Here is a 53,579-nt window from a genome sequence, read left to right as displayed (position 1 = left end):
AAGGGCAGTCGCTGCGAAAAGGGCGCGTCTCATCGGGAATCTCCGCTCGATAACGAAGATTCTACCACGGCGATTGCGGCGACGTGGTGACGCCATGCGCCCGCGGCTTGAAGAATCGCGCCTGAGAGCGCTACGTCCTCCCGCCGGCGCTCCTGCCGGACAGGAGATCCGACGTGACGATATCGATGTATGAGGCATCCGTGCCCGTGTTTTCAGCCAGGCTGAAAGCACTTTCCAGTGTGCTGGCTGCAGCCGAACAGAATGCGCTTGACCGCAAGATCGACCCGCAGGTGTTTTTGACGGCGCGGCTGGCGCCCGACATGTTCGCACTTGCCAGGCAGGTGCAGATCGCAACCGACCATGCCAAGGGCGCGCCTTCACGGCTGGCCGGCCGCGAAGTGCCTAAATATGAAGACAATGAAGCAAGCTTTGCCGATCTCGAAGCGAGGCTCGCCAAGACGGTCGCCTACCTGGCGACTTTTTCCGCAGCCGATATCGACGGGTCGGATGACAGGATGATCGAACTGAAGCTAGGGGGCCGGGAAACGACGCTGAGCGGCATGCAATATCTGCTGCATGTGGCCATGCCCAATTTCTATTTCCACCTGACCACCGCCTACGACATCCTGCGCCACAATGGCGTGCCGTTGGGCAAGGCAACATTCCTCGGATCGCGTTGAGAAATCCGACTTTGAGATGTCCCGGGTCGATCCGGGACATCTCGCAACCTGCTTAGCGGATGGATATTTCGCGGGCGATGCGCGGGAAATCGGCGGGCTTGATGCCGATGTCGGCGCGCTCGGCATTGCTCATCGAATAAAGGAGCGCCAGCGCCGCGCGATATCTCAGATGTTCCTGCGGGCGCGGCCGGGCGAACATTTCCGTGAAGAAACCCATGATTCAGGCTCCTGGTTGGTCCTCCACATCGGCAATATAGATGAATCGTGAAGATTGTGCAGTGCAGCATATGCATGCCTGCCATGTCCGGATGGGTTTTGAAATTTTTTTGAAGCAAGGTGAAACTCTTGCGCCGCGCCCAACGTAGGCTTCGAAGCTGGTACATGGCCAGTTTTCCTCGCCACTCCTGGCGAATTTCCGGACTGCATGAATATGCAGTCCGGCTTTTGCCGGCGCCTCCGGCAACGATCCCCTGAAGGGAAATTAGTTAAGACCGGCGGCATTTATTTTTAACGAGCTGGTTCTATGGTCTGAAACTCGAACTGTCGGGCATGGGGGAGGCTGATATCGCTACCGGCGCCAAGCGGGATTTTGCGTCACTGCTCGACGACCTCTTCGTTGCCACCGAAAAGGGCAACGGCAGTGAGGGCGTAGAGACCGGCGCGCGCCCATCCATCCCGTTCGACTATCTCTCGGTCGCCGATGAACTCCATTCCGGCCGCATCAAGGTATCCGCTGCGGAATATCGCGAGGCCGGCGCTGATCTGGCCAGCGAATTTGCCGCCGTGCTTGAACAGGCAAGGCTGGCGCTGGCTGGCGAAGAGCCGAAGCCGGAAGAAACATTGCCGCCAATCGATCCTGAATCGATTGCGGTCGAACTGGGTCTGGAGCAGTCCAAGAGCGCCGCCGACTTCGGCCGCATGCGCCGCAGCTTTGCTTTCGCCAACCATCCCGATCGCGTCGCCCCGCATTTGCGCCAGCGCGCCATGATCCGCATGCAGGTGGCCAACATGCTGATCGACGAGGCCAAGCGCCGCGCCGTGGCCGCCGCACGACGCTAACCCCGCTCTGCTCACGCAAAAGTCGGCCTGGCAAGGCTTGGAGAGCGCTTCCGCTTTTCCTATAAGATGCGAACTCCTCCCCGCGCAGCCGCGCATACATGCCCTCCGGAGCAGAATTCCATGCACAAACGCCGTCTCGGTCGGACCGATCTTCTTGTTACCCAGATCTGCCTTGGTTCGATGACCTGGGGCCAGCAGAACACCGAGGCCGAAGGCCATGCCCAGATGGACCTGGCCTTCTCGCGCGGCGTCAATTTCATCGACACCGCCGAACTCTATCCGATCCCGCCCAAGGCGGAGACGCAAGGACGGACGGAGAAGATCATTGGCAGTTGGATGAAGGCCAAGGGCAACCGCGACAAGGTGATCCTGGCCTCCAAGGTCGTCGGCCGCACGGCCAACAGCTGGTTTCGCGGAGACCGGCCCTCGCAATTGGTGCGGGCCGATATCTTCGATGCCATCGACAAGTCGTTGGCCAAGCTTGGCACTGATTATCTCGACCTTTATCAAATCCATTGGCCGGAACGGGACATCCCCTGGGGCGCCAACCCGACGCGCGTCGGCGCCGTGGCGCGGCGTGCCGATTCTGTCGGCGCACCGGTCGGTGAAACGCCGATCGCCGAGACGCTCGCGGTGTTCGATGACCTGGTGAAGGCAGGAAAAATCCGCCATTTCGGCCTGTCCAACGAGAGTTCCTGGGGCGTGATGCGCTTCCTTGCAGAGGCCGACAAAGGGATCGGTCCGCGCGTCGCCTCGATCCAGAACGCCTACAATCTCGTCAACCGTACTTTTGAGGTGAACCTCGCCGAGGTCTGCGAGCGCGAAGGGGTGTCGCTGCTTGCCTATTCGCCGCTGGCCCAGGGTTATCTGACCGGCAAATACGATCATGGCGCCCGCCCGCAGGGCTCGCGCTCGCAGCTGTTCAACCGCGGCCAGCGTTACGAGACGCCCAATGCCGCCGAAGCGCAGCTCGAATACAATGAGCTGGCACGCTCTTTCGGCCTGGAGCCGGCGCTGTTTGCCAATGCCTATGTCTCGAGCCGGCCCTTCGTGACCTCCAGCATCATCGGCGCGACAACCATTTCCCAACTGGAGATGGCGCTGTCTTCGGTGGATGTCGTCTGGACTGAAGAAATGCAGAAGGCGGTGGATGCCGTTCACCAGAGGGTCGGCAATCCCTGCCCGTGACCGAGCCCGGAATTGTCGTGTAGCAGCAAAGGGATGGAGACGATGGTGGATTTTTCGATCGAGGCCGTGCGTGGAAAGTTCCCCGCTCTCTCGCTGACCGACAAGGGCCGGCGGCGCATCTATCTCGACAATCCTGCCGGCACGCAGGTGCCGCAGGCCGTGGCCGACGCGGTGTCGCGCTGCCTGCTTACGACCAACGCCAATCTGGGCGGTTATTTTGAAACGACGATCGCGGCACAGCAGGTCGTTGACGAGGCGCATCTGGCGATGGCCGACTTCCTCGGCGCGGCGAGCCCGCAGGAGATCGTCATCGGCGCCAACATGACGACGCTGACCTATCATATGTCACGCACGCTCGGCCGCACGATGAAATCAGGCGACGAGATCATCCTCACCCGCATGGATCATGAGGGCAATGTGTCGCCCTGGCTGCAACTGGCCGAGGACCTCGGTCTCGTCGTGCGCTGGCTGCCGTTCGACGAAAGGACCTGGCAGATCGAGGAGGCGACACTCGCCGGTCTGCTGTCCGGGAAGACAAGGCTGGTGGCGTTGAACTACGCCAGCAATCTCACCGGCTCGATCAACCGGGTCAGGTCCTTGACCCAACTTGCAAAACGGGCCGGCGCGCTGGTTTATGTCGATGCGGTGCAATTCGCACCGCATGGGCTGATCGATGTGCAGGAACTCGGCTGCGATTTCCTGATCTGCTCGGCCTATAAATTCTTCGGTCCGCATATGGGTATCTTGTGGGGCCGGCGCGACGTCATCGATGGTCTGCAAGCCTATAAATGCCGTTGCTCCTCGAACGGCTTGCCGGAGCGGTTCGAACTCGGCACGCCGCAGATCGAACTGATGGCCGGCTTGACCGCCGCGGTCGATTATTTCGCCGAGCTCGGCGCGGCGGCAGGTGAGGGTGGTTCAAGAAGGCAGAAGATCGCCAGGGCGTTCCAGGTCTCTATTGCCCATGAAAACCCGCTGGCGCAAAGGCTGATCGATGGCCTGTCCGACATTTCCGGGCTGACGGTCCGAGGCATCACCGACCCGAAACGGCTCGGCGATCGTGTGCCGACCGTCTCCTTCACCGTCGATGGCATTGTCCCCGAAACGATCGTGCGGCAGATGAACGCCGAGAACATCTTCGTGTGGTCGGGCCACAACTATGCCTGGGAGATCGTCCATCAGCTCGGCATTCCGGCCGAGCAAGGCGTCGTGCGCATCGGCATCGCCCATTACAACACCGCGTCCGAAATCGACGAGACGCTGGAGAGCGTGCACCGGGTGATTGCCATGCTCAGGCAGCAACGCTCCTGACTTGGGTTTGAACTCTCACCGCGCCTTGCCGCCAAAGCCGGTGAGGAATGCGGTGAGATTGTCGCCGAGTTCGTCGCAGAGATAGCCGCCTTCCTGGACGATGACCGCCGGTAGGCCGAGCCCGGCGATGGCCTCGCCGATGCGCGAGAAGCCCGGCGTCGTCACCGAAAGCCCGCCGAACGGATCGCCCTCGAACGCGTCGAGGCCGAGCGCCACGACCAGCACATCGGGGGAGAAGGCGCGGATACGCTGGAACGCCACGCCGAGCGCTTCCAGTAACGCCGCATCCGCGGATTTGCGCGGCAGCGGCAGGTTGAAATTATAGCCAAGCCCGGGACCTTCGCCGCGCTCGTCGGCATGGCCCCAGAAGAACGGGTAGAACCGCATCGGATCGGCGTGCAGCGACACCGTCAGCACGTCAGGTCGCGCATAGAAAATGCCTTGCGTCCCGTTGCCGTGATGCAGGTCGACATCGAGGATCGCCACGCGGGCCGCCTGCCTGCGCAGCACTTGCGCCGCCACGGCTGAGTTGTTGATGAAGCAGAAGCCGCCGGCGACATCGGCGAAGGCGTGGTGGCCGGGCGGGCGGCACAGCGCATAGGCGGCCGACGCTCCGGCCATGACGGTTTCGGCGGCCTCGACCGCGCTCCAGGCGCTCCACAGCGCGCTCTGCCATGTCTCGCCCGAGATCGGGCAGGCGGTGTCGGCCATGTGGTAGCCGGCTTGGCCCACTGCTGAGGCCGGATAGGAGCCGTTGCGGGCGATCGGGTGGATGTTGGGAATGACCTCGGCCGACGCCCCTTCGATCCGTTGCCAGCGTTCGAAAATATGTTCGAGGAAGTCGAGATACTCGGGTGTGTGCACCGCCGAGATCGGACCGAGGCCGCGATCGCGCGGTCGCTCGATCGTGCAACCGGCGGATTTTGCGCCGGCCAACAACCGTTCGACGCGTTCCGGTTTTTCAGGGTTGGGCTGTGCCGCGCCACTGGAAAGAAAGGCCTTGGGATCGTGGCGCTTCTGCTCCTGCGCATAGAAGGCCTTCATTGCTGCTCCCCATTTTCCGGCGCGTCGGCGAAGGCGAAAAAGGCCTCACCGATGATTTTCTGCGTCTGCTCGTAGCTCGACCAGGCAATGCCCAGCCGTTCGTAAAAGGACTTGGCACCCTCATTGTCGGTGTCGACCGACAGCCTCAGATACACGCCGCCCTCTTTGCGGCACTTGGCAGCCACGCGTCGTAACAGGCGTTCGCCGATCTTGCGGCCGCGAAACCGGTCCTCGACATAGAGGTCCTGCACATAGACGCCAGGCCGTCCCATCCAGGTCGAGAAGATCGGGAAATGCAGGCACAGCCCGGCGAATTCGCCGTCGACTTCTGCGATGAGGGTCGAGAAGGCGGGTTTTTCGCCAAAGCCCCAGCTTCTGAGATCGTCCGCCGTCGAGATGATTTCCTCGGGCGCCCCGATATGAGTGCCAAGCTTCAGGATCGCCGCGTGAATGGTTTCGACGTCATCGATGGTGCCGGGGCGAAGGATAACCGCACGCGTGACAGGTACAGTGGCAGGAGCGGGCGCTGTCATCTCGTCAAAAAGCCACCCTGTCGCCGCCCTTGAGCGCCAGCATGTCACGCGCTTCGGCCGGCGTGGCGACCTCCAGCGACAGTCCATCGAGAATGCCACGGATGCGCCGCACCTGGTCGGCGTTGGACTTCGCCAGCTGGCGGCCATCATAGAGGCTGTCCTCCAGTCCGACCCGCACATTGCCGCCCATGGCTGCGGCGATCGAGATCAGCGGCATCTGGTTGCGGCCGGCGGCCAGCACCGAAAACTGGTAGCTGTCGCCGAACAATTTGTCGGCGATGCGCTTCATATGGATGAGGTTGTCCGGGTCGGCGCCGATGCCGCCCAGGATGCCCAGCACGAATTGGATGAACAGCGGCCCCGAAACCAGCCCCCGGTCGCGGAAATGCGCCAGCGAATAGAGGTGGCCGACATCGTAGCACTCGAACTCGAAGCGGGTGCCGCAGCCCTTGCCCAGCCGCTCGATCACGCCTTCCATGTCGGCGAAGGTGTTCTTGAAGATAGTGTCGCGGGTGGCTTCGAGCAGCTTCGGTTCCCACTCGTGCTGCCAGTCCCTTGGCTTGTCGAGCATCGGGAACAGCGCGAAATTCATCGAGCCCATATTGAGCGAGCACATTTCGGGCTGGGCCCGAAGCGGCGCCGCCAGCCGCTGGTCCAGCGTCATCAGCGAGGAGCCGCCTGTCGTGATGTTGATCACCGCATCGGTCGCCTGCTTGATGCGCGGCAGGAACTGCATGAACACTTCGGGATCGGCGGTCGGGCGGCCATCTTTGGGATCGCGGGCGTGCAGATGCAGGATCGAGGCGCCGGCCTCGGCCGCGGCGATAGCGTCCGCGGCGATCTGGTCCGGCGTCACCGGCAGATAGGGCGACATCGACGGCGTGTGTACCGAGCCTGTAACGGCGCAGGTGATGATGACTTTTCGCGGCGCCATTTTCCGCTACCCCCGGCCTTCGACCGGCAGGTCGAATTCGGCGGCCAGAACCTCAAGCGAGTCGCCGATAATGGAGATGATCTCGCCGACCTGCTCGCTGGTGACGATCATCGGCGGCGCGACCATGAAATTGTCGCCGTCAACGCCACCCTTGACCCTGCGGCCATAAATGATCAGCCCGCGCTCATAGGCGAGATCGAGCAGGCGCTGCGTGGCTTTTTTGCTCTGCTCGATCGGTTTCAGCGTATCGGGATCGGCGACCATTTCGGCGCCCGTAAGCAGCCCCTTGCCACGCACATCGGCAATGAACGGGAACCGCTTCGCAAGCGCCTTCAATCCGTCCATCAGCACGTCGCCCATGGCAGCCGCATTGGCAATCAGGTCGAGCCGGTCCATTTCGCCCAGCACTGCAAGCCCGGCGGCGCAGGCGAGCGGATTGCCGGCATAGGTGTGGCCATGCTGGAAGCCGCCGGAAGCGAGCAGCGGCTCGACCAGTCGCATCGGTGCGGCCAGCGCGCCGAGCGGCGCATAGCCCGAGCCGAGCCCCTTCGACAGCGCGACGATATCAGGCTTGCAGTTCCAGTGGTCGCCGCCGAGGAATTTGCCGGTGCGGCCGGCACCGCTCATCACCTCGTCGTGGATGAGCAGGATGCCGTGGCGATCGCAGATTTCGCGGATGCGCGCATAATAGCTGTCGGGTGCCACCAGGGCCGCGGTCGCAGCACCCCCGATCGGCTCCATGATGAAGGCGACGACGCTCTCGGGACCTTCGGCGAGGATCTTCTCCTCCAGCATGTCGGCGTAGCGGACGCCACGCTGCTCCATCGAGAGATTGTCGCGGTCGCGCCAGGCGGTCGGTGCCGGCACGGTCGGCATCACCCGCATCATCGGCGTAAAAGTTTCGGCCAACGCGTCGTCGCCGGTGATCGAAAGCGAACCGAGCGTGCCGCCGTGGTAGGAAGGAAACCGCGTGATCACCTTCCAGCGGCTGGCCTGGCCGGTGGCCACAGCCCATTGCCGCGCCAGCTTGATGCAGGATTCCGTCGCTTCCGAGCCGCCGGACACGAAAAAGATGCGGTCCATGCCTTCCGGCAACTTTCCAGCCAGTTCGCGCGCCAATTCTTCCGCCGGCTCGTTCTCGAAATGCAGCCGGTAGGCGAAGGTGGCGCGGTCCATCTGCCGCTTCATCGCATCGAGCACATTGCGGTTGGAGTGGCCGATATTGGCGACCATTGGGCCGCTCGATCCGTCGATGAAACGGCGACCGTCCTGCGTCCACATGTAAATGCCTTCGGTGCGGTCGATCAGCGGCCGGCGCAGGCTGGAGAGGTAGAACAAGTGCGATTGGCGCCGGGCATCAGTGTCTTGAACGGCGATCTGGGCTTTCGACATGTCAGGACTTTCCGATATAGCGGTCGAGGACATTCTGGGTGACCCGTTCGACCATCGGGTCTTGTCTTAGCAGGCCGGCGACCCATTCGCAGCTTCCGGCATGGAACACCTCGCCCTTGCCGCGTGGAAAATTGACGATCATGCCATTGCCGCGTTTGACCTTTTCGAGATTGGCGTCGCTTGCCTCGCCAAACAAGGTCTCGGCGGTGAAGCGGCCATCCTCGTCGGTGAGGAACTGGTCCTCGATCGGAATATCGGCGCTTTCCTCGACCTGGCTGGCCATGCCGACGGCCAGCACTTGCAGGCCGTCGGGCGCGCCGCTGTCCGGCGTGGGGTAGGGCAGCCCGCCGCGGATCTCGAAATCGAGCCCGTCGACCTCATAGCCATAGACATGGCTGTCGGCGCCCAGCAGGTCACCATAGTAGATGCCGGTGCCGGCAAAGGCCCAGTGCTCCGGCCGATAGACCGGAAAGCCGCGTACGCCACGTGGCGCGCAGCCACCCCAGCCGGCATAGACGCCCCGTGTCGCGTTGAGCCCGAAGGTTGCCGTACCCGGCCGGCCGATTTCCGGTGCTTCCCAGGAATTGGTGGCGCGGGTCACGTCGCCGCCGCGATAGGCCGGGTCCTCGGTGCGGGCGCGATATTTGTAGCAGACCTGCCGGCGGCCCTCATCTTCCAGCCGCGTCTGCCACATGAAATTGCCGGCAAAACGCGCCGCATGGCCGCCGCGTTCGACATAGAAGTCGACCGCGTCGCGCATCTCCCAAGTCCAGTATTCGTCATGGCCGACGAAGACCGCGCAGTCATAACCGTCGAGAATCTCGGGCGAGAAGTGGAGGTCATGCTGACTGGCGAGGTCGACGCCGTAGCCTGATCGTTCGGCGAAGCGAAAAAAATGACTGTCGTAGCTGGCCCAGCCCGACGAGGCGTATTTCTTCGAATGGCCGGTGGCGAGCGCCCATTCCATGTGCGGATAACGCGGCACGGTCTTCGGCGGCACCGCCACCTCCAACGGCACGCGCGGTGCATCCCCGGGCAACACGACGAAGCCGCGGCACCAGGGGCGCTGCGTCGACACGATGGGCGAGTACTGGTCGCGGTCGGGCCCGGTGATGCCCTGATAATGGTTGGAGCCGCCCCAGGTGTTGTAGGCAAGCCAGGTGCCCGTCGCCGCCACCTGCAGCACACGGCCAGGTTTCTTGCCGGGCTGGGGAGAGACGACGAAAATGTGGTGACTTTGGATCGGCTTGCCGTGGCGTCCGTCGGCGGTCAGCGTTATCAGGTAGCCGCCGGAGGGCCAGTCGCTCTCCACGCGAAATTCGAAGGAGCCTTCCCAGCCGCAGCCTTCGACAGAGCACTGCTCCGGGCTGTCCTGCCAACGCGCCGCAATGCCTGATTTCTCGAATACTCTCGTTTCGGTGCCGCCGTCTCGAACGATCGTCATGCCGAAGGACGGAGCGGTCGAGCTGACATGCAGCGTCACTGTCTCACCGGCGCGATACGAAAACCGGTCGCTGTAGCACCAGATTTCGCCGCGCTCGCCATCCATACCCGGCCACTCGTAATAGTGACCGCGCACCGCGTGGCGGCGCTGCTCGGCTGTTAGCCCGAAATCGGGGAATTCGGTCGGCGGATTGATCATGAAGTCCTGGCCCATCTGAGGCCCATTTCGGCGATCCGCCCGCTAGGCGTCAAATGGAAACGATCATGCCAGCATTCGTTAGCCGCACCCTTGGCCGCCTTCGCCAAACCGACTATCTCAGGAAGACGGCGGCAGTTCCGCCATGGGGACAGGGCATGCTCAGGGTTCAACAGGTCAAGGTCGACGACATCTACGTGCCCACGGCGCGGAAGAAGACGCTGCACCCCGAGACCGTCCGGCATCTGGCCGAGGACATACTCGAGAACGGCATGAAGACGCCGATCCAGGTCCGCCACGATGGCAAGCGGCACATACTTGTCGAAGGCCTGCACCGGCTCGAAGCCGCCAAATGGCTGGGCGAGACCGTAATCGACGCCTACCTGGTGCAAGCCAAGCGCCACTGACACGCGCTCCGCTCGCGGTTTTCAGCCTGCGTTTCCAGAATTTTTCGCGGGCGATGTCGGTTTGCTTTACGTCGGCTCGTCCTTGGGACGGAAGCCAGATCAAACCGAGGAGACCACCGTGGCCACCAAGCTCGACATCGCCCCCGCCGACGACCGCGAACTGGTTCTCGCCCGCATCATCGATGCACCGCGCGGGGAGGTCTATCGCTGCTGGACCGAACCGAAATTGATCACGCAATGGTTCGCGCCAAAGCCGTGGACGACGCCACGTGCCGAGATGGATGTGCGCACCGGTGGCAACAGCCTGGTCGTCATGGCAGGGCCCGACGGCAATGAGTTCCCCAACCCCGGCGTCTTCCTCGAGGTCGTTCCCGGCGAGAAGATCGTCTTGACCGATGCTTATACCCAGTCATGGGTGCCATCGGAAAAACCGTTCATGACAGTCGTACTGACCTTCGAGGACGAGGGCGAGGGCAAGACCCGCTACATCGCGCGCGTCCGGCACTGGAGCGTCGCCGACCGCGAGCAGCACGAGGCCATGGGCTTTCACGCCGGTTGGGGCCAGTGCACCGATCAGCTCGAAGATCTCGCCAGGACGCTCTGACAGAGCCACACCGGAGGAGTTCGATATGTCCAAAGTTCTGTTTTTTGCCATTTTTGCCTCGGCCGCTGCGTTTCTCGCTTGCCCGGGCACCATCAATGCAGAGGAGACAAAGCCTGCCATGACGACCGAAACGAAAACACTGCCGAAGCCACAAAAGTCCGGCCTGCTGCCGATCAATGGCGTGAATTACTATTACGCCGTCTATGGCAAGGGTGAGCCGCTGCTTCTGCTGCATGGCGGCCTCGGCTCCACCGACATGTTCGCGCCGATCCTGCCCAAGCTTGCCGAAAACCGCACCGTCATCGGCGTCGACCTGCAGGGGCATGGCCGCACCGCCCTTGGCGACCGGCCATTCAGCCTGCAGGCGATCGGCGACGACATGGCTGGTATCGTCAAGACACTCGGCTACGACAAGGTCGACGTCATGGGCTATTCGCTGGGCGGCGGGGTTGCCTTCCGCATGGCGGTCCAGCATCCCGAGGCCGTGCGCCGGCTGGTCCTTGTTTCGACCGGTTATGCCGCCGACGGCTTCTACGACGAGATGCGTCCGCAGCAGGCACAGGTGAGTGCCGCCGCCGCGACGTACATGAAAGACACGCCGATGTACCAATCCTACGTCGCCGTCGCCCCGCATCCGGAGGACTTCCCGAAACTGCTCGACGCGCTCGGCAATTTCATGCGCCAGAACTACGACTTCTCGGCCGACGTTCCCAAGCTGAAGATGCCCGTGATGCTCGCCTATGGCGACAGCGACATGTACAAGCCCGAGCACGAGATCAAGTTCTACCAGATGCTCGGCGGCGGCCTGAGGGATGCCGGCTGGATGCGCGAGAACCTGTCGCAGAACCGGCTGGCCATCCTGCCCAACCGCACCCACTACGATGTCTTCTTCGCTCCGGAACTGACGGCCGCCGCGCTGCCGTTCCTCGACGGCGAGACCAGGGTGAAGAGCTGGGACGAGGTGGTCGGCGAAGCCGAATGACCCCTGCCTTCTCCGCCGGCCGTCTCCAGCGAGACAGCCGGCGTGCTGTTCAGGAAGCCTTGGCCCGGCGCGGCTGCCTCAGATGCTTGATGCCGCTCATTTCGACGAAGTTCGTCGCCGACTCCCAGAGATAGTCGCCGTAAAGAAACGGCGCGAAGGGTTCGGCGCCGTCCAACGGTAAAGGCGAGATTTCCGCGTCGACGCGTGGCTCGTAGAAGAACGGGATCGAGAACCGCACCGTTTTTGGCGCAATGACCCGGTGCCGTGTCGCCCGCACGCGGCCGCCGGTCCAGCGTTCAAGCAATTGGCCGAAATTGACCGCCAGCGTGCCATCGGCTGGAGGCACGTCGATCCATTCGCCGGCGAGGTTCTTCGCCTGCAAGCCCTCGACGCCGTCCTGCGCCAGCAAGGTGACGAAGCCTGAATCGGCATGTTCGCGGCCTATGATGGTGCGCGTCTCGCCTTTGTGGGTCACCGAAAACTCGGGCCCACTGGTATCGACGCCCGCACTGGCGTCGCGCAGCGGATAGCGGATCAGGCGCAGCGTCGAGATGCCACCGTCGAAATAGGCATCGAAGGTCATCTCGGGCAGGCCAAGCCCGCGGGCGATCGACCGCATCAGCATGGTGCCGACCATTCCCATCACGCGATAGTAGTCGGCTGCGGCAGCGCGCCAGCCGGGCAGGGCATTCTCGTCCGGCAACGGTGTCGGCTCGCACAAAGGATCGTCGGAAGCCGTGCCTCGCGCCGCATCGGCAAGGTCTGGCCCCATGTCGATGCCTTCCTTGTAGGAAACGGCTTGCGGCTGCAGCGGAAACCAGCCGCGGTAGAAATTTTTCTTGGTGTGATCGAAATTCCAGCGCAGCAATTCCTGTTTCTCGGCGTCAGGAAGCGCGAAGATGCGCAGCAATTGCGCGCGCTTGTCGGGCGTCAGCCAGTCATCGCCGGGAAAATCCCGGACCGCCAGGAAGCCGATGCCGGCCGCCGCGGCCATGATCCCGGCGTCGGCACGGTCGCGCGCGGGCGAGGGCGACCCGAACAGGGCCGCGATGCCGATCGTTTCGATGTCGGGTGTCATGACAATCCTGCTGCATCACGATAATCGATGACCTTGTATCAAAGCTTTTCAATTGACCCAATCGACCTCGCCGTTACTTTTGCCGCCTGTTCACTCCACCAATGGATCCAGGCGATGGCAAAATACGAGGGCGGATGCCTGTGCAGGGCCGTGCGCTATCGCACCGATGCCGCCTCCATCAACGAGCGCATCTGCCATTGCCGGCTTTGCCAGAAGGCGATCGGCGCGGCGTTCAATGCGCGTGTTCTTTTCCGCATCGACGATGTGACGGTCGAGGGCCCGTTGGCCACGGTCAACACCTCGCCGGACCTCAAGCGCGGGTTTTGTCCGGCCTGCGGCACGACCCTGTTTTCGCGGCGCGATTCCGCCGGCATCATCGGCGTGACGACCGGTTCGCTTGACGACCCGTCGCTGTTCAGGCCCCAGATGCACATCTGGACCGTCTCGAAACAGCCCTGGGTGATGCTGGATGACGGCCTGCCGCAATTTGAAGGCGCTCCGCCGGCCTAGCTTCCTTCTTCCCCGTGAAGGGAAAGGACGTGCCCCAGGATGACCAAAAATTAATCCAAAGAGACACGTGATAGCCGGCAAAGCGTCATTGGCGGGCCATCTTTGTCTCCCTATCTAAGCGTCGCGGGCCCGGCATTCGAGGAGACGACGGATGAACGACAGCATCAGCACCCTGGACGAGCTTTTGAGCGATCCTATGGTCCTGCTCGTGATGGAACGTGACCGTGTGCGCCCGGAACAGGTGCGCATGCTGCTCGAGCGGGCTCGCCGGCCCTCCACGGAGGAGCCTGTCGTGCCGCCCGCCCATGTTATTGCCAGGACCTGCCAGAAACTTTGGCTCTGCCCATAATCGTCTTGCCAACCTCCAGCCATGGGGGCATCGCCGGCCCTTCGGGCCGGTTTGAACCGTGCGCGTCCGACGCGGCGGTGCCAGCTTACAAATCCGTAAATTGATTATCCGCCGCATGACGGTATGCCTTGCCGGGCACCGATCTCCTCCGATGGTGCCTTTGCAACTCCGATCTCTCCCGGATGGAACCCGACATGGCTGATATCTGCACGCAAGGCGTCGACACGGGCTTTGTCGGCCTTGGATTTGCCAAGGTCGCATTCCTCGGCCTGGTGCAAGGCATAACCGAACTGCTGCCGATTTCCTCGACCGCCCATATGCGCATCGTGCCGGCGGTGCTTGGCTGGCAGGATCCGGGTTCCGCCTTCTCCGCCGCCATGCAGCTTGCCGCCCTTGCCGCCGTGGTCAGCTATTTCTGGGGCGATGTCAGGGATCTCCTGTTCGGTTCGATCGACGCTCTCACACGGCGCGATTTCGCCGATCGGCATTTCCAACTGGCTTCCTGGATCGTGCTGGCGACAATCCCGATTGTGATCGCCGGCGTGGTACTTTCGGGTGTTCTCAACACCTGCAATTCGCCGTTGCGCAGCTTGAGCGTGATTGGCTGGGCCTGCATAGGCATGGCTATCCTGCTGGCCCTGGCCGAGATTTTCGCCCGCCACAAGCGCACCATCGGCGAAGCGTCGCTCGCCGACGCGCTTCTTGTCGGTGTCGCCCAGGTCGGCGCGCTGATCCCGGGCGTCTCTCGCTCCGGTTCGACGCTGACGGCGGCACTGGGGCTCGGCTTCAAGCGGGCCGAGGCGGCACGCTTCTCGTTCCTGCTCGGGCTGCCGGCCATCGCGCTCGCCGGCCTCAAGGAATTGTGGGAACTGCACAAGGTGCATCTCGATGCCCATGGATGGTCGGTTCTTGGCCTGGGGCTGCTCGTCGCCTCGATTTCGGCCTTCTTCGCCATTTGGGGCCTGATGCGTGTGCTGGAACGCTTCTCCGCCTGGCCCTTTGTCATCTACCGTGGCCTGCTTGGCGTCGTCCTGTTGCTGGGTGTGGCGATGCGATGGCTCGTCTAGCTCCCTAGCCCGAACCTCGGTGTTGCGCTGCTGCAACCCTCGAAGGGGCATGCGGCGTCCCTCCAAGATGTGATCGGCCGGTTTGGTTGACTTCGGGATACAACCGCCCTTAACGTTCTGTTAACAAAACAGATGGGCGGGGCCGGATGGCATCCTCGATGGGTTGGCGCCGGAAGGCGAAGGGGCTGGGGCTTGCGATTGCCCTGATTGCTTTCTGTTCGGCGGCGAATTCCGCCTACACGGCTCCCGTTTCCATGGCTATCGGCGGCTCGACGTCCCAGCCGATCGGCCACTATGATTTTTGCAAGATTCATGCCGCCGAGTGCTCGATCCGTTCATCCGACAGCGAGCCGGAACAGATGACTGGCAAGCTGTTGCGGGAGATCAGCGCCGTAAACCTCTCGGTCAACGCGCGCGTCAAGCCGATGAGCGACATGGACAATTACGGCAAGGAGGAATGGTGGGCCTATCCGGACAATGGCTTCGGCGATTGCGAGGATTACGCGCTGGAAAAGCGGCGTGAGCTCAACAGCCTGGGCATCGCCATAGCCAATCTCCTGATGACGGTGGTTCGCAAGCCGGACGGCGAAGGCCATGCCGTGCTGACGGTGCGCACCGACAAGGGCGACTTCATCCTCGACAATCTCGTCGACAAGGTTCGCCTCTGGAACCAGACCCCGTATCGCTATCTCAAAAGACAGGCGAGCGACAATACCGGGCGCTGGGTCTCCATTCTTGCCGGCGAGGAGAAGCTGGTCAGCGCGGTCAAATAATCGCTGCCCGAAGTCCGGGTTATAATCCATACTTCTTTCAGCAAATCCTTCATCGTGCCGGCAAGCGGTGCTATCCACGACAGTTCGTTGGAATGGCAATCCGGAACGCGCATGGATTTTTTGACCGTCCTGTATTCGGCGCCCTTGCTGCTGAGCTTGTTCAAGGCCGCGTTGCCGTACGCGGTCGCCACGACAGCGGCATTCGGCCAGTGGTTCGCTTCGGTGCCGCCGTGCCGCGACGTCTCCTTCGAGGCTACGAGCTTCCTCGTCTGCGAGGTCGATCCGAAGCTCTATTCGATCGAACTGTTCTGGAAAGACCCGGCAGGCAAGCCTTTTCAGTCGCTGCACAATCTCGACAACGCCCAGCGCATGGCGGGCCGGACCATGCTGTTTGCCATCAATGCCGGCATGTACCACCCCGATCTCAGGCCGGTCGGCCTTTACGTCGAACGCGGCCAGGAAATGGCCGGTGTGAAAACGGGATCGGGAAGCGGCAATTTTTCGCTGCAGCCGAATGGCATTTTCTATATCAGCCGCGGCAAGGCCGTGGTGCGGGCGACCAAGGACTTCGTCAGGCAGCGGCCAGCCACCGACTATGCGACACAATCAGGGCCAATGCTGGTGATCGACGGCCAGCTTCACCCGAAATTCCAGGCCGACGGCACCTCGCGCAAGAGCCGCGACGGCGTCGGAGTGCGAAAGGACGGTGTTGCCGTCTTTGCCATCTCGAACGGCACGGTGACGTTCCATGCCTTCGCTCGCCTGTTTCGCGACGCGCTCGGCTGCGACAACGCGCTCTTTCTCGACGGCACGATATCGAGCCTGCTCGCTCCGGCCATCGGCCGCAACGACGACTACTGGAATCTGGGGCCGATGATCGGCGTCTTCAGGAAGCGCGGCTGATGCACGGCGCCCTCAATCGCGAGACGCGCTAAATCCGTGCATCATGCCTGCCGCGCAGTCTGACGACCAGCACGGCGACGATGATCGCTACCACCATGGCCGCGATCACCGCCAGGCCGAACAGGCTGGTCGAGTCGAGTTCGGGCAGATTGTCGGCTCCTTTCGCCACCAGCCATCCAGGCGACAGCACGACCGGCGCCCAGATGATCGCCGACAGGATGTTGGCGACCTGGAAGCGCCGCCTGTTCATGCCCATCATGCCGGCGACCAGCGGCACGGTGGCACGCACCGGACCGAAGAAGCGGCCGACGAAAACGGCGGCGACACCGTAGCGATGGAAGAACAGGCGCGCCCTGGCGATCTCGCGGCGATAGCGGTTGAGCGGCCATTTGTGGACGACGCCACGCCCCAGCCATTTGCCGAGAAAATAGGAAATGGTGTCGCCAAGCGCCGCGCCGAGCATCGCGGCGAGGAGAACGGGCAGGGGCTGGACGATACCGGCGCCCACCAGCCCGCCGACGATGATCAGCACCGTGGTGCCAGGCAACAGGATGCCGACCAGCACCAGCGACTCGCCGAAGGCCAGCAATCCGACCACGAGACCCGCCCAGGCCTGATGGTTCTCGATGAAACATACGCTCTGGTCGATGAACGACTGCACGCAAGCTCCGTGTTGAAAGTGTTCCTCAGCTGCCCTGTCGAGCAAGATCCTGAGTTCGTCGAGCTTGCCGTCGACGAGCCAGCCGTAATAATTCTCGACCGGCAGCTTGCGGCCCTTGGCGCGGGCAGGGCCGCCGCGCCGCACCCCGTTCTCAACAGCCACATCATGGCCCTGTCAAGGCTTGGCCGGGCCGCTGCCGACGACTGTCAGAACGCGGCCACAGCTATGGTAAAAAACTTGATTCAAACTTTATTGGTAATTTCTCGTTCATAACTCGTCTGGTTGTCCGTCGGCCGTCGCCTTCGGTCTGTTGTGTTCGAGTACAGGTCCAGATGCGGTTACCAGGCGTCGTGAGTTTCGTGATCGCATCGCTCTGCCTTGCCGGCTGTTCGTCGACATCGGGCATGGATGCGCTCGACATGCAGAAGCCGTCCAATGAAGTCACCAGTTCGGTGGTGCGTCCAAGCGCGCCGATCGCGTCCGTTCCGGTGGCCAGGGCAAACGCGGCGCGCAAGCGGATTGAGGCTGCGGCAGAGGATACCACCGCTCGGCCTTATGGCCTTGCCGAGGAAGAGACGGTGGCGTTTCCCGCACCCAAACTGCCCGACAGCGTCGAGCCGCCGATCGAGGAGGCAGCCCTGGTGTCGCCGCCGAAGCTGTTGTCGCGGGCGGCACCCTCCATGCTGGCCGGCCCGGTCACGCGTTATGGCTTCCGCGATGCCAAGCCGATCAATTTCGGCCGCTCGTCGCCCCGTCACCTTGCCGTGCACGGGGTGGACGTGTCGCGCTGGCAAGGCAACGTCAACTGGGAGAAGCTGCGCGCCCAGGGCGCCAACTTCGCCTACATCAAGGCGACCGACGGCGGCGACCACCTCGACCCCCTGTTTATGAAGAACTGGCGTGATGCCGACGCGGCGGGCCTGAAGCGCGGTGCCTATCATTTCTTCTACTGGTGCCGCACCGCCGGCGAGCAGGCCGACTGGTTCATCCGCAACGTGCCGAAGGTCGACGGCGCGCTGCCGCCGGTGATCGACGTCGAGTGGAACGGCGACTCCAGCTGCCAGCGGCGCCCGTCGCGCGAAAAGGTCCTGGAGAAGATGCAGGTGTTCATGGACAAGCTGGAGCGCCACTACGGCCAGCGGCCGATCATCTACACGGCGCCCGATTTCTATCGCGACAACCTTCAGGGCGCATTCCCGGATTACCCGTTCTGGCTGCGCGCCGTGGCCCGGCATCCGTCAAAGGTCTATCCCGATCGCAAATGGCTGTTCTGGCAGTATTCCGGCTCCGGCCTGTCGCATGGCGTGACCGGCCGCATCGATCTCAACGTCTTCCATGGCGATGAGCGGCAATGGCGCGCCTGGGCCGGCGGCGGAGGTCGGGCCATGATGGCCGACGCGGATTAGAACCGATGCTTTCGCGTCGGCGCTCGTCCTGTCCACCTATTGGAACTGGTTGCTCCCGCCGTTCTTTTCCTCGCTCAACCGCAGCCGCGCCCTCAAGCCCATGATCTCGGCGATCGCGGCATCGATCATGGCGAGAAGGGTCAGCGTGTCGTGCTGGGTCGGATCGGCCCTGACATAGGCGAGCTGGTTCAGTATATCGGTGTCATCTTCGGTTTGTTCGCTCATGCGCATCGTCCCGGCTGTTGTCTCCTGGATCTCCGTCCGATCGGATCGATCGTCCTTTTATCACGTCATCGTGCGGATGGCCCGCCGCATTGGCCACCAGTTCCTGGCGCGGTTCCCACCGTGCTTCGGACACGTCCTCGGAGGCAAGATGGAGAACATCGGTGTGAGGCTTCGGCTCGGTGGGGCACTGGTCTGCCTGATGACTTTGCTGTTGCCCGCGAGCCCGATGGCCGCGGGTCTGAAAGACGCCACCGCCGATACGCTCGACCGCTGCCTGGATGATCCAGCCAATGGCTCTACAGCAGGCCAAACCGACTGCGAGGCGACGGCATCAAGCGACTACGATCGCCGCATGAATGCCGCTTATGCGACACTCCTGCGCAAATTACCGCGCCAGGCAGCGCAAAATCTTCGTCTGTCACAACGCGCCTGGCTGGCCTTCCGCGACAGCGAGGCGAAGACACGGGGCGCTCTCTATGAAACAAGGCAAGGCACGATGTACGTGCCCATGCAGGCTGCCGACGCCACCAACATCATCCGGGATCGCGCCCTTCAGCTGGAGGGCTATGTTCGTGTCATGGCAATAGAGGATGCCGAATAGCGGCTGGTCGCCGCTCCCATGGCCACGCGACAGCATTGAACCTTGCCGGCGGTCATTTCCTGATCTTGCGAATAGACAAGACATTGCCCTCGCCATGCTGTCTATATGCGTGCTGCTGTACTCTAGTCGTCGGGGGGACGAGTTGGAGCTCAAGTTTCTGTTGGTCGGCTTTGCCTGCGCGGTCGCTGGCATGCTGTCGATCGTCACCTTCCTGAAATGGCTCGAGGTCAAGGCGGCCAGCCGCTGGTTGCCGACGCCTGGAAAGATCGTCTCGTCGCGCGTCGAGGCGCGCGAGGTGACAAGCTCGGGTACCGGCTCGGAGAGCAGCACCTCGACCGAAATCCGCAACTTTCCGGCCATCACCTATGAGTACAAGGTGGGCGGCAAGACATTTCAAAGTTCGCACTACAGCGTGCAGGAGAACCTCGGAAATTTCGAAGTCGCGGAAACCCTTGCGCGGTTTCCGCGTGGCGCGGCGGTAACCGTGTTCTATGACCCGTCCAGCCCGGGCAAGGCCGTGATCGAGCGCACCATGCCGGACGGCGCCTTCAAGTTCATGGTCCAGCTTTCGGCGGGGCTCGTGGTTGGTGCGCTGGTGTTGGTGTTTTCGGTCGGTGGCGTGCTGGAGGCTATCGGGCCGCATCTGCCCAAGCCGCGGAACCTCGGTGCGGCGGCATTCCTGCTGTTCATGGGGCTTTTTGTGCTGCGCATGGGCTTTGCCCAAAGATCGATGGCCGGACAAGCGGCAACATGGCCGACCGCTGCCGGCCGTATCGATGCGTCCGGCCTGCAGGCAATCAAGACCCGCGACCGGTTTGAGGGCGGTGGGTACCGGCCTTGGCGCACGGTGTTCAAATCCCGCATCGTCTACAGCTATGGTGTCGCCGGACAGCGCTACAGCGCCGATCGCGTCGCTTTCGGCGCCAGCGTGACGGCCTCGCTGCCCGGCCTCGTCGGCGGTCAGGCGCGGCGCTATGTCGAGGGCAGCAAGGTCGACGTTCGCTATGACCCCGCCAACCCCGCCTCGGCGGTGCTCGAATGCCGGGTGCGTGGGCTATGGCTGCTGTGGGTCTGCTCGGCAGGCTTTCTCGGCGGCGCGGCCTTGCTGGTCGGGTTGGTCTGAGTGTCACCGCCTTGAGCAGCGCACGAGAGGTCCGCTGTCGAATCCGCGCCAGCTCAACCGCACCGTCGCGCCGTCGATTTTGATATGGATGGTGCGAGAAAATGGCTCGTCGAGCGATGGGTCCGCGCCGTAGCACTGGCTGGCACGAACCACCCAGCCGATGGCGGTTTTGCGAAAGATCGCGTGCTCGCAGCCGAGGTTGGGAAACGACAGGGCCGACTGATCCACAGTGAAGACAGTCTGGCGCTGGACGTCGGCGGTCGCATGGCAGTTCAACCTGTCGCTGGACCACGTCCCGACATAGGGCGCTGCCGCTACGGCCGGCACAATCGCAGTTGCGGAGATCGCTATGATCAGTGCCAAACGCTGCATCTTTTGTCTCCTGGGCCGCTGCGTTCGATCATACAGATTGCGGGTTTGTGTGGGGCAAGTTTTCGATCGAGGGACGATAAACGCAGCGGTTCCGGATTTCGTTTATGGTTTTGTACCGATGATGCGACTGTGCGGCCCGGCACGCAGCCGGCCTTGCTTCACAACACATTGCCCGAGATTTCGATGATCATTCGCAAACTGGCCTTCGTTGCCCTGGGTTCGCTCGGGCTCATGCAAGCGGCGGGCGCCAAGGAATGCCTCCTGAGCCACGCCACCTACCAGGAGCCACGCTCGGGCGCGGTCATGCAATTCCGGCCGCTGGGCAACGAACCGGCGGCACTGACGACGCAGGTGTTCTCGCTGGCCGTGCCTCATACCGGCATAAGCCTGCCGGCCGATATTACCTGGACCAACGGCAAGAATTCGTTTCCGCTCGGTACGATCCGCCATCCCTGCACCGACGACGACCGCGAAGCGGGTCTGCAAGACGACAGCGGGCTTTGCCGGATATGGGACGGGCAGGTTTATGCCCTGACCGGAGGCGGCGCCGAGCAGTTGAACTCTCGCGATGCGACACCGGCGCCGAAAGGGCTGTTGCTGCCGGATTTCGGTGCGACGTTCAGCGAATGGCCCGATTTCGCCAATGCTAATCCGGATGGCTCGGCCTGGGATGCCTTCACTTTGACAGGATGCAGCAATGAATAGCACCATGAGATCGATCGTCTGGACCTGCGCCCTGTTCGCGTCCGTGACGATATCTGCCGGGGCGCGTGCGGAGGAGCCGGTACCATCGCGGCCGCCGATCGACAAATGCGTCTGGGAAAAACTGGCCGACAAGGCGATCGGTCTGGCCGCTTGGGCGCAGCGCTGCGATTTCGGCTTTCGCCAGATCCATTTCGAGTTTGTCGGCAATGCGCTCGCCATCAAATACAGCGATGGCGGTGCGCCAGATCCGCTTGTCGAGATGTTCGACATCCAGCCTGGCGAAACCGCGGAGGCTGCCATGCGGCGCCTGTTCCTGGAAAAGACCGACAAGGCCGTCAACGCCCGCTGCGTGCTCGCGCCTTACACGGAGGGCACCGTGCCCGCCGGCGTCAAACGCTACACATTCAGTCCCGACGCCGCCTATGCGAAAGAGCTGAAGGCGCAGGCCGACCCTGACGAGGTCCCCGAACCGCCCTGCGGCGACTGGGGCGAAATGCCGGATAGCATCCAGTATTTCGAGGTGCCGGCAGGTGAGGGACACAAGCTGCTGTTCGTCCGCGTGGGCCAGGATGAGCCGTTGTTTGATGAGCAGACGCTGCGGGTGTTGCCGTAGCGGTAGGCGCTGGGAGCCCGATTAATTTCAAAGAAACTATATATAATATTTGTTGGCGTCTTTTATGGCTATCCTTGCTGCAGCTATGGAAATTCCAGCGTCGGAGGCTAGTTTCTTTGGGTCAGAGTATTTTTTTGATATAGACTGCGGAGCTAAAATATACGCAGCAAATCTTTTTGCTTGATATTCCGAGCTGTGCATTCCTGTGGCTTGGGCAATTCGCTTTTCGGAATGTTCGGATCTGTGCATATTGAACTTAGAATTGAAGAAATCTGAATGAAGTAAAACGTGGCCAAGCTCGTGCGCTATCGTCATGCGGGAGCGGTCATCGCCTTCGCACGCTGCGATATACACGCTTTCTGACACGACTATACTTACAGGATTATAATCCGTGTAAGCCGGTGTGGTCATCTCTTTGTCTGATTTTACAACAAAGCTATAATCTTTTATGATTTTAGGCAGCTCAAGTTCAACGATATCTATTACGTCGACCCATATTTTATCTGCTACTCCAAATTTGGCCCGCACCGCATCTGCGATGCGGGCCAAAGCTGAGGCACTTAGGGCTCTTCCGACGTAGAATTCGTCAGCCATCTGCGATCCTTGTATCGCATGAGAAAGACGACATTCGTCAAATCGACCGCCAATGGGTTCGATACCGAGCCCGAAGCAGGCGGCTCGACTCGTTTGCGTCTGTCCCGCTCATCCTGCTCATACCAATGCATGAGGAAGTCGAGGTTGCCACCGAAAAACTGTGCCATGGCCTCGATCTGGGGAATTGTAGCAACACTCTCCCCGTTTTCCACACTGCAGAGTTCGGATGGCGACATTTGAAGCTTGTATGCTGCCTCATAAAGCCTGAGCCCTGCTTCAGCTCGGCAATCTCTGCAAAATTTGGCAATTCGACTCATCGCGGCAGCCCTCGATACGCCTTCAGCCCTCAGCTGCACCCGCTCGTAGCACCGCAAGTGTCGCACTTTTCACACGTCCCGTTCCGCACCATCGTGAAGTTCTGGCACTCGGAGCAGGAATTGCCGGTGTAGCCCTGCAGCAGCGACTTGGCGCGGCGGTCGGCGGCGAGTTTCTTCGCTTCGGCCGCTTCATGGGCCGCCGTATCGGTGAACAGCGCCGCGGTGGTATCGGTCGAGGCATCGGAGGCCGCTTCCTCGAAGGCGATGTCTTCCGCCAATTCCTTGGCCCGCTCCTCATAGTCGCGCTTGTAGGCGACCGCCTCGTCGGTTGCGGGCTTCAATGCCAGCACGTTGGAGCCGGAGAAGGCTGTCGGCGCCGAGCGGGCAGGGGTGCCGGAGCCGGCAAAGCCCTTCGGCTCGCCTGCCCTCGAGACCAGCTTCACCGGCGAACCGCGGGTCAGACCCTTGGAGACGGCGTCGGTCTTGCCTTCGCTGATGCCACGGCCGAGTGCGGTATTGGAGAAATCCGACTGGTCGACATGGGCGAGATCGTTGCGGCCGAGATACGAAATGGCCAGCTCACGGAACACGTAGTCGAGGATCGACGTCGCGCTCTTGATGGCATCGTTGCCGATGACCATGCCGGCCGGCTCGAACTTGGTGAAGGTGAAGGCGTGTACATATTCGTCGAGCGGCACGCCATATTGCAGGCCAAGCGAGATCGCGATGGCGAAGTTGTTGAGAAGGCCACGCAGGGTGGCGCCCTCCTTGTTCATGTCGATGAAGATCTCGCCGAGACGCCCATCGTCATATTCGCCGGTGCGAAGGAAGATGGTGTTGCCGCCGATCTTGGCCTTCTGCGTATAACCCTTGCGGCGGCCGGGCAGCTTTTCCTGCTCGCGCGACACGCGTTCGATGATGCGTTCGACGATGCGCTCGGTGATCTGCGCCGCGCGCGCCGCAGCCGGTGCCTGGATCAGCTGTTCGATCGCCTCGTCCTCGTCCTCGTCGCCATCGGCGAGCAGCGACGCATTGAGCGGCTGCGACAGCTTCGAGCCGTCGCGGTAGAGCGCATTTGCCTTCAGCGCCAGCTTCCACGACAGCATGTAGGCGCTCTTGGCATCCTCCACCGTCGCGTCGTTCGGCATGTTGATGGTCTTGGAGATGGCGCCGGAAATGAAGGGCTGTGCCGCCGCCATCATCTGGATGTGGCTGTTGATCGACAGCGAGCGCTTACCGATCTTGCCGCAGGGGCTGGCGCAGTCGAACACGGGGAGGTGTTCGGCCTTGAGGAAGGGCGCGCCCTCCAGCGTCATCGCACCGCAGACATGGATGTTGGCGGCCTCGATGTCCTTCCTGGAGAAACCCAGTGCCGGCAGCATTTCGAACGAGAAGTCGTTGAGCTGCTCGTCGGTGAAACCGAAGGTCTCCTTCACCCAGTCGGCGCCGAGCGTCCACTGGTTGAAGACGAACTTGATGTCGAAGGCCGACTTCAGCGCCGCGTTGAGCGCCGCGATCTTGTCGTCGGTGAAGCCCTTGGCCTTGAGCGAGCCGGGGTTGACGGCCGGCGCCTGGTTGAGATTGCCGTGGCCGACGGCATAGGCCTCGATCTCGGCGATCTGGCTCTCGGAATAGCCCAGCGTGCGAAGCGCTTCCGGCACGGCGCGGTTGATGATCTTGAAATAGCCGCCGCCGGCGAGCTTCTTGAACTTCACCAGGGCGAAATCGGGCTCGATACCGGTGGTGTCGCAATCCATGACCAGACCGATCGTGCCGGTCGGCGCGATCACGGTTGCCTGTGCGTTGCGGTAGCCATGCTCCTCGCCGAGTTCGATGGCGCGGTCCCAGGCGGCCTTGGCGTGGATGGCCAGATCCTGCTGCTTCAGGTCCGATGCGACGAGAGGCACAGGATTGACGGCCAGCTTCTCGTAGCCGTCCTTGTCGCCATAGGCGGCGCGGCGATGATTGCGCATTACGCGCAGCATGTTCTGGGCGTTGCGGTCATAGTCCGGGAAGGCGCCGAGCTCGGAGGCCATCTCGGCCGAGGTGGAGTAGGCGACGCCGGTCATGATGGCGGTCAGCGCGGCACAGATGGCGCGGCCCTCGTCGGAATCGTAGGGAATGCCCGACGTCATCAGCAGGCCGCCAATATTGGCATAGCCGAGGCCCAGCGTGCGGTAGTCGTAGGAGAGCTTGGCGATCTCCTTCGACGGGAACTGCGCCATCATGACCGAAATTTCCAGCACCATGGTCCACAGCCGCACGGTGTGCTCGTAGGCTGCGATATCGATGGTGCCGTCGGTGTTGCGGTAGGGCAGCAGGTTGATCGAGGCGAGATTGCAGGCCGTGTCGTCGAGGAACATGTATTCCGAGCACGGGTTGGAGGCCCGGATCGCACCGGCCGAAGCGCAGGTGTGCCAGTCGTTCATCGTGGTGTTGAAATGCAGGCCGGGATCAGCCGACGCCCAGGCGGCGTAGCCGATCTTTTCCCAGAGATCCCGCGCCTTCAGCGTCTTCAAGACCTTGCCGTCCTTGCGGGCGGTCAGGTGCCAGTCTGCGTCCTCTTCAACGGCGCGCAGGAAATTGTCCTTCAGCGACACCGAATTGTTGGAGTTCTGGCCCGAAACGGTGAGGTAGGCGTCAGAATCCCAGTCGGTGTCGTAGGTCTTGAACGCCATCGAGGTGTAGCCCTGCTTGGCGAACTGGATGACGCGGTAGATGTAGTTTTCCGGCACAGCCGATTTCTTGGCCAACTTGATTTCGCGCTTCAGCGCCGTGTTGATGGCCGGATCGAAGCAGTCGTTGTCATGGCCTTCGCAGTTCACGCAGGCCTTCATGATCGCTTCGAGATGCTTCTTGACGATCTTGGAGCCGGTTACCAGCGAGGCGACCTTCTGCTCTTCATTGACCTTCCAGTCGATGAATTCCTCGATATCGGGGTGGTCGGCGTCGACGATGACCATTTTCGCCGCACGGCGCGTCGTACCGCCCGACTTGATGGCGCCGGCGGCGCGGTCGCCGATTTTGAGGAAGCTCATCAGGCCGGACGAGCGGCCGCCGCCGGACAGCTTTTCGCCTTCGCCGCGCAGCAGCGAGAAGTTCGAGCCGGTGCCGGAGCCATATTTGAACAGGCGCGCCTCGCGCACCCACAGATCCATGATGCCGCCCTCGTTGACGAGGTCGTCCTGCACGCCCTGGATGAAGCAGGCATGCGGCTGCGGATGCTCGTAGGAGGATTTCGACTTGGTCAGCTTGCCGGTGAACGGGTCGACATAGAAGTGACCCTGGCTAGGACCATCTATGCCATAGGCCCAGTGCAGGCCGGTGTTGAACCATTGCGGCGAGTTCGGCGCGACGCGCTGGGTCGCCAGCATATAGGCAAGCTCGTCGCGGAAGGCGCGCGCGTCTTCCTCCGACGCCTTGAAGTAGCCGCCCTTCCAGCCCCAATAGGTCCAGGTGCCGGCCAGCCGGTCGAAGACCTGGCGGGCGTCGATCTCGGAGCCGTAGCGCTCGGCCTCGGGAAGCTTGGCGAGTTCGGCTTCGTCGGCGACGGAACGCCACAGGAAGGAGGGGACGTCGTTCTCCTCGACCTTCTTCAGGCGCGCGGGAACGCCGGCCTTGCGGAAATATTTCTGAGCCAGGATGTCGGCGGCGACCTGGGAAAACTGCGCAGGCACATCGATGTTGTCCAAGCGGAACACCACCGAGCCATCGGGATTCTTGATCTCGGAAAGCGCCTTGCGGAATTCGATCTCCGCATAAGCGGCCCCTTCTTGGCCTGCATGTCCTGGCTTGGTGAAACGACGCTCGATGCGCATTGGTCCGGTCCCTTTTGTCTACATATAGCGCTTTCATCAGGGGATTTCTGCCCCAAAAGACGAAACGCGCAGTCCGCCGTTTGCCGGCATTGCGAACAATGCGGCATCTCCTCTTCGCAGGCTCGGCCACGCACACGACAATACGCCTTGCCAGGCATCTGCCGAGGCTGCCAACCGGCCCGCGGGCCCCTCAAAACTGAATTTTTCGATTCCCTCACTCGAGGGAAATTCACACTATCTAGCGTCGAACTTAGCTGCAAACACTAAATATAGTATTAACAGACAATTTATTCCAGTCCGACAATTCTCCCTTTCGTCGCCCACCCAACCCACGATCCCAACGCTTCCGCCGGCCTCGTAAACAGGCGGAAATGCGGGCAAAACGCACATAATCCGGGAAAAAGACCGGGCTCAGAACTTTCCGGTCGCGCTCTCAACAGGAGCGCATGGCCTATAAAAGGCGACTCGTTTCGAGCCGTCAAGGATTCGTTTGCGTAGCTTTTGTGACCCCAACATCTTGTGTGTCACACATGTGGATAACGGGGATAGAATCGACCCGTCGGCCATCTGCCCGGCGGTAAGCCGGTGCGATCGTTGGCCAGCGGCACGGGCGCTGCGAAACATTTGCTGGGATGCCGCAAAAAGCCAGCCGTGCCGGTGAGCCGGGCCTCAGCCGTAGTGTAGCTTCGGCTTGGGTTCGGTCCCGTTGAACTGTACGCCGATCCGGTCGCTGCGGCGCCAGCGGACCTCGCAGCGATAGGCGACGCCGTCGAGCGGTATGTAGAGAAGGAAATGATCGGGAACCCTGGCTTCGGCCGGTAACTTCAGTTCGGCGCCGCCCGCATGCTGGTTGCGCACCGTACAGGCGATTTCGGAATTCTGGATCCCCGTGATGACTGTTCCACCTTTGAGCACGCGCGGACGATGCTCGCGCTGCGGCTCGCCGGGGTCGTGCTGAAGTGGGTCTGCGGGATTCGCCATCGATCAAACGCCAGGAACGATCGATCCTAACCACCAAAAATTAGCAAACCCTTGCGGCACAAGGTTGTGCGTCTGCCGCGAAAGGCGTCGATCAGGAGAACCTGCGTGGGTCGGCACAGAAATAGGCGATGATCTGGCAAAGGTCGGGTTCATTGACCATGCGCACCGCTTCGCTGGAGCTGACCCATTTGCGGGTGCGGGAGTGCTTTTCCTTCCAGCGGTCCGCGATCTTGTCGACGTGCAGTGGGAACACCAGAACCTCGCAAGGCACTTCTTCGCCCGAAGCCAGCACCTTGGCATAGAAATAGCGGCCGGCTTCGAGATGAGAGATGTTTCCGCGCAAACCGGCTTCCTCGGCGGCCTCGCGGGCGGCCGCTTCGCAGAGCGGCTCCCTGGCTTCCGGCCAGCCTTTTGGAAGCACCCAGCGGCCAGTATCACGGCTGGTGATCAACATGACCTCGACGCCGTTCCCGACATCGCGCCAGGGCAGGGCGGCAACCTGCAGACGGCACGGCGCCGTGCCAAAGAGTCGCCTGACCCTTTCAGCAAGGTGGTTGTGCGTCGTTGGCCGTGTCAACATCGGAGAAGCTAGCCCCAGCCTCCAGAATCGTTTGCCGTCTCATGAATCTTACGGCTAATTGTGACCAATAAAAGTAAAAACTTCGGTCACGCTGGCTGATTTCCGCCAACAAGGGTCGATTTCACAGGATATCTTGGCGGCGGATGCCTTCGCGCAAGCAAATATTGCCGTCGGCGCTGGCTTGATTGGAAAAAAGCAGCTTGCCGCGAATCAGCCGGCGTGATCGTCGGCGATCGGCTTCTGATAGGTGAAACCCATGTCCCAAGGGAAATAGATCCAGGTATCCTGGCTGACCTCGGTGACGAACGTATCGACCAGCGGCCGGCCTTTCGGCTTGGCGTAGACTGTCGCGAAATGGGCCTTCGGCATCATTGCCCGCACGATGCCGGCGGTCTTGCCGGTGTCGGTTAGGTCGTCGACGATCAGCACGCCGGCGCCATCGTCGGCCAGCAAGGCCGGCGTGATCTCCTTCAGCACCTGCAACTGCCCTTGGCTGGTGTAGTCGTGATAGGAGGCGACACAGACCGTCTCGATCACGCGGATGCCGAGTTCGCGCGAAATGATCGCCGCCGGGACCAGGCCACCACGCGTGATGCACACGATAGCCTTCCACTGACCTTTGCTGGTGCCGGCAAGCCGCCAGGCAAGTGCGCGCGCGTCGCGATGGAACTGGTCCCAGGAGACCGGGAAGGCTTTTTCGGGAAGGGACATGTCTCGCGCACTCCACGGCACGCGGCGGCCGCGTGCAAGAAACAGGGGAATGCGCGCGGAATTAACTGGAAACCCCCGGACTTGGCAAGGGTGGCCGGCAGCAATCGCTGTGGACTTATCGCGACAGGAAGGCCGCGACCTGTGCCGAGCGCAGCACCGTGCGTGTTACCCCGCCGAAGAGCAGCTGGCGCAGCCAGGAGTGGCTGTAGGCGCCAAGCACCAGCAGATCGGCGCCGGTCTCGGTGATCCTGTTCTGGATTATGTCGTCGACCGAGGTGCCGCCCGATTTCTGCACCGAGACGCTAACGGTGGCGCCGTGGCGCGACAGGGCCGACGCGATTTCGGCGCCCGCGGCCTCCGGGCGCTCGTCGAGCGTATCGGGCGGATCGATGACCAGTATGTCGGTTTTCTCGGCCTCGATGATGAAAGGCAAGGCATCGAAGGCGGCGCGCGCGGCCTCCTTGCTGCCGTTCCAGGCAAGCAGCACGCGTTTGAAGGTGGTGACCAGCGGACCCGCACTCGGCACCACCAGCACCGGCCGGCCGGCGTCGTAGACAAGCGTATCGACGTCGGCGCTCGGATCGCCGCCGGTCTCGCGTTGGGCGGCGATGATGAGATCGGAGGCGCGCACGCTTGAAATCCCGGTCAGTGCGCTGTCGCCGGAGAAGCTCTCCAGGCTGCGCCATTCGAAGGAAAGGCCGGAATCCTCGATCCGCTTCAGGAAGACAGCCTGGAGTTTGTCGGCCCGCTCCCGGTTCATGTCGGCGGAAACCTGCAGGAATTCCGTATCGGGAAAGCCCGTCGCCGACGTGTAGGGCACCGGGAGCGCCTCGGCATGGATGCCGATCAGATGGCTCTCGAAGCGGCTGGCAAGCGGAATGGCGCAGTCGAGCACCCGCTCGGCGTCCTGCTCGTTCTGCAGAATGGCGACGATGGTCTTGAAACGCATGATGACCCCTCGATCGTGCGAGCGACGAGCCTCGCGCCAGGGAAACGTCGTAGCGTCGTTCTTGGTTCCGGTTTACAGCGGATCAGCTCGCCTTACCCGCGAAACCTGCCACCATCGCCTCGACGTCGGCGCGCGCGGCTTCAAGCGCCTCCGCGCTGCGGGCACGAACGACCAGTTCGGTCCAGAACTTGCCGTCGCCATACTTGGGGTAGGAGCCGATGATCGTACCCGGATGGGCTTTCTGGATCTCGCCCAATGGCCCGCCGACAAGGCCCTCGCCGAACGGACAGTGCACCGTGGCCGACAGCATTTTGGTGCCGGCTCTCAAGGTCGGCACGACATTGTCGAGCATGGCCTGGAAGATCGAGGGCACGCCGGCCATGACATGGACGTTGCCAATGCGGAATCCGGGCGCCACGGAGACCGGGTTGTCGATATGGTCGGCGCCGCGCGGCATCCGCGCCATGCGCTTGCGTGCCTCGGTGTATTCGATGCCGCGCGCGGCATAGCTCGCCTCCAGCAGGGCATAGGCCTTGGCATCGTATTCGCAAGGCACGCCGAACGCCTTGGCGATCGAATCGGCTGTGATGTCGTCATGCGTCGGGCCGATGCCGCCAGTGGTGAAGACATAGGTATAGCGTGCGCGCACGGCATTCACCGCCGCGACGATCTCGTCTTCCTCGTCGGGAACAATGCGCACCTCCTTCAGGTCGATGCCGATCGCCGTCATGATATCGGCGAGATGGCCGATGTTCTTGTCCTTGGTGCGGCCGGACAGAATCTCATCGCCGATGACGAGCATGGCGGCAGTGACGATTTCAGGCATGGAACGCTCCGGCAGGACGGGTCGCCTGAAATAGCGCGGCGGATGGGCGGCGGCAATGCCGTCCAAAGGCGAACGATCCGACACGTCCACCACACCTGCATTGCAGTACCAAGCGCGGCTTGACCAGGATGGGAACAAGCCCTTCCGGATTGTCCTCGGTCGCGGAGGGCGACCAGGGCCGAGGTGGTGCCGCAATCCGTCGCGCCCGAACAGGTCACAGCCTTCGAGCGCATGGCGGCACGCGCTTTTGTCACCCGACATCACCGCCACTTCACGAGAATTTCAGGGAACCATTCGGCTGACGGTCAGGTTTACCCCGTGTCGCATCCCAAGGCGGCCAAGATCAAGATACGGAGTAAAATCAATGTACAGGAAACTTTTCGCAGCATCCGTCCTGACGATCGGTCTCGCCACATCGGCGATGGCCCAATCGTCGGACGCTACCTATTCCAACCATCACAATTGGTGGCTGTTCGGCAATGAGGATACCTCGGCCATCGACCAGAGCACCACTGGCAGCATCAACGCCGACGGCTCCGGATTGAGTACGCTTGGCAACCCCGGCCCGGCCGGGCCTTGTGCCTCAAGCACGCCAGGCCCCGATGCGAACGCTCAGGGCAACGTCAACGATCAGTATTGCGGCAAGTAAATAGGCAGCCGCGTATTGCCTGCCGCGGGACGCCGTCTCTCCTGGCGTCCGCGGCTGGCGCAGGGCTGGATCAATCCGAGATTTCAGTCTGAGGCCGATCGCGGCCGTCGGCCAGTTCCTCGTGCCATTTGCCCTCGGCGTCCTCATACTGGATACCATCGGTGGAACCCGCCACCTGCTGTTCGGCCGAAGCGATCTCGGCGGCACGCAATGCATCCTGATGGGTCGGAAATGTCTCCGAGAAGGTCGCACCGACCTTGTAGGCCCAGCCACCGTCATGCTCGACGATCTTGTAAGTCAGCTTCGCCATCAAAACCTCCAGTTAAAAGGTCCGCCTGCTCAATGCAGCCGGTCGTCGGGCAGCTTGTCGTCGGGCACCAGCACTTCCGATTCCCTGGCCGCCTCGATCAGTGCCCGGCGCGCTTCCGCTGTCGAACGATAACCTTCCAGCACTTTGAGGCAAGTGTCGAGGGCATCACGATGACGAGGCCCGCGATTGAGCGGCCACACCGTCATCAAGCACTCGGCCGCCTCCTGGGTCGAGCGGATATGGCGATATTTGCCGACATGGCCAAGCTCGACCACGACCGGCGTTTCAAAAGGTTTGTTGTCCATCATCATGGCCGCAACGCAAAGCAGCCAATTTGGTTGCAAAAGTGGCCTTTGGCCTGCGCCTAAAGGTCGCGACGCCGTTGCGCAAGCGCGTCGGCGTCGGGAGAAAGGGCGATCAGCCGGCGGCCTTCATCCAATGTTCCATCGTCGTCACCGAGCGGGCGAGCTGCGGCGCCGGATGAATCTTTTCGCTGAACGTGGCGGCCGCACGCCATCCCCAGCGCGGATCGGCGAGGAAGGCTCGCGCCAGCGCCACCATGTCGGCGCGACCGTCGGCGATAACAGCCTCGGCCTGTTTCGGGTCGTCGATCAGGCCGACCGCCCGGGTCGGGATGCCCGCGCCCTTGCGCACGGCTTCGGCCAGATGCACCTGATAGCCGGGGCCGGTGGGTAATTTCTGCAATGGCGAATTGCCGCCGCTCGAGCAGCAGAGATAGGCGACGCCTTCGGCCTTCAGCGCTTTCGCCACCTCGACCGCGTCCGCGACGTCAAAGCCGCCATCGACCCAATCCTTCACCGACAGCCGTGCGCCGAGCATCAGTTTCGGCGCGGCTTTCTTCACCGCCCTGGCGATCTCGACGACGAGACGCATCCGGTTTTCCAGCGAGCCACCCCAGCGATCCGTGCGCTGGTTGGACAGCGGCGACAGGAACTGGAAGATGAGGTAGCCATGCGCCGCATGCAGTTCGATGAAGTCGAAGCCGGCACGGTCGGCCCGCCTTGCGGCGTCCGCGAACCGCTCGACGAGCTGCAGGATTTCCTCGTCGTCCAGGGCGCGCGGCACGTTCCAGCCGGCGTCGTAGGCGATGGCCGAAGCCGAGACGGTCTGCCAGGGATCCTCGTTTGGCTGCAATGGGCCGCCGCCTTCCCAGGGCTTGCGGTTCGAGGCCTTGCGGCCGGCATGCGCCAGCTGCGTGCCGAACTTAGTGCCGGGTGCGGCCACGCGCTTGGCCGCATCCAGCGCGCGCCGCGCGGCGGCTTCATTGTCTTCGGAATAGAGGCCGAGACAGCCATGGCTGATGCGCCCGCGCCGCTCGACGTCGGTCATCTCCACCGTGACCATGCCGGCACCGGACATGGCAAGGTTCATCCAGTGGTAAAGATGCCAGTCGCTGGCCGAGCCGTCCTCGGCGGAATACTGGCACATCGGCGCCACGGCGATGCGGTTGGGGAAGGTGAGCCCATCGAGGGTGATCGGCTGGAAAAGCGATGTCGTCATGGAAAAACTCCGGGAAGGGGAATGCGCTATCTAGGCGACGGCACCCGTCCATACCACACACGAGACGGTGAAGCGCGCGCTGGACCAATCGCCGGATTGCGCCTGTTCCGCTTCGCGGCTACGCCTGCGTCCGCCAGCCAGCATCGAGGTGTCATATGGAAGACCGCGTTCGTATCCGCTCGGAAGAGGTTCTCTCCGACGACTGGGCGGTCCTGAAAAAGACCGTGCTCGACTATCGCCGGCGTGACGGTCAATGGGAGACGCAGGTCCGCCAGACCTATGATCGCGGCGACGGCGCGGTGATCCTGCCCTATGACCCCCAGCGTTCGACTGTGCTTCTGGTGCGCCAGTTCCGTTATCCCGCCTATGTCACCGGCCACCGCGAGCCGCTGATCGAGGCCTGCGCCGGCTTGCTGGACGAAAACGATCCGGAAACCGCCATCCGCAAGGAAGCCGAGGAAGAACTGGGTTACCGGTTGAAGGACATCGAGCGGCTGTTTTCGCCTTATATGAGCCCGGGCAGCGTCACCGAGCGGCTCTGGTTCTTCGTCGCGCGCTACTCGCCCGCCGACCGCATCTCGGCCGGCGGCGGCGCTCCGGAGGAGGGCGAGGACATCGAGGTCCTGGAAATGCCGCTCGACGAAGCGCTGGCCGGCATCGCCGATGGCCGCATTGTCGATGCCAAGACCATCATCCTGATCCAGCACCTGAAGCTGAATCCGGTGACGGCTTGATCAGAGACCGAGCGATCTCAATTCAGCCCGCGTGACCCAACAGTCGGGTGGTGGCCGCGTCACGATGATGTTCGGAGTTAACGCGATCGACGCCTTCGACGGTTATGGCGAACGTGCCGTTTTCCGTCCTGGCTATCCAGCCCTTTGCTTTCAGATACCAGAGGTGAAACTCGAGGTGCTCTTGCGGACAGCCTGACATTCGTTCGAGTTCTTCATCGCCTATCCCGGGATGATTGACGTCCTGCCGGCGTTTTACATACAGCAGTGACAGCACTTTGGCTTGAATGACGGAATCTCGATCGAAGCCCTTTGTGTTGCTCGCCTCATCGGTCAGCTCGGCCCGGTGGTTCAAATGCGCCTTGTACTGAATGTCGTACTGCGCACGCTTGACCGGATCCTTGAGCGTGTTGTGAGCCTCAAGAATATCGCTGAAGCGTGACTCGTTGCCGGTGACTTGGTTGTCGGGGTGGTAGCGCATGGCAAAATGCCGAAAAATGCGTTCTATCGTCTCCGAATTGGCATTCGGACTGATTTCCAGCATTTCGTAGAAGTCGATGAACATACCTGGCTTCCCCATGCCATTTTCGCCGTCTGTGTCTCAGCGTCAGGTGACAATTTTGGCGACGACCATAGAGTATATATTTCACGATTTACTAATGTGCCGAGCGTACAAAGGGTCAGATACACGAATTAAGCGAAAACGTCAGACCTTTGCGTCCTGAGCTGCAGACCTTGGTCTGGTAGCATTTCGCTCGTCGGAGGCGGCTTGCCATGACCGATAAACCTTCTGAACCTCCAGTAGAGCGTCGAACGCACTTACGCGAGGTGGTTTTGAAGGAGGCGTTCATAATCACGCAGGATGGCGAAATAGGCTGCGCCGTCAGAAACCAGCATGAGCATGGCGCCGAGTTGCGTGTCGCTGTGGGGGTTGAAGTGCCAAGTACCTTCCGGCTGCGCGTGCCGTTGGACGGTGCGACTTATCGAGCGGAAGTGCGCTGGAGAAAGGGCGAGCGACTGGGCATCCAGATCCACGGCAATTTCTCGCTGAAGGTCACCTAAAGGCGGTAAGTCGGTTGACACGAGGGCACCCAGCACTGCGTTGCCGGTGGCTTTCGTCGTCTCGCATCCCGCCGCCATCTCATCAATCCTGACGTTGTCGCCAATCGCTTGCTATATATTAGAGCAAGCGCATATTATGCCTTGGGACTAGGGCGGGGAATTGAGAATGTGCAGCACCTGTGATGGCAAAGCGGTCGACCGGAGGGACTTCCTCAAAGTCGGCGCGGGGTTCGTTGCATTCGGCGTTGGTGGGGCCACATGGTCGGCGCGCGCGGCCCAAGGTGCGGTGACCGCGCTGAGCCTCGATGACGCGCTCGCCGCACTGAAATCCGGCAACGAACGCTACGTCAGTCACCCGGAACTCTGCTCGATAGACCTTGCCGCGCAGCGGAATGCTGTTGCCGCACACCAGGCGCCCTGGGCCACGATCATCAGTTGCGCCGACAGTCGCGTTCCGCCTGAACTGATTTTCGGCGGTCACGGCGTTGGAGAACTGTTCGTCGCCCGGAATGCTGGCAACCTCGTCGACACCGCCACGCTCGGGACGGTCGAATACGGGGCAGCGGTGCTCGGCTCACCCTTGATCGTCGTTCTCGCGCACACAAACTGCGGCGCCGTCAAGGCGGCGTGCGACGTAGTGACCAAGAACGCGACCTATCCTGGCGCGATCGGTCCGATGATCGAACCGATCCTGCCCGCGGCGATAGCAGTGCGGAGCGAAGCGGGCGATTTCGTCGACAACACCGCCAAGGAAAGCGCACGGAGGACCGCGAGGCGCCTAGCCGCCTCGAGCAAGGTGCTAGCCGGCCTCATCAAGGCGGGGAAGCTGAAGATAGTCGCGGCAATCTATGATTTGCAAACGGGTGCGGTGACTTACATCGAATGACACACCCGTCATCGAGATCGAAGGCTCTGGGGGCCTCGATGCGTCAGCGTCTAGTTTGGCTTGCCTTCCCCGGGGGCGGTGACGGCCACCTATCTCGGCTACAAGGGGCGCGGCAGGCGTTCGGCAGGGCGCAAGGACGCGCCGGAATAGTGATGGCGGTCATTAACTGACGCCTTGCCATTGCCAATCGGAATGAGCGGCATGCGCGAAGCTTTCATCGCAATGGTAATCTTCCTATGCCTGACGATGGCCGCGCTCGCCAGCACGGCGATATGGCCAAAATTGCCGGCCAAACATCGTGACGACGACACGAACACCGTGGTTCGGCACGCCGCGAACCTGTTCGGGGTCATGACCTCGCTGATGCTCGGCCTGATGATCAACTCGGCCAGGAACACCTTCGAATCGATCGACCGCAACGTGCACGCCTATGCGACCGAATTGATCCTTCTCGACAGGACCTTGCGCCAATATGGCCCGCAAACCGACACGGTACGCCAGCCGCTGGTCGTCTATGTGCAGCGTGTGGCGGGTGATTCTTCGCCCACCAGCGAGACGCTGGTCGCCGCCAACCGGCTCTCTGAGCAGTTGCTGGCCGAAATCGACACCCGGCTGAGTGCGCTGGCGCCGACCGACGATGCGCATGGCTTCATTGTGCAGGACGCCCGCCAGCATTTGCAGAAGGTGCTGGAGTTGCGCTGGGTGCTGATCGAGCAGTCGGAGGGCACGATCCCGGTGCCTCTGATCACGCTCCTGGTTACCTGGCTGGTGCTGATCTTCGCCAGCTTCGGCTTCAGGGCGCCACGCAATACGATCACCGTTTCGACCTACGCGGCATCGGCGGCTTTGGTTGCCGGGGCGATCTACCTGATCTTCGACATGGACGTGGCTTTTTCCGGCCCGATCCAGATTTCAATGGCCCCGATGCAGAGGGCGCTGTCCGAGTTACAGCAGTGATCCGCAGCAGTGGCACGCCGACTAAACGACGCTGCGGCGGTTCAACAGAGAAAATCCAAATTTGAAAACTTTTTTGGTGCGGACGACGGGAATCGAACCCGTACGATCAGAGATCGAGGGATTTTAAGTCCCTTGCGTCTACCAATTCCGCCACGTCCGCAGGCACGTCCTTTTCAGATGCCAGACACAGCCCGTCAAGTCGTGTTCTGCGGTGGCCGAACGCGCACCCAGAGGAGGTGGCATAACGATACTGGCGCGATCGCGGAATTATCCGCGCCGCGGGCATCGGTAAATATCTGCGTGGCGGATCTGATCCGCCTAGGCCGGCGCCTCTCAGGCCAACCCATCCCCCCGCCCACTTGGGGGCGCCGGCCGCCTCCTTTCCAGCAAGTAGCCGCCGCCGTTGTAAACCTAGGCCGTAAACGGCCTCGTGGTTCTCTGAGCCGAAGTCGTAGTAGCGATATTGCGCGCCGACGACGAACTTGTCGGTCAGCGCGTAGTCGACGCCTGCGCCCACGGTCCAGCCGACATTTGTGCCCGTGTTGTCGAACCCTGGCCCCGAGGTCTGCGACGTCTCGATGCCGGCAAAGGCAATGCCGCCGATGCCATAGACCAGCAGGCGGTCCATTGCGAAGCCGGCCTTGGCGTTGACCGACCCGAACCACTTGATGTCGGCGCCGAATGTATCTCCCAGGCCCGATTGCGCCGTGCCGTCGACCGAGGAATAGTTGAGGTTCGCCTCGGCGCCCAGCACTGCCTGATCAAACTGCCAGAGGCCGGCGACATGGCCGCCGACGAACCCACCGCCGACGTCCGGCGTGATGGAAAACGGCGCGCCTTCCGTCGTGGTGATCTCGGAGCGGCCCCAGCCATATCCTGCCTGCAGGCCCGCATAGTAGCCGGTCCAGTCGAAGCCAGGCGCGGTCATCGGCACATCGACTGTCGCGTCGGCAGCAAATGCCGGCAAGGATAGGGCAAGAAGACCGGCACTTGCAACCATCAGGCGATGCATCGAACTCCCCGAGAAGAGTCATAGACCCCAGGTCGGAGCCTAACCTGATTTTCGGCAAAACGGAATCGGATTTCTGCAAACGCGGTTAGCGTCCTCGCGGGTCTCGAGGAGTTGGCGGGTAGCGTGCTGCCGCGATTGCGGTGGCGCGCGCCTCGTGCGAAACACCGCCATCGTGAGAGGATCCTTCATGCGCATCTTGTTCCGCTTGGTCGCGGCCGTCGCGGCGGTGGTGCTGGTCGGTCAGGCCGCGGTGGCCGAACCACTGACGCTTATCACTGCCAAGGCCGTGGCCGTTCCCGATTCTGTTTCGGGGCGGCCATGCTCAGCCTGAAGCTCACTCCCGACAGCGGCAAAGCCTTTGCCAGGTTTACGGGGGCAAATGTCGGCAAGATTGTCGATCTCGGCATCGACGGCGCGGTGGTGATGTCGCCGCGCGTCGTGGAGCCGATACGCGGCGGCGAAATCATGGTCAGCGGCACGTTCAAGGGCGGCGAGGTCGAGCGTATCGCCGAGCGGATTTCAGCCGGCGACGCCAAGGTCGAAGTTGACGTGAAACCGGAGTAATCCGGCAATCTCCAAGCAAATCCATTCTTCCTCGCTGGCCAAAACGCCGTCGGCTTGGCACAGTCGGACAAACAGGAGTCTTTGATGATCAGGAAGCCGCCCGCCCGCGCGACGAAACCCAAACCGTGGACCGAAATGGCGACCGATCTGGTCGATGTCGCGATGGGCCGCAAACCCGCCGATCTGGTCATCCGCAACGGGCGCTGGGTGAACGTCCATTCGGGCGAGATCATCGCCGGCACCGACATCGCCATATCGGGCGGCCGCTTCGCCTATTGCGGGCCGAATGCCAGCCACACGATCGGGCAGGGCACCAAGGTGGCCGACGCCGGCGGCCGCTACCTCGTGCCCGGCCTTTGTGATGCCCACATGCATGTCGAGAGCGGCATGGTGACGGTCACCGAATTCTGCCGCGCCGTCATCCCGCACGGCACCACCTCGATGTTCATCGATCCGCATGAGATCGCCAATGTGCTGGGCCTGCCGGGCGTGCGGCTGATGCATGACGAGGCGGTGGCGATGCCCATCAACGTGCATGTGCAGATGCCGTCCTGCGTGCCGTCGGCACCGGGGCTGGAGCATGCCGGCGCCGAGCTGACGGTCGCCGATGTCGCGGAAGCAATGACCTGGGAAAACATCATCGGGCTCGGCGAAGTGATGAATTTCCCCGGCGTCGCCGCCAACGATCCTGTCATGTCGGGCGAGATCGCCGCGACGGTTCGTGCAGGCAAGACGGTTGGCGGTCACTATGCCTCGCGCGACCTTGGCTTGCCGTTCCACGGCTATGTCGCCGGCGGACCCGAGGACGATCACGAAGGCACGCGTGCCGAGGACGCTATCGCCCGCGTGCGCCAGGGCATGAAGGCGATGCTGCGGCTGGGCTCGGCCTGGTATGACGTTGCTTCCCAGATCAAGGCGGTGACGGAGAGCGGCATTGATCCGCGCAATTTCATCCTCTGCACCGACGACAGCCACTCCGGCACTCTTGTCCAGGATGGCCACATGGATCGGGTGGTGCGCCACGCCATCCAGCAGGGGCTGAAACCGGTGACCGCGATCCAGATGGCAACGCTCAACACCGCTCAGCATTTCAAACTGGAACGCGAGATCGGTTCGATCGCGCCGGGGCGGTTGGCCGACCTGCTGGTCGTCTCCGATCTCACCGCAATGAGCATCGACGAGGTCTATGCGCGCGGCGTCAGGCTGGCCAAGGGCGGCAAGCTGGACATCGATATCCCGGCCTATGATTATCCGAAGACGGCGAAGAACACCGTCAAGTTGGGCAAGAAACTGAAGGCCGGCGATTTCGATATCGCGGCACCCAAGGGCGCCAACGAGGTGCGGGTGCGGGTGATCGGCGTCATCGAGAACCAGGCACCGACGCGGGCCCTGGAGGCCGATCTGCCGGTCGAGGACGGGCTGGTCGCGATGGACCGCCGCAACGACGTCTGTCAGATCGCGTTGGTCGAACGGCACAGGGGCACGGGTGGCGTCACCAATGCCTTCGTCTCCGGTTTCGGTTACATGGCCGACTGCGCCATGGCCTCCAGCGTCGCCCATGACGCCCATCACATCATCTGCGTTGGCACCAACAAGCAGGACATGGCGCTGGCCGTGAACCGACTGGGCGAAGTCGGCGGCGGGGTCGTGCTGTTCTCCAGGGGCAAGGAACTGGCGCTGGTCGAAATGCCGATCGCCGGACTGATGTCGGACGAGCGGGCCGAGATCGTCGCCGCCAAGGCCGAGAAACTGACCGAGGCGATGCGCAAGATGGGTTGTTCCCTGAACAATGCCTACATGCAGCACTCGCTGCTGGCGCTGGTGGTCATTCCCGAGCTCAGGATTTCCGACGTCGGCCTGATCGACGTGACGACGTTCCAGAAGGTCGATCTGTTCGTCTGAGACCAGCCGTCCGCTCGTGGCTGCTCACCCGCCGGTGGCGATGGTCAGCACCTTGAACGGCGTCGTGATGATGACTTCTGCGGCGGAGCCGACGACCTTTCCCAGGCCCTGACCGATATTGGCGAGCTGTGCCGGGTTCTCGTCCGCGGCGAGCCCGGCCGGCGTGCGCAGCCGGTCGCCCAGCAACTGCACCAGGAACGGGTTGTCGGCGAATTTCGCGTGGTTGAGGCCGCCGTCACCGCCTTTCGTTTTGGTCAGATCGACCACCGACACGCCATAGGAGGCGAGATCGGCGGCATCGCCATAGTCGCCGACGCGCGGTTTGTCGCCGGAGATGAACGAGGACAATTTGAGCGCCCGGTCGTCGCCCGAAAGCAGCACGGCGAACGGCTTGTTGGGTTTGCCATAACGGATCATCTGCTTCTTGAACACGTCGACATCGATGTCCGGTGAGGCAAGGATGACATAACCCAGTTTGCCGCCGAGATCGCGGTCGCCGGTGATGGCAAGTTGGCGCAGCGCCTCCATCGTCAGCCAGGTTCCCATCGAATGGGCGATGATGTCGATGCTCTTGACGCGCGTCTTGGCGAGCATCCTGAGCGTTGCCTCGAGATCGTCACGAGCGGTGGTGGAACTGTCCTTGTCGTAGATGTAGCCCGTCGTCTTGGCGCTCGACGCCCATGAGAACAGCACCGGCGTGCCCGGATATTTCGTGTCGTGGGCGATCTGCGTCAGCCGGTAGATGCCGTCGTCGAAACCATTGTTGAAGCCATGCACGAAAACCAGCGCCCGGTCGCCGCGCATGGCGATGTCGGCGCCGACCGCCTTGGCGAATTGCGGCGCGCCTTCGTAGAAGGTGACGTCCGTGGCCGCAAAATCCTTGGCCGGATTGCTGTTGGCGGAACCCTTGGCGCGCTCGATGTTGCCGACCTGATGGCTCTTCGGAACCGTGACATCGACCCGCGCGAAACTGGTGGTCAGGGAACGGTCGCCGTCGAAGACCTGTCGCGGGTCCTTCACCGCTTTCTGGCGGGTGGTGGCGACAAATATCTCATGGGTGGCCGCAATATCGGATGCCGGTACGGTGACCGTCGTCTTGTTGAGCAAATCATGCGTATTTCCGGCGCAGCCAGCGACCAGCAGTGCGAACGCGACGACACTGAAACTCTTCAAGCGCAAGGCCACGCGTCGGCTCCCGCATAGGGGGACGTCAAACGCATGACGTCGCTCGATACTCCGATAAGGCCAGAGGCGGGCGCGGTCCAGTTCAAAGTGAGCCAATCGTTCGGCGATTCTGAACGGGCACGGCGAAATCCGCTGCGCCGCATCTACTGTCCAAGCAGGCTGATGCGGTCGGTCACGTCCCGGTCGCTGGCGAAACCATCGTCCTCGCGCAGCCGCTGGCCGATCATCTTCACCAGTGCCGGATTGTCGGCGAATTTCGTGTGGTTGAAGCTGTCGCTGCCCTTGACCTTGGAGAGATCGACGACCGTCACGCCATAGGAGGCAAGGTCCGCGGCATCCTTGTAGTCGCCGACGCGTGGGCGCGAGCCGGCGATCAGGCCGGACAATCTCAGCGCGCGATCGTCATCAGACAACAGCAGGATGAACGGCTTGTCCGGCTTGCCATAGCGGCGCATCTGGCTCTTGAACACATCGACGTCTATGTCGGGAGAGGCGAGCACCACATCGCCGAGCTTGCCGCCGAGGTCGCGGTCACCGGTGATGGCGAGTTGACGCAGTGTCTCCATCGTCACCCAGGTTCCCATCGAATGGGCGACGATGTCGATGCGCCGCGCGCCGCTCTGCGCCAGCATGCGCAACGTCACTTCGAGCTGGTCGCGGGCGGCACTGGCACTTTCCTTGTCATAGACATAGTCGGTGGTCTTGGCTCCCGAGGCCCACGAGAAAAGCACCGGCGTTCCCGGATAACCGGAATCGTGGACGATCTGGGTCAAGCGGTAGACGGCGTCGTCGAAGCCGGTGTTGTAGCCGTGGACGAAGACCATGACGCGGCCGCCGCGTGCCGCTATGTCGGCGCTGAGCGCGCTGGCGAATTTCGGCTGCGTGTCGTAGCCGACGACTTCGGAAGCCATGAAATACTTGGCCGGATCGTTCGATTTGCCGCGCGAGCGCCGCTCGATCTGCCCGGTCTGGTGGAGACCGGGAACGGTGACGTTGACGCGGGCGTAGTTCAGCGTCGCCGAGCGTTCGCCGTCGAAAACCTTGTTTGGATCGTCGGAGGCCTTACGGGTCGTGGCAATGAAGATCGAGTGGTTGCCCGCGATTTCCGTTACCGGCGCGGACATGACCGCGCTGCCGAGCAGTTCCTCGGTTTTGCGGCCGCCGCAGCCCGCCACCAGCAGCGCAAGCGCAAGAATGCAAATCGTCTTCAAATGCACGTCAAAAATCCACTCGAGCCCAAAAAGGGCCAATCCACCCTCCGCGATATCTCCCCAGCAGGCGAAGTGCGGCGGAAGTAAGTCGTGTCCAGCCAAAATGCGGTCGGCGCCTCGCGACCGCGGGCGCAGTGTTGCGCGAAAGCCAAAGCGGGTGGCAAGGCCGCAACGTCGCACAAGTCAGGCACCTGCAACTGGCCGGATGTCGAACTTCCGCGTCCACCAATGCGCGGCTCAGCGCGACGAAGAGGCATGAACAAACGTCCCCAAGTGCTTGCTAGAATTTCGGGAAGGCGCCGTTGCGGGCTCGGGCTCCACGGGGCAATGGTCTTGCCGGGCCGGATGTGTAATAGGGTTGTCCTCTAACTCGCCCGCGGGCGATCCCGGGATGATCTTGCCATGACCAGCTTTTCCTCGCGCGTCGCCACCGCCGCCTCCGCGATCCGCCAGATCTTCCCGGAAACGCCGCTGCAGGAAAATGACTATCTGTCGAAAAAGACCGGCGCCCGGGTGCTGCTGAAGCGCGAGGATTTGAGCCCCGTGCGCTCCTACAAGATCCGTGGCGCCTTCAACTTCTTCCGCAAGGCGCTTGGCGAAGGCAACCAGGCCGAGCTGTTTGTCTGTGCGTCCGCCGGCAACCACGCGCAGGGCTTCGCCTTCGTCTGCCGCCATTTCGGCAAGAAGGGCGTGGTGTTCATGCCGGTGACGACGCCGCAGCAGAAGATCGACAAGACCAGGCTGTTTGGCGGCGATTTCGTCGAGATCAGGCTGGTCGGCGATTTCTTCGACGACTGCTACCGCGCCGCCTTCGAATTCACCGAAAGATCCGGTGCCCACATGGTGCCGCCCTTCGATCACAAGGATATCATCGAGGGTCAGGCGACGGTCGCCTACGAGATCGCGGACCAGATGCCGGGCGGGCGCATGCCCGACATCGTCATGCTGCCGGTGGGTGGCGGCGGGCTCGCCGCCGGGGTGACGCACTATTTCGCCGATCAGGGCCGCGAGGCGCGTTTCGTCTTCTGCGAGCCGGCCGGCGCGCCGAGCCTGCGCGAGAGCCTCGCCGCGGGAAAACGGCTGAAGCTCGCCAAGGTCGACAACTTCGTCGACGGCGCGGCGGTCGCCGAGATCGGCCGCGAACCTTTGCGCTATCTCAAGGAGTTTGCCGCCGACAGCGTGCGGCTCATCCCGGAAAACCGGCTCTGCGCGACCATGATCGAGATGCTCAACATCGAAGGCGTGGTCCTGGAGCCCGCCGGCGCGCTGGCGATCGACGCGCTGAAGGATTTTTCCAGGAAGGAGATCAGGGGCAAGACCATCGTCGCCGTGGTGTCTGGGGGCAATTTCGATTTCGAGCGGCTGCCGGACGTCAAGGAAAGGGCGCTGCGCTTCGAGGGCCTGAAGAAATACTTCATCATCCGTTTTCCGCAGCGGCCGGGCGCGCTGCGCGACTTCCTCGACATGCTGGGTCCCGACGACGACATCGCCCGCTTCGAATATCTGAAGAAGTCGGCGCGCAATTTCGGCTCGGTGCTGATCGGCATCGAAACCAAGGATCGGCGCAATTTCGATCTCCTTGAGGCAAATTTCGAGGCCGAGGGCGTCCAGTATCAGGACATCACCGAAAACGAGACATTGGCCGGGTTCATCATATGAGCGGAAAGATCTTCATCGCCCTGTTTTCCGGCATCAATGTCGGCGGCAACCGCATCGTCAAGATGGCGGAGTTGCGGGCCTTCTTCGAGGATCTCGGCTTTTCCGATGTCGCCACCTATGTGCAGAGCGGCAATGTCGTGTTCCGGGCCGACAACGGTGATGCGGCCGCGCTGACCAAACGGATCGAGGCGGCCTTCGAGACAAAATGGGGTTTCCATTCGCGCATCATGGTGCGCGATTTCAAATGGTTCGAAAGGCTGGTGCGCGAAAATCCATATCCGGAAGCGGCCGCCGACCACACAAAGCTCCACGCCTATGCGCTGGAGCGTGAGCCGACCGCCGACGAGGTGGCGCGGTTGGCGGAAAAGTGCACTGGTCCCGAGCGTTTCGAGGTCAAGGGCGACGTGCTCTACCTCAGCGCGCCGGACGGGCTCGGCAAATCGGTGTTCGCCAACCTCATTCCGCGCACGTTGAAAGTGCCGGGCACGGCACGAAATTGGCGTTCGGTGCTGGCGCTGCTGGAGATGGCGGGCAAGTCCGGCAGCGATTGATCCATGCGTCTCGCCGGAAATGCGCGGCGGCGACACGCATGAACGAACTATGCCGCCTCGGCGCGTTTCCAGTCGAAGGCCAGTTCTTCGCGGAACGCAAAGCGCTTGATGTGGTCGGCAACGACGCTTTCGAGGCGCTCGATCGAAGCGGGCTCGTCGGTCGATACCGTGATGTGCAGCGCTGCCCCGTCGGCGTCCATGACCGTACGGCCGAGTGAAAGGTCGATGATGCCGTGGTTGGGGTCGAACTCGACGGGAAACTTGTGCGCCCAATGCTTGCACAGCTGTTGCAGATAGCGGCTTGCATGGGCCGTGGCGACATTGGCATGGCTTGTCGGCATGAAGGTTCTCCGAAGCTCAATCTCATGACGAGGCGCCGCTCTTCCGGGCAGGCGCCATGGCTGCATAGATAGGCACAACCTCGCCAAACACCATCGAGTGGCCGCCGGCCACTCGAAAAGGTGATCGATTACCAGCTTCCGGTATTCGCCATCGATGCCCACGGCTCGGCCTTGGCCTTCGCTGGGCCTTTTTGCAGAAGCTCGATGGAGATGCCGTCAGGCGACTTGATGAAAGCCATGTTGCCGTCGCGCGGCGGCCGGTTGATGGTGACGCCATTGTCCATCAGATGCTGGCAAGTGGCGTAGATGTCGTCGACCTCATAGGCGAGGTGACCGAAATTGCGCCCGCCCTTGTAGTCTTCCGGATCCCAATTGTAGGTGAGTTCGACCAGCGGCGCCTTCTCGTTGATGCCGCTCTGCTCGTCTTCCGAAGCGGCCAGGAAGATCAGCGTGAAGCGGCCCTGCTCGTTTTCATAGCGGCGAACTTCCTTCAGGCCGAGCTTGTTGCAGTAGAAATCGAGTGAGGCATCGACATCGGCGACGCGGACCATGGTGTGCAGATAGCGCATGTGTTTTCCTCGATCTGTTGGGTTGCGGCGCAACATAGGGTCGGCCCGGTCAAAGGGCAATCGTGAGGCGGCAAGCGGTGCCGGCAAAGAACAAATCCGGTATTCCCGCAATGAACCGTGAAAAAAGGCACGTCAGGTCTTGCACACACCGGAAGCCGCGGTGTTAATCTGGTGTCAAGAATCAGTTGCGGTGTTCTTGAATAAAGGGGGCATTCTTATGGGGGAAAAGGCCTCTTTGACGGGGCGGGCCAATACCCTTGGCGACGCTTTGTCTCACGATGAAGGCGGCGATGCCGACCTGGCCGAGATTGCCGGCGCCATCAAATGGTTCGATGTGGCCAAGGGCTATGGCTTTATCCTTCCCGATGACGGTGTTTCGGGCGATATCCTCCTCCATGTGACTTGCCTTCGACGGGACGGCTTCCAGACTGCCCTGGAAGGCGCGCGCGTGGTCTGCCTTGTCAAGCAGGGTGAGCGCGGGCTGCAGGCGTTCCGTGTGCTTTCCATGGATGTCACCACCGCCGTCCATCCCGCGGAAATGCAGGAACAGCGCACCCACGTCTCGGTGACTCCGGAGAGCGGGCTCGAACGCGCTTTGGTCAAATGGTTCAACCGCACCAAGGGGTTTGGTTTTCTGACGCGCGGCGAGGGCACCGAGGACATTTTCGTCCATATGGAGACCTTGCGCCGCTACGGCATCACCGAGCTTCGGCCAGGGCAGGTCGTGCTTGTCCGTTTCGGCCGCGGTGACAAAGGCCTTATGGCCGCCGAAATTCACCCCGATATGGGCACCTTGCCGGTCTCGCACTAGGGCGATCCGGCCGAGGATTTCATATGACACACAGGAACGGGCTGACGGCGGGCGTGATGTGCGCTGTGGCTGCCGTCATGGTCGCCGCCGCCGCATTCTTCTATTTCCAGGTACCCAGCGCGGCCGATGGCCGGGCCATGGTCCTTCCCGTCGATCCCGCGCCGCTGGTTGTGGCGACGAAAAACGGAGATCGCTCGTTTTCCGTTGAAGTCGCTGACACCGACGCGGAGCGGGAGGCCGGACTGATGTACCGCCAGGAGATGGCGGACGACCATGGCATGCTGTTCGTTTTTCCGATCCAGCAACAGGTCGGCTTCTGGATGAAGAACACGCCGATGCCGCTTGACCTGATCTTTATTGGTCAGGACGGCAAGATCCGGGCTGTCAAACAGGGCGTACCGCAGTCCGAGGCCGTCATTTCACCTGGCGTACCCGTGCGTTTCGTACTTGAACTCAAGGCCGGCACGGCCGCCAGGAACGGCATCGAATATGGCAATCTGTTGAGCCATCCGGCGATCGGCACGGTCTCCGGTCCGAGCTCGCCGCCGGCGGACAAGGGCGATGCGCCAAGTGGCGGCGGCTGAGTGCCGATGATGGTGTAGCCGATGCAGTTTTTCTCTCATGACGGGTTCGATCTAGCCTTCCTCGACCGCCAGCCGGCATCGGGCGAGGGCGATCCGGTGCTCATGATCCACGGCTTTGCATCGAGCCATTATGTCAACTGGGTGTCGCCCGGCTGGTTCAAGACGCTCAACGATGCCGGCTACCGCGCCATTGCCTTCGACAATCGCGGCCACGGCTCGTCATCCAAGAGCTATGAGGAGGCCGACTATACCCCGGCGAAAATGGCTTCGGACGCGGCAGCCCTGCTCGATCATCTCGGCATCGAGCGCGCCCATGTCATGGGTTATTCGATGGGCGCGCGTATCGCGGCCTTCCTGGCACTGTCCGACCCGGACAAGGTGGCGACGCTGGTTTTTGGTGGCCTCGGCATCGGCATGATCGATGGAGTAGGCGATTGGGATCCGATCGCGGCCGCCCTTCTGGCCGAGGATCCGGCCGCGACCACCCATCCGCGCGGTCGCTCTTTTCGCGCCTTCGCCGACCAGACCCGCAGCGACCGCCGGGCGCTTGCCGCCTGCATCGTGACCTCACGGGAACTGCTTGATGAGCAGGATATTGCCCGCATCGCCCAGCCCACGCTGATCGCCGTCGGTACCACCGACGACATTGGCGGATCGCCGGACGAGCTTGCGGCGCTGATGCCGAACGCCAGGGCCTTCCACATCGAGGGCAGGGACCATATGCTGGCCGTCGGGGACAAGACCTTCAAGCAGCGCGTGCTGGAGTTTTATGCCGAAAATCCGCTCTGAGGCTCCGGCGTTTGGGGACGAGCGTCTCGGGTCGCGAAAATGATCTAAATCAGGTCAAGGCCTGCAGCGACCGCGCCATGTTCCGCCTTGCCTGCGGCTCGAAGCGCTGCCGGAACTCCTGCGTGTGAAAAATATGCGGGCGGGCAAGGAAGCTTTTCAGCACCGCACCGCGGCCGGCACGCCACATAGGCTCTTCCACCCAGCCATATTCGTGGCGAACCGCGCGTTCATAGGCGTCGAATGCATCCGGCGTGGCACCCAGGATCGAAAGATCCATGTCGAGGAACAAGCTGGCGTCGCGCGTCGCCGCAACGTCGTCGAACACCGGCACCTGGTGCGTGGCGGTGGCGAGGATCATTGCGCTGACGTGGCTCAGCCGCCCGGCATCGATGCGGCCGGCGAGCTTTTGCTCGGCAAGGGCGGCACTTTGCGCCTCATTGTCCTTGGCCCTGCTGTCGTAGACGGCGTCGTGGAACCAGATCGCCGCTTCGACGGCCTCGGGGTCGTCCAGAAGCGTTCGATAGTCGCCGGCCAGACCCAGCATCGCTTCGATATGGGCGAGGTTGTGATAGTGGCGATCGCCGGCCTTGTAGAGGACCGAAAGCTCGGTTTTAAGGGCATCGTCGATCAAGGGTTCGTTTTCCATGGCTGCTTGAATTCCCGCGAACCAAATCCATTTGACACAGCACTAAGGAAAATTGAGTTCAATCATGCTATGAACTGGCTTATATGTGCGGCCAGATGGCAGGCAGACTAGCAGGACGCAGGACGAGACGTCGATGAACAGCATCAGCATTTCCCGCCAAAGCGCATTGCAGCCGGTCGACCCGATCTGGCGTTCGATCCGCGACGAAGCGATGGAAGCGGTCAACCGCGATCCCTTGCTGGCCGCGTTCCTCTATTCCACGATCCTCAACCAGGAGAGTCTGGAAGAGGCTGTCATCCATAGGATCGCGGAGCGGCTTGCCCATCAGGATATCGGCTCCGATCTCATCCGCCAGACCTTCAAGTCGATGCTCGCCGACGACAAGGACTGGCCGACCACGGTGCGCGTCGACATACAGGCTTACTATGACCGCGACCCGGCTTGCGACCGGTTCATCATGCCGGTGCTCTATTTCAAGGGCTTTCATGCCATCCAGACCCACCGGCTGGCGCATTGGCTGTGGAACCACGGCCGCAAGGATTTCGCGCTTTACCTGCAGAGCCGTTCGTCCGCGGTCTTCCAGACCGACATCAATCCGGCCGCGCGCATCGGCAAGGGCATCTTCATCGATCACGCCACCGGCCTCGTCGTCGGCGAGACGGCGGTTATCGAGGACGACGTGTCGATCCTGCATGGCGTGACGCTGGGCGGCACCGGCAAGGCCGGCGGCGACCGCCATCCCAAGATCCGCCACGGCGTGCTGATTGGCGCCGGCGCCAAGATTCTCGGTAACATCGAGATCGGCCATTGCTCAAAGATTGCCGCCGGATCGGTGGTGCTGTCGCCTGTGCCGCACAACAAGACGGTAGCCGGCGTGCCGGCCCGCGTGGTTGGCGAGACCGGCTGCGACCAGCCTTCGCGCCAGATGGACCAGCTTCTGCCGTCGCAGAAGATGGACCATGTCATCAGTTTCGATATCTGATTTGCCGGCAGTTGCCCCGGATGATTGCCCGGCAGCGCTGCCGCTTCCGGTGCAATAAGGCCGGCTTGCCTTTACATCGCCATTGTCGACGTGCCAGAAGCGCCGTTCAAACGAGCAAGCCGATGATCGGAGAAGACTGTTGAAGCCGGACGAAATCAGAAAGCTGGACGCCTATTTCAAGCGCGTCTTCCAGAACCCCAAGCTTGAGGTCAAGGCACGGCCGCGCAAGGAAGATTCGGCCGAGGTCTATGTCGGTGACGAATTCCTCGGCATCGTCTTCAAGGACGAGGACGACGGCGACTACAATTTCTCGATGGCGATCCTGGACATCGACCTAGCCTGAGCCCGCAATGCCACGGCAGGCCGCATCGAGCGCGGCCGGCCTCTTCTGCCTGTCAACGTCCGGTCTTTAGGATTCGCCCCGCCTTGGCCGTGATTGCCGCGTCTAGCGTCTGCCAATCGTCAAGGAATTCCCTTGGGAAGCGATAGGTAAGGCTGAGATCGTCCCCGACATGGATGTCCCGCTCGCAAGGGGCCAGCGATTCGCCGGCGCTCGGCCCGCTGAGGCAGCGGGCCACGAAAGGGTCGGTGCCCGCGCGCTTGCCGACGACCAGCACCTCGTTCAGGTATCCTGATTTCTCATTGAACCCGTAGACCGTCGTGCCGCCGGGCCCTGGAATGCCGGGCTGGACGATGAGCGCGCTGTAGATCGGCCCGAACCGGCCGCTCATGTCGCGCGACATCATCTGCTGCTCGAAGGACAGGAAAATGACGTTCCTGTTGGCTCCGGCGTGATTGAAATCATCGCGCGACGCCTCGCTGTAGCCGTCCATCTGGGGATAGCGCATATAAAGGTCGAGGCGCGTGGCGACGCCGTCGCGCCGGGCCTGCTCGAACCGGATGAAATTGGCCGGCACGGTGATGACGTTGTTGCCGATCACCACTTCGCGCACGGTCGCGTCGTCGGTGTAGCCGGCCATGGCAATGGAACGGCCGAACCATTTGCCGCCAAGGCTGATGGCTATCGACAGCAAGGCCAGAGCCGCGAACGCGTAGAATACCCGCTTCATCAGCATGGAATCGACCACGGTCAGTTTCGGGCCGTCGGCGATCGCTGCCTGCTTCATCTCCGTCCTCGTTCCACCGCCAAACGGCCATCCGGGTGTCCGCGGTCCAAGTGTCCCTTGACGGCACACTTCGCACGGCACGGCCCTTGCAGACTTCCTGAAACGACTGTGCGATTTCGTGGTAAATGGAGGGTTAATGTGGCCCAGATGGAACTCTTGCTGTTCGCTTTTGTCGTCGGCTTGACGGTTTGCGGTCTGGCGGGCTCGACAATGGAGCTGGTATCGGGTCGCAAGGTCGCCTTCACCGAACCCTATGTGTCGCCCGCCCATGTGCTGCGCTCGCTGGCTGTGACTGCGGGCGCCGGGCCGTTCATGCTGGTCAACGATGCCCTTGACGCCAGGCGCGCGAACCGCATCTCGACAGTGGCGCTCCTGTCGTGCGGCTGCACCGCTATTGCCTGGTCGCTGGCGCTGGGCATCGTCGTGCTTGCCATTGCTTCCTGGGCCGTCGGTCTCCTAGGGTTTCCAGCCTGAGGCGAATCGGAGACCGACAATGCCGCTTTATGCGATCGATGGAACGGAGCCGAGCTTCGCCGACGCGGACTCGAACTGGATCGCGCCCGATGCGACGCTGATCGGCGACATCAGGATCGGCCGCAATGCCGGCTTCTGGTTCGGCGCCGTCATCAGGGGTGACAACGAGCCCATCGTCATCGGCGCCGATACCAATGTGCAGGAACATACCGTCATGCACACCGATCCCGGCTTTCCGCTGACCGTCGGAGAGGGTTGTACGATCGGCCATCGCGCCATGCTGCATGGCTGCACGATTGGTGACAACAGCCTGATCGGCATGGGCGCCATCGTGCTCAACGGCGCCAGGATCGGCAAGAATTCACTCGTCGGCGCCGGTGCTCTGGTCACCGAAGGCAAGGAATTTCCGGACAATTCGCTGATCGTCGGATCGCCAGCCAAGGCGATCCGGGTGCTGGACGACGCGGCGGTCGAGCGGCTGCGGGCCTCGGCCGCGCACTACGTCGCCAACGCCAGGCGCTTCAAGGCGGGGCTGAAGAAGGTCTGAGGTCTCGGCAGGGCATGCCGTCGGCCATCGGCGCCTATCAATCCCGGTTGCCGGTTGCGCGCTCCGCAAGGGTTGTCCGCAGCAGCGACGCGCCCACCTCGAACCCTGCAATGTCTGCTTCTTCCAGCGCTGTCGTGTAGTCGTCGATGCGAGTCCTCAAAGAGGGATCCGCGCCGGCGGCAAGAAGCAGGCGGATCGCCTCGGCGTCTCGCATGGCCACGGCGTAATGGAGCGGCGTCCAGTCGTTGACACCTCGCATGTCTGCACTGGCGCCGTGATCGATGAGGATGCGGATGATGTCGAGCTTGTCCGCGCGTTCGGTGGACAGCGCCGCGATGATCGATGGAAATCCGGCATGATCGTCGTAGTTCGGGCTCGATCCGGCGTCTAGCAGCGCCGCGACGAAGGCAAGCGGGCTCCAGTAGATCGCGTATTCGAGCGGATAACCAAGGCCGAGCTCAAACGGCATGCGCTCGTCAAACCAGCGGGGCGAACGGCCCAGGGCGGTGCCGAGGGCCTCGAAGTCGCCAGCCTTGAAGGCATCGTCTATCGCCTTGAACAGACGATGGCGTTCGCATCGATGTTCCGGGATTCCCAACATCGGCAGTGATTCCAAAAGGCGGAGTTGCCAACGGATAGCTGCCTCGATCTCCTGCCTGTGGTGCTGTATATCATGGTGCACTAATGTTTTCTTGGTCACAAAGTGCGATGCTGAGCAGATAGTCGGTTGCAAATCGACGTTACAAATCGCCGATTTTCGCGATGTGAACATGGCAGTCAATGGAATGCTAAGTCCCGGAGGTAGCTTGGTTTCATGCCGTCGGAGTTTGTCGAGCTAACTGAGAAACCTATTCTGCTAGTCATTGCTCTCCTCGCCGGAGTCCTTGCTGGTATGGCCTTGGAGCGGTTCCTATCGAAGAAGCGACGGCGAGCATGGCTGAGAAAGAACCGCTGGGCGCGAGAGCGCAGTGAGGATGACATCCTCAGCGGCCTGTGGGGCACCCCGAGGCCCGTTCCCCCGCCACCAAAACTCACTGATCCCGCAGACCAGTTGCGGATTGTTATGGGTGCCCATTTCACGGCTCAGCCGCTGCTCAACAGGAGTGAAGTGCGCGTCTTCAAGGAGCTCGATCGCATGGTTGTCGGCTGCAATCCGGGGTGGCAGGTGATGGCCCAAGTTTCGTTGGGCGAAATTCTGCGCAGTACAGATGCGGACGCCTACAGTTGCATCAACTCGAAACGCGTCGATCTGCTGCTCGTGGATGAGAACTGCCTACCTCGGCACGCGCTCGAATACCAGGGCCATGCCCACCATCAGGGTTCGGCAGCTGCGCGTGACGCGGTGAAAAAGGAAGCCCTGCGCCAGGCGGGCATCAGCTATCACGAGGTCGTCGGCGGTCATACGACGCCTTCCGAACTTAGGCGGCTCGTCGAGAAACTTGTGGTGAAGCCCACATCGCACCAATAGCGACTTCGTTGCTTGGCTGCGATCTCAGGAATTAACTCCAGAAATGGCGGAGCCGGCCCGGGGACGGGGCCGGCTCCTTTGACCCGGTCGTTGGGGACGGGGAGGG

At 62.2% G+C, this 53,579-nt stretch carries 64 protein-coding genes, 1 tRNA gene and 1 pseudogene (1 of these 66 running past the window's edge); 35 read left to right on the top strand and 31 right to left on the bottom strand.

Features of this window, described 5'->3' with window-relative positions; genetic code table 11:
* A protein-coding gene (locus FJW04_RS25420; RefSeq protein WP_140717414.1) for a DUF1176 domain-containing protein crosses the window boundary here: on the bottom strand, positions 1–33 show its start. It extends 1,017 nt beyond the left edge of the window; 33 of the gene's 1,050 nt are visible here — the first part of the coding sequence; its start codon is at positions 31–33; the stop codon falls past the left edge of the window.
* Between the two features lie 140 nt (positions 34–173).
* Between FJW04_RS25420 and FJW04_RS25415 the strand changes: the two genes are divergently transcribed.
* The gene (locus FJW04_RS25415) at positions 174–680 is read left to right on the top strand and encodes a DUF1993 family protein (protein WP_015318115.1); all 507 of its coding nucleotides are present in this window, start codon (positions 174–176) and stop codon (positions 678–680) included.
* Positions 681–732: 52 nt separating this feature from the next.
* Here FJW04_RS25415 and FJW04_RS25410 read toward each other — a convergent pair whose 3' ends face one another.
* On the bottom strand, positions 733–897 hold the full coding sequence (locus FJW04_RS25410) for a hypothetical protein (protein ID WP_140717413.1): 165 nt from the start codon (positions 895–897) through the stop codon (positions 733–735).
* 332 nt (positions 898–1,229) lie between these two features.
* On the opposite strand from FJW04_RS25410, the gene FJW04_RS25405 reads away from it, so the two are divergent.
* From FJW04_RS25405 to FJW04_RS25395, 3 genes are all read left to right on the top strand, one after another.
* Positions 1,230–1,739 carry a hypothetical protein gene (locus tag FJW04_RS25405; RefSeq protein WP_181173052.1) on the top strand — a complete coding sequence of 170 codons (510 nt, stop codon included), beginning with the start codon at positions 1,230–1,232 and terminating at the stop codon, positions 1,737–1,739.
* 120 nt (positions 1,740–1,859) lie between these two features.
* Positions 1,860–2,927, top strand: a complete 1,068-nt coding sequence (locus FJW04_RS25400; RefSeq protein ID WP_140717412.1) for an aldo/keto reductase — start codon at positions 1,860–1,862, stop codon at positions 2,925–2,927.
* 42 nt (positions 2,928–2,969) lie between these two features.
* Positions 2,970–4,238, top strand: a complete 1,269-nt coding sequence (locus tag FJW04_RS25395) for a cysteine desulfurase-like protein (RefSeq protein WP_181173051.1) — start codon at positions 2,970–2,972, stop codon at positions 4,236–4,238.
* A gap of 15 nt (positions 4,239–4,253) precedes the next feature.
* On the opposite strand, the gene FJW04_RS25390 is transcribed toward FJW04_RS25395, so the two are convergent.
* From FJW04_RS25390 to FJW04_RS25370, 5 genes are read right to left on the bottom strand one after another with little or no spacing between them, the layout of a single operon-like run.
* Complete coding sequence (locus FJW04_RS25390; protein ID WP_140717411.1) at positions 4,254–5,282, bottom strand: histone deacetylase family protein; 1,029 nt, start codon at positions 5,280–5,282, stop codon at positions 4,254–4,256.
* Positions 5,279–5,815: a GNAT family N-acetyltransferase gene (locus FJW04_RS25385; protein WP_140717410.1), complete on the bottom strand. Its 537-nt coding sequence runs from the start codon at positions 5,813–5,815 to the stop codon at positions 5,279–5,281. The genes FJW04_RS25390 and FJW04_RS25385 overlap by 4 nt, the downstream gene beginning before the upstream one ends.
* Before the next feature lie 4 nt (positions 5,816–5,819).
* On the bottom strand, positions 5,820–6,749 hold the full coding sequence (locus FJW04_RS25380; protein ID WP_140717409.1) for a 3-keto-5-aminohexanoate cleavage protein: 930 nt from the start codon (positions 6,747–6,749) through the stop codon (positions 5,820–5,822).
* Between the two features lie 6 nt (positions 6,750–6,755).
* Positions 6,756–8,141, bottom strand: a complete 1,386-nt coding sequence (locus tag FJW04_RS25375; protein ID WP_140717408.1) for an aspartate aminotransferase family protein — start codon at positions 8,139–8,141, stop codon at positions 6,756–6,758.
* A 1-nt stretch (position 8,142) separates the two neighbouring features.
* Complete coding sequence (locus FJW04_RS25370) at positions 8,143–9,783, bottom strand: N,N-dimethylformamidase beta subunit family domain-containing protein (RefSeq protein WP_140717559.1); 1,641 nt, start codon at positions 9,781–9,783, stop codon at positions 8,143–8,145.
* A gap of 155 nt (positions 9,784–9,938) precedes the next feature.
* Between FJW04_RS25370 and FJW04_RS25365 the strand changes: the two genes are divergently transcribed.
* The 3 genes from FJW04_RS25365 to FJW04_RS25355 all read left to right on the top strand — a co-directional run bounded on the left by FJW04_RS25365 (position 9,939) and on the right by FJW04_RS25355 (position 11,773).
* A complete protein-coding gene (locus FJW04_RS25365) occupies positions 9,939–10,187 on the top strand; it encodes a ParB N-terminal domain-containing protein (RefSeq protein WP_140617245.1) in 249 nt (82 codons plus the stop codon).
* Positions 10,188–10,305: 118 nt separating this feature from the next.
* Entirely contained in the window at positions 10,306–10,791 is a 486-nt protein-coding gene (locus FJW04_RS25360) for an SRPBCC family protein (protein WP_140717407.1), read from the top strand.
* A gap of 25 nt (positions 10,792–10,816) precedes the next feature.
* Positions 10,817–11,773: an alpha/beta hydrolase gene (locus FJW04_RS25355; RefSeq protein WP_140717406.1), complete on the top strand. Its 957-nt coding sequence runs from the start codon at positions 10,817–10,819 to the stop codon at positions 11,771–11,773.
* A 49-nt stretch (positions 11,774–11,822) separates the two neighbouring features.
* Here the strand turns inward: FJW04_RS25355 and FJW04_RS25350 are convergent, their stop codons facing one another.
* On the bottom strand, positions 11,823–12,851 hold the full coding sequence (locus FJW04_RS25350; protein WP_140717405.1) for a 2OG-Fe(II) oxygenase family protein: 1,029 nt from the start codon (positions 12,849–12,851) through the stop codon (positions 11,823–11,825).
* Positions 12,852–12,965: 114 nt separating this feature from the next.
* On the opposite strand from FJW04_RS25350, the gene FJW04_RS25345 reads away from it, so the two are divergent.
* The 5 genes from FJW04_RS25345 (at position 12,966) to FJW04_RS25325 (ending at position 16,453) form a co-directional block, all read left to right on the top strand.
* Positions 12,966–13,361 carry a GFA family protein gene (locus tag FJW04_RS25345; protein ID WP_015318101.1) on the top strand — a complete coding sequence of 132 codons (396 nt, stop codon included), beginning with the start codon at positions 12,966–12,968 and terminating at the stop codon, positions 13,359–13,361.
* A gap of 151 nt (positions 13,362–13,512) precedes the next feature.
* Positions 13,513–13,710: a hypothetical protein gene (locus FJW04_RS25340; protein WP_140616965.1), complete on the top strand. Its 198-nt coding sequence runs from the start codon at positions 13,513–13,515 to the stop codon at positions 13,708–13,710.
* Positions 13,711–13,904: 194 nt separating this feature from the next.
* On the top strand, positions 13,905–14,777 hold the full coding sequence (locus FJW04_RS25335; RefSeq protein WP_140717404.1) for an undecaprenyl-diphosphate phosphatase: 873 nt from the start codon (positions 13,905–13,907) through the stop codon (positions 14,775–14,777).
* Positions 14,778–14,923: 146 nt separating this feature from the next.
* Positions 14,924–15,550: a transglutaminase-like cysteine peptidase gene (locus FJW04_RS25330; protein WP_015318098.1), complete on the top strand. Its 627-nt coding sequence runs from the start codon at positions 14,924–14,926 to the stop codon at positions 15,548–15,550.
* A gap of 111 nt (positions 15,551–15,661) precedes the next feature.
* A complete protein-coding gene (locus FJW04_RS25325) occupies positions 15,662–16,453 on the top strand; it encodes a phosphodiester glycosidase family protein (protein WP_140616962.1) in 792 nt (263 codons plus the stop codon).
* Between the two features lie 28 nt (positions 16,454–16,481).
* Here the strand turns inward: FJW04_RS25325 and FJW04_RS25320 are convergent, their stop codons facing one another.
* Entirely contained in the window at positions 16,482–17,114 is a 633-nt protein-coding gene (locus FJW04_RS25320) for a DedA family protein (RefSeq protein WP_318011820.1), read from the bottom strand.
* Between the two features lie 332 nt (positions 17,115–17,446).
* On the opposite strand from FJW04_RS25320, the gene FJW04_RS25315 reads away from it, so the two are divergent.
* Positions 17,447–18,520: a GH25 family lysozyme gene (locus tag FJW04_RS25315; protein ID WP_140717402.1), complete on the top strand. Its 1,074-nt coding sequence runs from the start codon at positions 17,447–17,449 to the stop codon at positions 18,518–18,520.
* Positions 18,521–18,556: 36 nt separating this feature from the next.
* On the opposite strand, the gene FJW04_RS25310 is transcribed toward FJW04_RS25315, so the two are convergent.
* Entirely contained in the window at positions 18,557–18,745 is a 189-nt protein-coding gene (locus FJW04_RS25310; protein ID WP_140662059.1) for a hypothetical protein, read from the bottom strand.
* Positions 18,746–18,893: 148 nt separating this feature from the next.
* Between FJW04_RS25310 and FJW04_RS25305 the strand changes: the two genes are divergently transcribed.
* Together FJW04_RS25305 and FJW04_RS25300 are read left to right on the top strand one after the other, a co-directional pair.
* Positions 18,894–19,346 carry a lysozyme inhibitor LprI family protein gene (locus FJW04_RS25305; protein ID WP_140717400.1) on the top strand — a complete coding sequence of 151 codons (453 nt, stop codon included), beginning with the start codon at positions 18,894–18,896 and terminating at the stop codon, positions 19,344–19,346.
* A gap of 142 nt (positions 19,347–19,488) precedes the next feature.
* Complete coding sequence (locus tag FJW04_RS25300; protein WP_224582947.1) at positions 19,489–20,469, top strand: DUF3592 domain-containing protein; 981 nt, start codon at positions 19,489–19,491, stop codon at positions 20,467–20,469.
* A 3-nt stretch (positions 20,470–20,472) separates the two neighbouring features.
* Here the strand turns inward: FJW04_RS25300 and FJW04_RS25295 are convergent, their stop codons facing one another.
* The gene (locus FJW04_RS25295; protein WP_140717398.1) at positions 20,473–20,841 is read right to left on the bottom strand and encodes a hypothetical protein; all 369 of its coding nucleotides are present in this window, start codon (positions 20,839–20,841) and stop codon (positions 20,473–20,475) included.
* Positions 20,842–21,024: 183 nt separating this feature from the next.
* On the opposite strand from FJW04_RS25295, the gene FJW04_RS25290 reads away from it, so the two are divergent.
* Together FJW04_RS25290 and FJW04_RS25285 are read left to right on the top strand one after the other, a co-directional pair.
* Positions 21,025–21,546, top strand: a complete 522-nt coding sequence (locus tag FJW04_RS25290) for a hypothetical protein (RefSeq protein WP_140717396.1) — start codon at positions 21,025–21,027, stop codon at positions 21,544–21,546.
* The gene (locus FJW04_RS25285) at positions 21,539–22,159 is read left to right on the top strand and encodes a hypothetical protein (RefSeq protein ID WP_140717394.1); all 621 of its coding nucleotides are present in this window, start codon (positions 21,539–21,541) and stop codon (positions 22,157–22,159) included. Before FJW04_RS25290 ends, FJW04_RS25285 begins: the two co-directional genes overlap by 8 nt.
* A 36-nt stretch (positions 22,160–22,195) precedes the next feature.
* Here the strand turns inward: FJW04_RS25285 and FJW04_RS25280 are convergent, their stop codons facing one another.
* From FJW04_RS25280 to FJW04_RS25245, 7 genes are all read right to left on the bottom strand, one after another.
* Positions 22,196–22,753, bottom strand: coding sequence for an ImmA/IrrE family metallo-endopeptidase (locus FJW04_RS25280; RefSeq protein WP_140717392.1), 558 nt, complete (start codon positions 22,751–22,753; stop codon positions 22,196–22,198).
* Positions 22,754–23,099: 346 nt separating this feature from the next.
* Positions 23,100–26,888 (bottom strand): vitamin B12-dependent ribonucleotide reductase, encoded by a 3,789-nt coding sequence (locus FJW04_RS25270; protein ID WP_140717388.1) that lies wholly within the window; start codon positions 26,886–26,888, stop codon positions 23,100–23,102.
* Positions 26,889–27,557: 669 nt separating this feature from the next.
* Entirely contained in the window at positions 27,558–27,869 is a 312-nt protein-coding gene (locus tag FJW04_RS25265) for a PilZ domain-containing protein (protein ID WP_140717386.1), read from the bottom strand.
* A gap of 91 nt (positions 27,870–27,960) precedes the next feature.
* Positions 27,961–28,449, bottom strand: a complete 489-nt coding sequence (locus FJW04_RS25260) for an NUDIX hydrolase (protein ID WP_015318085.1) — start codon at positions 28,447–28,449, stop codon at positions 27,961–27,963.
* Between the two features lie 210 nt (positions 28,450–28,659).
* Positions 28,660–29,160, bottom strand: a complete 501-nt coding sequence (gene gpt / locus FJW04_RS25255) for a xanthine phosphoribosyltransferase (protein WP_015318084.1) — start codon at positions 29,158–29,160, stop codon at positions 28,660–28,662.
* A gap of 115 nt (positions 29,161–29,275) precedes the next feature.
* Positions 29,276–30,109 (bottom strand): universal stress protein, encoded by an 834-nt coding sequence (locus FJW04_RS25250; RefSeq protein ID WP_140662066.1) that lies wholly within the window; start codon positions 30,107–30,109, stop codon positions 29,276–29,278.
* An 82-nt stretch (positions 30,110–30,191) separates the two neighbouring features.
* The gene (locus FJW04_RS25245) at positions 30,192–30,935 is read right to left on the bottom strand and encodes a competence/damage-inducible protein A (protein ID WP_140717384.1); all 744 of its coding nucleotides are present in this window, start codon (positions 30,933–30,935) and stop codon (positions 30,192–30,194) included.
* A gap of 364 nt (positions 30,936–31,299) precedes the next feature.
* Between FJW04_RS25245 and FJW04_RS25240 the strand changes: the two genes are divergently transcribed.
* Positions 31,300–31,584 carry a hypothetical protein gene (locus FJW04_RS25240; protein WP_140717382.1) on the top strand — a complete coding sequence of 95 codons (285 nt, stop codon included), beginning with the start codon at positions 31,300–31,302 and terminating at the stop codon, positions 31,582–31,584.
* Positions 31,585–31,654: 70 nt separating this feature from the next.
* On the opposite strand, the gene FJW04_RS25235 is transcribed toward FJW04_RS25240, so the two are convergent.
* The 3 genes from FJW04_RS25235 to FJW04_RS25225 form a co-directional block, all read right to left on the bottom strand.
* Positions 31,655–31,894, bottom strand: a complete 240-nt coding sequence (locus FJW04_RS25235; RefSeq protein ID WP_015318080.1) for a DUF2188 domain-containing protein — start codon at positions 31,892–31,894, stop codon at positions 31,655–31,657.
* A gap of 29 nt (positions 31,895–31,923) precedes the next feature.
* Complete coding sequence (locus FJW04_RS25230; protein ID WP_032935880.1) at positions 31,924–32,202, bottom strand: DUF982 domain-containing protein; 279 nt, start codon at positions 32,200–32,202, stop codon at positions 31,924–31,926.
* A 109-nt stretch (positions 32,203–32,311) separates the two neighbouring features.
* On the bottom strand, positions 32,312–33,415 hold the full coding sequence (locus FJW04_RS25225; RefSeq protein ID WP_140717380.1) for an NADH:flavin oxidoreductase/NADH oxidase: 1,104 nt from the start codon (positions 33,413–33,415) through the stop codon (positions 32,312–32,314).
* 155 nt (positions 33,416–33,570) lie between these two features.
* Between FJW04_RS25225 and FJW04_RS25220 the strand changes: the two genes are divergently transcribed.
* Positions 33,571–34,149, top strand: a complete 579-nt coding sequence (locus FJW04_RS25220) for an NUDIX domain-containing protein (RefSeq protein ID WP_023773121.1) — start codon at positions 33,571–33,573, stop codon at positions 34,147–34,149.
* Between the two features lie 22 nt (positions 34,150–34,171).
* Here FJW04_RS25220 and FJW04_RS25215 read toward each other — a convergent pair whose 3' ends face one another.
* Positions 34,172–34,711: a J domain-containing protein gene (locus FJW04_RS25215; protein ID WP_015318076.1), complete on the bottom strand. Its 540-nt coding sequence runs from the start codon at positions 34,709–34,711 to the stop codon at positions 34,172–34,174.
* A gap of 209 nt (positions 34,712–34,920) precedes the next feature.
* On the opposite strand from FJW04_RS25215, the gene FJW04_RS25210 reads away from it, so the two are divergent.
* The 3 genes from FJW04_RS25210 to FJW04_RS25200 all read left to right on the top strand — a co-directional run bounded on the left by FJW04_RS25210 (position 34,921) and on the right by FJW04_RS25200 (position 37,051).
* On the top strand, positions 34,921–35,208 hold the full coding sequence (locus FJW04_RS25210; RefSeq protein ID WP_140717378.1) for a PilZ domain-containing protein: 288 nt from the start codon (positions 34,921–34,923) through the stop codon (positions 35,206–35,208).
* A 166-nt stretch (positions 35,209–35,374) separates the two neighbouring features.
* A complete protein-coding gene (locus tag FJW04_RS25205) occupies positions 35,375–36,094 on the top strand; it encodes a carbonic anhydrase (protein WP_140717376.1) in 720 nt (239 codons plus the stop codon).
* 201 nt (positions 36,095–36,295) lie between these two features.
* A complete protein-coding gene (locus tag FJW04_RS25200) occupies positions 36,296–37,051 on the top strand; it encodes a DUF4239 domain-containing protein (protein ID WP_140717374.1) in 756 nt (251 codons plus the stop codon).
* Between the two features lie 74 nt (positions 37,052–37,125).
* Here the strand turns inward: FJW04_RS25200 and FJW04_RS25195 are convergent.
* Together FJW04_RS25195 and FJW04_RS25190 are read right to left on the bottom strand one after the other, a co-directional pair.
* A tRNA-Leu gene (locus tag FJW04_RS25195) sits at positions 37,126–37,211 on the bottom strand.
* 282 nt (positions 37,212–37,493) lie between these two features.
* Positions 37,494–38,051: pseudogene (locus tag FJW04_RS25190) on the bottom strand (outer membrane protein); the annotation flags it as partial.
* A gap of 199 nt (positions 38,052–38,250) precedes the next feature.
* Between FJW04_RS25190 and FJW04_RS30490 the strand changes: the two are divergent.
* The 3 genes from FJW04_RS30490 (at position 38,251) to ade (ending at position 40,529) form a co-directional block, all read left to right on the top strand.
* Positions 38,251–38,394: a hypothetical protein gene (locus FJW04_RS30490; protein WP_246674015.1), complete on the top strand. Its 144-nt coding sequence runs from the start codon at positions 38,251–38,253 to the stop codon at positions 38,392–38,394.
* On the top strand, positions 38,382–38,627 hold the full coding sequence (locus FJW04_RS25185; protein WP_246674013.1) for a hypothetical protein: 246 nt from the start codon (positions 38,382–38,384) through the stop codon (positions 38,625–38,627). Before FJW04_RS30490 ends, FJW04_RS25185 begins: the two co-directional genes overlap by 13 nt.
* 84 nt (positions 38,628–38,711) lie before the next feature.
* A complete protein-coding gene (gene ade, locus FJW04_RS25180; protein WP_140717372.1) occupies positions 38,712–40,529 on the top strand; it encodes an adenine deaminase in 1,818 nt (605 codons plus the stop codon).
* 24 nt (positions 40,530–40,553) lie between these two features.
* On the opposite strand, the gene FJW04_RS25175 is transcribed toward ade, so the two are convergent.
* Entirely contained in the window at positions 40,554–41,714 is a 1,161-nt protein-coding gene (locus tag FJW04_RS25175; protein ID WP_140717370.1) for an alpha/beta hydrolase, read from the bottom strand.
* 143 nt (positions 41,715–41,857) lie between these two features.
* Positions 41,858–42,931 carry an alpha/beta hydrolase gene (locus FJW04_RS25170; protein ID WP_083883249.1) on the bottom strand — a complete coding sequence of 358 codons (1,074 nt, stop codon included), beginning with the start codon at positions 42,929–42,931 and terminating at the stop codon, positions 41,858–41,860.
* A 396-nt stretch (positions 42,932–43,327) separates the two neighbouring features.
* Between FJW04_RS25170 and ilvA the strand changes: the two genes are divergently transcribed.
* Entirely contained in the window at positions 43,328–44,584 is a 1,257-nt protein-coding gene (ilvA, locus tag FJW04_RS25165; protein ID WP_140665554.1) for a threonine ammonia-lyase IlvA, read from the top strand.
* Positions 44,581–45,135, top strand: coding sequence for a DUF1697 domain-containing protein (locus FJW04_RS25160; RefSeq protein ID WP_015318067.1), 555 nt, complete (start codon positions 44,581–44,583; stop codon positions 45,133–45,135). Before ilvA ends, FJW04_RS25160 begins: the two co-directional genes overlap by 4 nt.
* Before the next feature lie 47 nt (positions 45,136–45,182).
* Here FJW04_RS25160 and FJW04_RS25155 read toward each other — a convergent pair whose 3' ends face one another.
* Both FJW04_RS25155 and gloA read right to left on the bottom strand, forming a co-directional pair.
* A complete protein-coding gene (locus FJW04_RS25155) occupies positions 45,183–45,476 on the bottom strand; it encodes a DUF2218 domain-containing protein (protein ID WP_041163846.1) in 294 nt (97 codons plus the stop codon).
* Positions 45,477–45,604: 128 nt separating this feature from the next.
* A complete protein-coding gene (gene gloA, locus FJW04_RS25150; RefSeq protein WP_015318065.1) occupies positions 45,605–46,045 on the bottom strand; it encodes a lactoylglutathione lyase in 441 nt (146 codons plus the stop codon).
* A gap of 217 nt (positions 46,046–46,262) precedes the next feature.
* Between gloA and FJW04_RS25145 the strand changes: the two genes are divergently transcribed.
* From FJW04_RS25145 to FJW04_RS25135, 3 genes are read left to right on the top strand one after another with little or no spacing between them, the layout of a single operon-like run.
* Entirely contained in the window at positions 46,263–46,856 is a 594-nt protein-coding gene (locus tag FJW04_RS25145) for a cold-shock protein (RefSeq protein WP_015318064.1), read from the top strand.
* 23 nt (positions 46,857–46,879) lie between these two features.
* A complete protein-coding gene (locus tag FJW04_RS25140; RefSeq protein WP_140717368.1) occupies positions 46,880–47,440 on the top strand; it encodes a DUF192 domain-containing protein in 561 nt (186 codons plus the stop codon).
* Positions 47,441–47,461: 21 nt separating this feature from the next.
* A complete protein-coding gene (locus FJW04_RS25135; protein WP_140717365.1) occupies positions 47,462–48,229 on the top strand; it encodes an alpha/beta hydrolase in 768 nt (255 codons plus the stop codon).
* Between the two features lie 49 nt (positions 48,230–48,278).
* On the opposite strand, the gene FJW04_RS25130 is transcribed toward FJW04_RS25135, so the two are convergent.
* Positions 48,279–48,875 carry a hypothetical protein gene (locus FJW04_RS25130; RefSeq protein WP_140717363.1) on the bottom strand — a complete coding sequence of 199 codons (597 nt, stop codon included), beginning with the start codon at positions 48,873–48,875 and terminating at the stop codon, positions 48,279–48,281.
* 133 nt (positions 48,876–49,008) lie between these two features.
* Here FJW04_RS25130 and cysE point away from each other — a divergent pair, with 133 nt between their 5' ends.
* Both cysE and FJW04_RS25120 read left to right on the top strand, forming a co-directional pair.
* Positions 49,009–49,857: a serine O-acetyltransferase gene (gene cysE / locus FJW04_RS25125; protein WP_015318060.1), complete on the top strand. Its 849-nt coding sequence runs from the start codon at positions 49,009–49,011 to the stop codon at positions 49,855–49,857.
* A 139-nt stretch (positions 49,858–49,996) separates the two neighbouring features.
* A complete protein-coding gene (locus FJW04_RS25120; protein ID WP_006200852.1) occupies positions 49,997–50,200 on the top strand; it encodes a DUF3126 family protein in 204 nt (67 codons plus the stop codon).
* 52 nt (positions 50,201–50,252) lie between these two features.
* Here FJW04_RS25120 and FJW04_RS25115 read toward each other — a convergent pair whose 3' ends face one another.
* A complete protein-coding gene (locus FJW04_RS25115) occupies positions 50,253–50,984 on the bottom strand; it encodes a hypothetical protein (protein WP_140717361.1) in 732 nt (243 codons plus the stop codon).
* 138 nt (positions 50,985–51,122) lie between these two features.
* On the opposite strand from FJW04_RS25115, the gene FJW04_RS25110 reads away from it, so the two are divergent.
* Together FJW04_RS25110 and FJW04_RS25105 are read left to right on the top strand one after the other, a co-directional pair.
* Complete coding sequence (locus FJW04_RS25110) at positions 51,123–51,458, top strand: hypothetical protein (RefSeq protein ID WP_140616938.1); 336 nt, start codon at positions 51,123–51,125, stop codon at positions 51,456–51,458.
* Between the two features lie 19 nt (positions 51,459–51,477).
* Positions 51,478–52,005: a gamma carbonic anhydrase family protein gene (locus FJW04_RS25105; protein ID WP_140616937.1), complete on the top strand. Its 528-nt coding sequence runs from the start codon at positions 51,478–51,480 to the stop codon at positions 52,003–52,005.
* Between the two features lie 37 nt (positions 52,006–52,042).
* On the opposite strand, the gene FJW04_RS25100 is transcribed toward FJW04_RS25105, so the two are convergent.
* Positions 52,043–52,705, bottom strand: coding sequence for an ankyrin repeat domain-containing protein (locus FJW04_RS25100; RefSeq protein WP_246674011.1), 663 nt, complete (start codon positions 52,703–52,705; stop codon positions 52,043–52,045).
* Between the two features lie 114 nt (positions 52,706–52,819).
* Here FJW04_RS25100 and FJW04_RS25095 point away from each other — a divergent pair, with 114 nt between their 5' ends.
* Entirely contained in the window at positions 52,820–53,473 is a 654-nt protein-coding gene (locus FJW04_RS25095) for a DUF2726 domain-containing protein (protein ID WP_140717359.1), read from the top strand.
* Positions 53,474–53,579: the final 106 nt, after the last annotated feature.

It is taken from the genome of Mesorhizobium sp. B2-7-3 (genome assembly GCF_006440715.1).
In the GTDB taxonomy this organism is placed as follows: domain Bacteria; phylum Pseudomonadota; class Alphaproteobacteria; order Rhizobiales; family Rhizobiaceae; genus Mesorhizobium; species Mesorhizobium australicum.
The sequence above is the reverse complement of the archived record's forward strand: the minus strand, read 5'-3'. Positions and strand labels throughout refer to the sequence as shown.

Bases quoted from the DNA above. Each gene is read 5' to 3' on its own strand.
- FJW04_RS25350 (WP_140717405.1), bottom strand. From the start codon at position 12,851: ATGACACCCGACATCGAAACGATCGGCATCGCGGCCCTGTTCGGGTCG.
- FJW04_RS25205 (WP_140717376.1), top strand. From the start codon at position 35,375: ATGTGCAGCACCTGTGATGGCAAAGCGGTCGACCGGAGGGACTTCCTC.
- FJW04_RS25140 (WP_140717368.1), top strand. From the start codon at position 46,880: ATGACACACAGGAACGGGCTGACGGCGGGCGTGATGTGCGCTGTGGCT.
- FJW04_RS25145 (WP_015318064.1), top strand. From the start codon at position 46,263: ATGGGGGAAAAGGCCTCTTTGACGGGGCGGGCCAATACCCTTGGCGAC.
- FJW04_RS25305 (WP_140717400.1), top strand. From the start codon at position 18,894: ATGGAGAACATCGGTGTGAGGCTTCGGCTCGGTGGGGCACTGGTCTGC.
- FJW04_RS25200 (WP_140717374.1), top strand. From the start codon at position 36,296: ATGCGCGAAGCTTTCATCGCAATGGTAATCTTCCTATGCCTGACGATG.
- FJW04_RS25095 (WP_140717359.1), top strand. From the start codon at position 52,820: ATGCCGTCGGAGTTTGTCGAGCTAACTGAGAAACCTATTCTGCTAGTC.
- FJW04_RS30490 (WP_246674015.1), top strand. From the start codon at position 38,251: ATGCGCATCTTGTTCCGCTTGGTCGCGGCCGTCGCGGCGGTGGTGCTG.
- FJW04_RS25115 (WP_140717361.1), bottom strand. From the start codon at position 50,984: ATGAAGCAGGCAGCGATCGCCGACGGCCCGAAACTGACCGTGGTCGAT.
- FJW04_RS25335 (WP_140717404.1), top strand. From the start codon at position 13,905: ATGGCTGATATCTGCACGCAAGGCGTCGACACGGGCTTTGTCGGCCTT.
- FJW04_RS25130 (WP_140717363.1), bottom strand. From the start codon at position 48,875: ATGGAAAACGAACCCTTGATCGACGATGCCCTTAAAACCGAGCTTTCG.
- cysE (WP_015318060.1), top strand. From the start codon at position 49,009: ATGAACAGCATCAGCATTTCCCGCCAAAGCGCATTGCAGCCGGTCGAC.
- FJW04_RS25280 (WP_140717392.1), bottom strand. From the start codon at position 22,753: ATGGCTGACGAATTCTACGTCGGAAGAGCCCTAAGTGCCTCAGCTTTG.
- FJW04_RS25230 (WP_032935880.1), bottom strand. From the start codon at position 32,202: ATGATGGACAACAAACCTTTTGAAACGCCGGTCGTGGTCGAGCTTGGC.
- FJW04_RS25405 (WP_181173052.1), top strand. From the start codon at position 1,230: ATGGGGGAGGCTGATATCGCTACCGGCGCCAAGCGGGATTTTGCGTCA.
- FJW04_RS25345 (WP_015318101.1), top strand. From the start codon at position 12,966: ATGGCAAAATACGAGGGCGGATGCCTGTGCAGGGCCGTGCGCTATCGC.
- ade (WP_140717372.1), top strand. From the start codon at position 38,712: ATGATCAGGAAGCCGCCCGCCCGCGCGACGAAACCCAAACCGTGGACC.
- FJW04_RS25390 (WP_140717411.1), bottom strand. From the start codon at position 5,282: ATGAAGGCCTTCTATGCGCAGGAGCAGAAGCGCCACGATCCCAAGGCC.
- ilvA (WP_140665554.1), top strand. From the start codon at position 43,328: ATGACCAGCTTTTCCTCGCGCGTCGCCACCGCCGCCTCCGCGATCCGC.
- FJW04_RS25380 (WP_140717409.1), bottom strand. From the start codon at position 6,749: ATGGCGCCGCGAAAAGTCATCATCACCTGCGCCGTTACAGGCTCGGTA.
- FJW04_RS25315 (WP_140717402.1), top strand. From the start codon at position 17,447: ATGCGGTTACCAGGCGTCGTGAGTTTCGTGATCGCATCGCTCTGCCTT.
- gloA (WP_015318065.1), bottom strand. From the start codon at position 46,045: ATGCGCTATCTGCACACCATGGTCCGCGTCGCCGATGTCGATGCCTCA.
- FJW04_RS25135 (WP_140717365.1), top strand. From the start codon at position 47,462: ATGCAGTTTTTCTCTCATGACGGGTTCGATCTAGCCTTCCTCGACCGC.
- FJW04_RS25355 (WP_140717406.1), top strand. From the start codon at position 10,817: ATGTCCAAAGTTCTGTTTTTTGCCATTTTTGCCTCGGCCGCTGCGTTT.
- FJW04_RS25185 (WP_246674013.1), top strand. From the start codon at position 38,382: ATGCTCAGCCTGAAGCTCACTCCCGACAGCGGCAAAGCCTTTGCCAGG.
- FJW04_RS25325 (WP_140616962.1), top strand. From the start codon at position 15,662: ATGGATTTTTTGACCGTCCTGTATTCGGCGCCCTTGCTGCTGAGCTTG.
- FJW04_RS25375 (WP_140717408.1), bottom strand. From the start codon at position 8,141: ATGTCGAAAGCCCAGATCGCCGTTCAAGACACTGATGCCCGGCGCCAA.
- FJW04_RS25330 (WP_015318098.1), top strand. From the start codon at position 14,924: ATGGCATCCTCGATGGGTTGGCGCCGGAAGGCGAAGGGGCTGGGGCTT.
- FJW04_RS25240 (WP_140717382.1), top strand. From the start codon at position 31,300: ATGTACAGGAAACTTTTCGCAGCATCCGTCCTGACGATCGGTCTCGCC.
- FJW04_RS25310 (WP_140662059.1), bottom strand. From the start codon at position 18,745: ATGAGCGAACAAACCGAAGATGACACCGATATACTGAACCAGCTCGCC.
- FJW04_RS25285 (WP_140717394.1), top strand. From the start codon at position 21,539: ATGAATAGCACCATGAGATCGATCGTCTGGACCTGCGCCCTGTTCGCG.
- FJW04_RS25155 (WP_041163846.1), bottom strand. From the start codon at position 45,476: ATGCCGACAAGCCATGCCAATGTCGCCACGGCCCATGCAAGCCGCTAT.
- FJW04_RS25295 (WP_140717398.1), bottom strand. From the start codon at position 20,841: ATGCAGCGTTTGGCACTGATCATAGCGATCTCCGCAACTGCGATTGTG.
- FJW04_RS25400 (WP_140717412.1), top strand. From the start codon at position 1,860: ATGCACAAACGCCGTCTCGGTCGGACCGATCTTCTTGTTACCCAGATC.
- FJW04_RS25225 (WP_140717380.1), bottom strand. From the start codon at position 33,415: ATGACGACATCGCTTTTCCAGCCGATCACCCTCGATGGGCTCACCTTC.
- FJW04_RS25220 (WP_023773121.1), top strand. From the start codon at position 33,571: ATGGAAGACCGCGTTCGTATCCGCTCGGAAGAGGTTCTCTCCGACGAC.
- gpt (WP_015318084.1), bottom strand. From the start codon at position 29,160: ATGTCCCTTCCCGAAAAAGCCTTCCCGGTCTCCTGGGACCAGTTCCAT.
- FJW04_RS25160 (WP_015318067.1), top strand. From the start codon at position 44,581: ATGAGCGGAAAGATCTTCATCGCCCTGTTTTCCGGCATCAATGTCGGC.
- FJW04_RS25245 (WP_140717384.1), bottom strand. From the start codon at position 30,935: ATGCCTGAAATCGTCACTGCCGCCATGCTCGTCATCGGCGATGAGATT.
- FJW04_RS25385 (WP_140717410.1), bottom strand. From the start codon at position 5,815: ATGACAGCGCCCGCTCCTGCCACTGTACCTGTCACGCGTGCGGTTATC.
- FJW04_RS25370 (WP_140717559.1), bottom strand. From the start codon at position 9,783: ATGATCAATCCGCCGACCGAATTCCCCGATTTCGGGCTAACAGCCGAG.
- FJW04_RS25410 (WP_140717413.1), bottom strand. From the start codon at position 897: ATGGGTTTCTTCACGGAAATGTTCGCCCGGCCGCGCCCGCAGGAACAT.
- FJW04_RS25250 (WP_140662066.1), bottom strand. From the start codon at position 30,109: ATGCGTTTCAAGACCATCGTCGCCATTCTGCAGAACGAGCAGGACGCC.
- FJW04_RS25340 (WP_140616965.1), top strand. From the start codon at position 13,513: ATGAACGACAGCATCAGCACCCTGGACGAGCTTTTGAGCGATCCTATG.
- FJW04_RS25260 (WP_015318085.1), bottom strand. From the start codon at position 28,449: ATGTTGACACGGCCAACGACGCACAACCACCTTGCTGAAAGGGTCAGG.
- FJW04_RS25215 (WP_015318076.1), bottom strand. From the start codon at position 34,711: ATGTTCATCGACTTCTACGAAATGCTGGAAATCAGTCCGAATGCCAAT.
- FJW04_RS25365 (WP_140617245.1), top strand. From the start codon at position 9,939: ATGCTCAGGGTTCAACAGGTCAAGGTCGACGACATCTACGTGCCCACG.
- FJW04_RS25105 (WP_140616937.1), top strand. From the start codon at position 51,478: ATGCCGCTTTATGCGATCGATGGAACGGAGCCGAGCTTCGCCGACGCG.
- FJW04_RS25265 (WP_140717386.1), bottom strand. From the start codon at position 27,869: ATGGCGAATCCCGCAGACCCACTTCAGCACGACCCCGGCGAGCCGCAG.
- FJW04_RS25210 (WP_140717378.1), top strand. From the start codon at position 34,921: ATGACCGATAAACCTTCTGAACCTCCAGTAGAGCGTCGAACGCACTTA.
- FJW04_RS25235 (WP_015318080.1), bottom strand. From the start codon at position 31,894: ATGGCGAAGCTGACTTACAAGATCGTCGAGCATGACGGTGGCTGGGCC.
- FJW04_RS25270 (WP_140717388.1), bottom strand. From the start codon at position 26,888: ATGCGCATCGAGCGTCGTTTCACCAAGCCAGGACATGCAGGCCAAGAA.
- FJW04_RS25395 (WP_181173051.1), top strand. From the start codon at position 2,970: ATGGTGGATTTTTCGATCGAGGCCGTGCGTGGAAAGTTCCCCGCTCTC.
- FJW04_RS25290 (WP_140717396.1), top strand. From the start codon at position 21,025: ATGATCATTCGCAAACTGGCCTTCGTTGCCCTGGGTTCGCTCGGGCTC.